Source organism: Terrabacter sp. 2RAF25, assembly GCF_052115265.1.
In the GTDB taxonomy this organism is placed as follows: Bacteria; Actinomycetota; Actinomycetes; order Actinomycetales; family Dermatophilaceae; genus Terrabacter.
This window is the reverse complement of record NZ_JBFRGJ010000002.1, coordinates 915,984-973,654: the sequence shown is the minus strand read 5'-3', so window position 1 is coordinate 973,654 and position 57,671 is coordinate 915,984. Positions and strand designations below refer to the sequence as shown.

The following is a 57,671-nucleotide window of genomic DNA, read 5'->3' as shown; positions in this document are numbered from 1 at the left end:
GGCCAGCGGTTGACGAGCACAAGCAGGACCACGTTGACGACGGCGCCGCCGAAGTAGCTGCCGGTCGTGCTGGAGGCACGACCGGCACGACCGGGGGGCGGCGCTTCGCGAGGCTCGGACAGGTGGCCCGCCCGGTGGTCGCGCGAGTCGGACGGCTGGTGCTCGGTTGCGGCACTCATGACGCGCTCCCGGCCGGCACGGAGGGCGCCGACGAGGTGGGCGTGGACGTGGGCGTGGAGGTCGGGTTGGAGGTGGGGGTGGGGGCGGAGCCCGTGGGGCTCGCAGCGGCCGCGTCTTCCGCTCCCGTATGCCGTTCGAGCAGCTCCGCAGGCAGGGCGGCGCGCACGGCCGCGGCCAGGCCGCCCGGCACGACCTCACGCAGCTCGTAGCGAGCGCGCACGACGGGGACCGGCGCCGACAGCACGCGGGTCAGGTCGATGGGCGTGCCGGCGACGACGGCCTCGCACACCCCTGCGTCGACGGCAGCCCGGATCGTCGCCTCGAGGTCGCCGATCTGGGCGGCTCCGTAGCCCATGGCGGGCAGCACACCCCGCGCGTTCGGGTACTTCGCGTAGGTCGCGGCGATCGACCCGACGGCGTACGGGCTCGGATCGACGATCTCCGTGGCACCGGCGGCCCGGGCGCCGACGACCCCGGCCCCGTAGGTCATCGAACCGTGCGTGAGGGTCGGGCCGTCCTCGACGGCGATGACGCGTCGGCCTCGCAGTGCCGCAGGATCGTCAACCGTGACAGGGCTGTCCGCGCGCAGCACCGTCGCTCCTGGGTTGAGCATCTGCACTGATGCCTCGACCGCTTCGATGTCGCTGGGCCTCGCCGAGTCGCACTTCGCGATGACCACCACGTCGGCCATCCGCACGTTCGTCTCGCCGGGGTGGTAGGTGGCCTCGTCACCCGGGCGCAGCGGGTCGGCGAGCACGAGGTGCAGGTCGGGCACGTAGAACGGCAGGTCGTTGTTGCCGCCGTCCCAGAGGATGACGTCGGCCTCCTGCTCGGCCTCGCGGAGGATGCGCTCGTAGTCGACGCCGGCGTAGACGATGACGCCGTTGTCGAGGTGCGGCTCGTACTCCTCGCGCTCCTCGATCGTGCAGTCGTGCAGGTCGAGGTCGGCGTGGGTGGCGAAGCGCTGGACGGCCTGGGCGGCGAGGTCGCCGTAGGGCATCGGGTGGCGCACGGCAACGACGCGCAGGCCGAGGTCGCGCAGCAGGCGCGAGAGGTAGCGGGTCGTCTGGCTCTTGCCGACTCCGGTGCGCACGGCAGTCACGGCGACGACGGGGCGCGAGCTGGGCAGCATCGTGTGGGCGGCGCCGTGCAGCCTGAAGTCGGCGCCGGCCGCGATGACCTGCGATGCGAGGTGCATGACCTGCTCGTGGCGCACGTCGGAGTAGGCGAAGACGACGACGTCGACGTGGTCGCGTTCGATGATGTCGGCCAGCTCGGACTCGGCGACGATCGGAATGCCTTCTGGGTAAAGGGGACCCGCGAGCTCTGACGGGTAGCGCCGGCCTTCGATGTCGGGGATCTGGGTCGCCGTGAAGGCGACGACCTCGTGGGTCGGGTCGTCGCGGAAGACGACGTTGAAGTCGTGGAAGTCGCGTCCGGCCGCGCCGAGGATGACGACGCGGGTGCGATGCCCGTCGAAGGTGTCGGCACCGGTGGGAGCGATGCTGCTGGGATCTGTCCTGGGGTCGGTGCTGGGGTCGGTGCTGGGATCCGTGCTGGGATCGGTGCTGCTGCGCATGGCCATCTCCGCGGCTGGGTCACCGACGTGACCGACACACCCCATCGCGGGTAGTCCTGGCTGCGGGACCCGCCATCGCCAGTGTCCCACCGGGCCGACGACACGGCACACGGCCGAGAGCGGGGTCACGCCGGAATGTGCTGCCGTCCAACGGCGACGGTGCGACGATCGGGGGGTGAGCGACACGGCCGCACGACCCGGGGCCCGCGAGCAGACCGGCCCGAACCGCCTCCCCATCCCCGGCACCCCCACCCACGAGCACGTCACCCTCGCCGAGGACTGGGTGGCGAGCAACTACAGCCCCCTGCCCGTCGTCATCGAGAGCGCCGAGGGTGCCTGGGTGACCGACGTGGAAGGGCGCCGCTACCTCGATGCTCTCGCCGGTTACTCCGCCCTCAACTTCGGGCACTTGCACCCGGCCCTCGTGGGAGCGGCCCGCGCCCAGCTCGACCGCCTCACGCTGACCAGCCGCGCCTTCCACAGCGACCGGCTCGGGCCGTTCTGCCGCGACCTGGCGATGCTGGCGGGCAAGGAGCTCGTGCTGCCGATGAACACCGGCGCCGAGGCCGTCGAGACAGCCATCAAGACGGCGCGGCGGTGGGGCTACGAGGTCAAGGGCGTGCCGGACGGGCGGGCCCGCATCGTCGTCATGGCCGGCAACTTCCACGGCCGCACGACGACGATCATCAGCTTTTCCGACGACCCCGTCGCGCACGACCACTACGGGCCCTACACGCCCGGGTTCGACATCGTGCCCTTCGGCCACCTCGAGGCGCTCGAGGCGGCGATCACCGACGAGACCGTGGCGGTGCTGCTCGAGCCCGTGCAGGGCGAGGCCGGTGTGATCATCCCGCCGGAAGGCTGGCTGCGCGGCGTTCGCGAGCTGACCCGCAGCCGGAACGTCCTGATGATCGCCGACGAGATCCAGTCAGGGCTCGGCCGCACCGGCACGACGTTCGCGTGCGGTTTCGAGGACGTCGTGCCCGACGTCTACGTGCTCGGCAAGGCGCTCGGTGGCGGCATCGTGCCGGTGTCGGCCGTCGTCGCCGACCGTGACGTGCTCGGCGTCTTCACCCCGGGCAGCCACGGGTCGACGTTCGGTGGCAACCCGCTGGCAACGGCGGTCGGCCAGGCCGTCGTCGGTCTGCTCTCGACGGGCGAGTACCAGCAGCAGGCGCGCCGGCTCGGCGTGCAGCTCGAGGCGGGGCTGCGCTCTCTCGTCGGGCGCGGTGTGGACGCGGTGCGCTGCCGCGGCCTCTGGGCCGGCGTCGACCTCGACCCCGCCCTGATGACCGGACGCGAGGCCTCTCACCGTCTCCTCGAGCACGGCGTGCTCGTCAAGGACACCCACGGGTCGACGGTGCGCATCGCTCCCCCGCTCGTCGTGACCGAGGCGGACATCCAGATCCTGCTCGATGCCTTCGGGGCGATTCTGCACTGAGGCCCGTCCGCGGCGATGACGGCAGCCGGCACCCGGACATCCCGCTGGCGGGCATGGCGCTGGCCCCGCCGGCTTGGGGCGGGGTGCGGGGCGGGGTCATCTGGTGTGCCAGGTGACGCCGGTCGCGGTGACGGTCGCGGTCAGGTCGTGCTCGTGGACGTGGGTGTGGTGCTTCGGGCACAGCAGTGCCCCGTTGGTCAGGTCGGTCCTGCCGCCGCGGTGCCAGGGCAGCACGTGGTGGGCCTCGCACCAGGTCGCGGGCACGGTGCAGCCGGTGAAGCTGCAGCCCTGGTCGCGGGCGATCAGGGCCAGGCGCTGGCTGTAGGTGAACAGCCGCTGCCCGCGGCCCACATCGAGGGGTGCGCCGTCACGGCCGAGCACCATCGGGATGATCTCGGCCTCGCACGCCATCCGGCGCACCACCGACGGCGAGAGCACCTCGCCGGTCAGGGTCGTTCCGGCGCCGTTCACGGACGCGATCCGGTCGACATCGGCGGTGAGGGTGTCGTAGTCGATGAGGACGATCACCTTGGCCTTGTCGGTGACCGCGACACCCGGTGCGGCCGCGACCCCTCGCTGCACGATCGCGAGCAGCGCGTCCATCCGGCGCCGGGCCGCGGTGCGCTCGCCGGTGGCGACGGTGGCGACGATATGGCCCGTCTCGTCCTTGTCCGGGCGCGGGGCCGACAGCGGGTCGATCGCGGCCTTGAGGACCGCCGCGCCCTCCGGGTCGAGCATCCCGCGCAGCCCGACCATGCCGGTCGCGGTCGGCGCGGTGAACCACAGGCCGCGTGCCGCGCGGCGGCCCCGGTCGAGGCGGTCCTGATCGTGCGGTGGCCGGACCTGCTCGGTGTGGTGCCGGGCGAGCCGGGCCAGCTCCTCCGGCCGCAGCCGCGCCGCCTGCCCGGTCAGGTCGGCCAGGGCGCTGGTGAGCTCGTCGGGGTCGGCGACCGGGCCGGTGCGGGTGTCGAAGTCGATGACCTGGGCCACATTGGCCACGGTGACCTGCTGGGTCGCGACCAGCATCGGCAACCTGGCCCACCGCGCCTGCGCCAACGCGGCGCCGACGGTGACGAACGCCTTCGCCTGGCCCGCGGTCAGGCTCGGGTCGTGCGCCCGCAGCCAGTCGGTGTGCGAGAGCCCACCAGGCGCCTGCACGCCACGCGAGACCAGCTCGGACACCAGCGTCACCAGCGAGACCTCCAACCCGCGCCGCTGCTGAGCGGCCCGTTCCGTCGCCGCGAGCAGGTCACCCTCACCGTGCGACCGCAGCCCGACGCCGAGGCTCGCCTCGATCGCGATCACGTCCGCCGCGGCGTCGTTCCTCGCCGCCGCGCCGGCCTGCGTGCGGGCCTCGATGTGCTCTTCGACGGACTCGATCCAGACGGGGTCGTTGACCATCTGCTCGTAGCCGGCGGTGTCGAGCCACCGCATCTCGAGCAGGTCGACCGACTCGAGCTGCTCCATCGACAGCCCGGCCCAGGCTCCACCCGGCTTCGAGGCCGGCCGCGCCTCAGGCGCCAGCCCCGCCCTGACCCGGCCCCGCGCAGACCCGACCGACGGCTGCGACGGCTGCGACGGCTGCGACGGTTGCGACGGCTGCGACGGCATACGCCCCGAGAACTGCTCCCAGAAACCAGCCTGGGACGCGCCACCTGCGGCGCGCTGTCGCGCCTCCAGGTCGGCGAGCCGGCCCCGGAGGAGCTCGAGCGTCGACAGGTCTGCTGCCATGAGTCGAACATATCTTCGACCACTGACAGTGGTCTTGCCCGAGCCGGGCGGCACCCCACCCGTCTCGTCGGTCACATCGACTGCGGCAGGTGGTGCGGGCGTGCTACTCCGGAAGAGGGGCGAGGGGCGCCCCCCCGGTTGTCGGAGTGACCCGAGGAGGGGCCATGGCCAGGAAGAAGGAGTGGTCGGAGCTGACGAGCGGCCAGAGGACGGCGGCCATCGTCGCGGGGTGCGTGCAGCTGTCGCTCGCGGCGACGGCGTGGGCCGACCTGGCACGCCGGCCGGCGGAGGAGGTCGAGGGCAGCAAGGCGATGTGGGCCGCGATCATCGCGGTGAACTTCGTGGGTCCGCTGGCCTACTTCGCCCGCGGTCGCAAGGTCGCCGCCCCTGAGCTGCTCACGGAGTCAGCCGACGCGTGACGTCGGCCCCGGCGCGGCGCCGGCGGGTTTGCGCTCCGCGCGATCACGTATGCCGCGAAGCATCTTCTGGCTCATCAGCGCGCTGACGGCGGCGAGAGGCTCGACGAGCAGGGGCGACCACCGGTGGGTGTAGCCGTAGCGCTCGCGGACGAGAAGCCGAGTTGCCAGGTGCGGGTGGCGCTGCACCACGAACGACCACGTGAAGTCGTAGGGCGGCGCCGGCTCGCCCGGACGCGCCCGGCCCTCGACGACCAGCGACCGGCCCGGGTCGACGCTCGCGACGTGGAGGACCACCTGCGGGTGGAGCCGGAACTCGTCGCCGACCTGCGGGTGCTGCCACGCGGGCTCGATGGTCTCGGCGCTCCGGATGTCACAACCGGCGAGGTTCTCCAGCGCGTCGTAGCTGTAGAAGCCGCCGCGCCCCTGGCCGAGCTGCGCGACCCAGGGCCAGACCCGTTCGGGGGGCGCCTCGATCGTGACGGCTCGCGTGGAGACGAGGCCGGCCGACGGGATCAGCTCGTCACCGGGCAGGCGCTCGGTGGTCTCGTGGGTGGCCGCCCCCCAGTGCAGGTATGCCGTCCGGAACGTCAGCGCCGACCAACCCGCGAGCATCCCCACGGACACGCCGAGCAGCCCGTGGCTCCGCGCGGGTCGCGACGTCTGCGTGCTCATGACCACCCCCTGGGCCATCGGCTCACCCTCTCCTTCGACGTTACGCCCTCACGCAGGCGCAGTCGGGCGGGTTCACCGGACCCGGGCGGTGACAGTCAGGTGGTCAGCGTGAACCCGTCGGGCAGCCCCTCGACCTCGACGCCTCCTGCGGCATCGACGCTCACGGTGAGCCGTGCCGACCCCACCCGGATCCCCGTGACCGTCATGGCGCCGAAGGGCAGCGACGCCGGCGGACGCACGGTGACGGTGTGCGACGGCACGTCGGCCGAGAGCCCCAGCGCGACGGTCACCATCGCGACCGCGGACGCTGCCGCCCACGCCTGCGGCCGGCACGACGCCGGGTAGGGGGCCGGTCGGTCGAGGGCGCCGGCGTCGGAGAAGAGCTCCGGCAACCGGTAGTCGAAGGCCTCGCCGAGGTCGAGCAGGCGGCTGACGACCGTCGCCCCCTCGGCCGAGTGCCGCTCCCGAGCCAGCCCGAGGGCGCAGATCGCGGTGTCGTGCACCCAGACCGAGCCGGTGTGGTAGCCGATGGGGTTGAAACCGCCGTTGTCTGTGGCCATCGTCGCCACCCCGAAGCGGCGCAGCATCGTCGGGCCGGTGAGGGTGTCGGTGACGAGCCGGGCCTCGTCCGGTGTCAGGGCGCCGGTGCCCAGCACGTGGCCCATGTTCGATCCGACGCCGTCGACCGCGCGGCCCGTGCCGTCGATGGCCATGGCGAGGTAGCGCTCGTCGCCGTGGCCGACCCAGAAGCGGTCGCGGATCGCGCCCGCGAGGGTCGCCGACCACGCCTCCAACGATTCCGCGAGCGCCGCGTCACCCTCGTCGGTGCCCAGCGCGCGCAGCAGGACGGCTGCATCGTTGGCGGCCTCGACGGCGTACGCCTGCGCCTCGACGAGCGCGATCGGTGCCGACGCGATCGACCCGTCGCGGAAGCGCATCGAGTCCCCGGAGTCCTTCCACCCCTGGTTGACGAGACCGTGGCCGCTCTCGTCGACGTACTTGAGGAGACCGTCGCCGTCCGGGGCGGCGTCACCGGCTAGCCATCGCGCAGCGGCCCGCAGGTTCGGCAGGAGCGCCCGCACCTCGTCCTCGGGCATCCCCCAGCGCCAGGCGTCGTGGAGCAGGCAGATCCAGAGGGCCGTCGCGTCGACGGTGCCGTAGTAGACCGGGGGCAACGAGAACCCGGCGGCCGGGTCGGCGTGCTCGGTGCGGCGCAGCTCGTGGGCGATCTTGCCCGGGGCCTCGGCTGTCGCGACGTCGTACGCCTTGCCCTGCCGACGCGCCAGTGCGCGGAGCGTGCCGCCCGCGAGCGTCGTGCCCAGGGGCAGGGTCATGCGCGCCGCCCAGATGGAGTCACGGCCGAACAGCGTGAGGTACCAAGGGGTTCCGGCGGCGGCGAAGATGTCGGTGGCACTCTCCGGGTCGGTCAGGAGCAGGCTCTGCAGGTCGGCGAGCGAGGCGTCGACGAGCCGCCCCAGCCGCGGGTCGGCGGCAGCCACGGCCACGGACTCGGCCCAGTCGACCGCCGCGGACCCGGCATCGGCGTCGAACCTCGAGCCCACCAGTCGCTCGGTCGTGACGACGACCTCCACGTCGAGCCGGCCGCCCGAGCCGAGCGCGACGGGGAAGACTGCGACGACACCGTCGGCCGTCGTGTCGACGGACGCCGGGGTGGGCCCGAAGCTCACGCGGGTGGCGAGCCGCTCGGTGCTCCAGGTCGCGACCGACGCGTGGTCGGGTGCTCCGGTCGCGAGGCTCGCGAGGCTCGCGAGGCTCGCGGCCAGGGGCGTCCCCGCGGGGAGCCCTGCCTTGACCGCACCGATGTCGGCCCCGTCGCCGGCGATCGTCACCACGAGGTCGGCGCTGACCGGCGTGGCAGCTCGCGACACCACGGCGATCCGTTCGGTGAGGCTGCCTCCAGCGACGTGTCGGCTGCGGTGCACCTCGACCGTCGGGTCGGGGCCGGGGTCGCCGAGGCCGCGGGCTGAGAGGAAGAACTCGCTGCCGGCCCCGCGGCTCGCGTGCGCGACGTCGACGAGGTCCGACGGTCCCAGCGCGACCGAGAAGCGGGAGACGACCCTCTGGTCGTCGACGAAGAAGCCGTCGGCACCCGAGCCCGACATCGAGCCGTCACCGGCACTCAGCGCGGTGCCGTTGCCGTCGACGCAGATGGAGAGGGCGTGCAGCCACGGCTGGCGATGGTGGGTGGGCGTGCCGACGCCGTCCCGTCTCTCGCTGTTCTCGGCGCTCACAGCGCTCTGCGCGCCGCCCGCGGTGCTCTCAACACTCTCAGCGCTCATCTGCTGCTCCTACCGAAGGTCACGAGTCGGTCGCCATCCGGGCACGGCATCGTCGCACCTCTTGACATGTCATGGAGCGAGGCAAGAGTATCCGGAAAAGGCAGTTGGAACGTTCAAAGGGATATTTGACCGTTCCACTTAGACAGGCAGGCGTCAAGGGTGACCTCCAGGCCTATGCGACCGCGGGCGACGATCAACGATGTCGCGCGGGCTGCGTCGGTCTCGCGCCAGACCGTGAGCAACGTCGTGAACTCCCCCGACCGTGTCGCCCCCGGGACCCTCGAGAGGGTCGAGCGCGAGATCGCGCGCCTCGGCTTCCGCCCGAGCCGGGCCGCCCAGCAGCTCAAGCAGGAGCGCGCCGGCGCGTGGGGCCTCGAGATCAACTCGCACGGCTTCGGCCGGCTCGGCGCGATCCTCGACACCTTCCTCATCTCGCTCACCACGGCGTCCCGACGGCACGGGTCGCACATCGTTCCCTTCACCGCCCCCGACCCCGCGCGCCCGGTCTCCTCCTACGAGGACCTCGTCGCCCGCCGGATCGCCGACGGCTTCGTGCTCACCGACACCCGACACGACGACCCCCGACCTGCGTGGCTCGACGCCAACCACGTGCCGTATGCCGCCTTCGGCCGGGTCTGGGACGACCCCAGTGTGACGTCCTGGGTCGACGTCGACGGCGCAGCCGGGGTGGACGCCGCCGTCCGTCACCTCGCCCACCAGGGCTACGAGCGCATCGGCTTCCTCGGGTGGCCCGAGGGCTCTCCCGTCGGCGACGACCGTCGCTCGGGCTGGGCCCGGGCCACCGAGGCTCTGGGCCTGGCCCACCCGGAGTGGTCCGCCGGCACGCAGCAGGTGCTCCAGTCGGCGACGGCAGCAGCGGCGTCGCTCATCGACGCCCTCGGCCGTGGTGGGGCGATCGTCTGTGCGTCCGACACCCTGGCCCTCGGTGCGTGGCAGGTTCTCACCGAGCGGGGCCTGCGCTGCGGCCCCGACTTCGGACTCGTCGGCTTCGACGACACCGACCTCGCCGAGGCGCTCGGCCTCACCAGCCTCCACCAACCCCTCGACGAGGTGGCAGACCACGTCCTCCACCTGTTGGGGATCGGCGCGGTGCCGCACGCGCCCGCGGCCCACGGACTCCTCCTCAGCCCCGAGCTGGTCATCAGGTCCAGCTCGACCCCCGCGGGCGACCGCACGAACCGGAAAGAGAAGTGACATGAGAGCACGTATGCCGCGCGGTGTCGCCGCGCTCGCTCTCGCCGCCACCGGCGCGCTCGTCCTGAGCGCGTGCGGAGGAGGCGGGTTCAGTGGCAACTCCAACGCCCCGGCGCAGAACACGTCGGCCGGGCCAGTCAAGCTGACGGTCATGATCGGCAGCTCCGGCGACGCCGAGACCAACGCCGTCAAGGCCGCCGTCGGCGCCTGGGCCAAGAAGACCGGCAACACCGTCGAGGTGATCGCGGCCTCCGACCTCGGTCAGCAGCTGGGGCAGGCCTTCGCCTCGACGACGCCGCCCGACCTCTTCTACACCGACGCGTCGAAGCTCGGGACGTTCGCCAAGGCGGGCAACCTGCTGGCCTACGGCGACCAGGTCAAGGACGCCGGCTTCCTGCCGTCCCTCGTCAAGACGTTCACGTACGACGGCAAGTTCTACTGCGCGCCGAAGGACTACTCGACGCTCGCGCTCGAGATCAACACCGACATGTGGACCAAGGCGGGGCTCACCGACGCCGACATCCCGAAGGACTGGGCGAGCCTCGAGGCCGTGGCCAAGAAGCTGACCTCGGGCAAGGTCACCGGGATCGTCATCAGCGACGACATCAACCGGAGCGGTGCCTTCATCAAGCAGGCGGGCGGGTGGATCGTCTCCGATGACGGCAAGACGATCACGGCGGACAGCGCGCCGGCCAAGGCCGGCCTCGCAGAGGTCCAGAAGATGATGAAGGAGGGCATCCTCAAGTTCGCCAAGGACACCACTCCGGCCACCGGATGGGGCGGCGAGGCCATCGGCAAGGGTGTCGCCGCGATGACCATCGAGGGCAACTGGATCAGCGGGGCCAAGAAGGACTTCCCGAACCTCAAGTACAAGGTCGTCGAGCTGCCGGCCGGCCCGGCCGGCAAGGGCACGCTGCTCTTCAGCAACTGCTGGGGCATCGCCGCCAAGTCGAAGAACCAGGCACAGTCGATCGACCTCGTGAAGTCGCTCATCACGACCGACCAGCAGATGAAGTTCGCCGACGCCTTCGGCGTCATGCCGTCGACCGAGGAGGGCGCCAAGGCCTTCGCCGCGAAGTACCCCGACTCGGCGGCCTTCGTCGCCGGCGGTGACTACGCCCAGGGCCCGGTCAACCTCGCGGGCTTCGACGAGGTCATGACGAAGTTCAACTCCCAGCTGGCGACGCTCGGCAAGGGCGGGGACCCGAACGCCTGGCTCGCGGAGCTGCAGAAGAACGGCACCGCCGCTCTCGGCGGCTGAGCACCCACCGAGGGCCCGGCCCTCATCGCGGGCGGCATCCGCGGCACCCACCACGCCCCCGGATGCCGCCCGCACCCCCAGTCCTTCCTGCGTTAGGAGCAGCGCGATGGCGCTCACCCGCAAGGCAACCGGCGGCGGCATACGGGGCAGGGAAGGCATCGCCGGGTGGCTGTTCGTCATCCCGATGATCGTCATCCTCGGGCTCTTCCTCGTCATCCCGATCTTCATGGCCCTCTGGGTCAGCTTCACGAACTGGCAGGGGAACACCAACCCCTTCTCGATCGGCCAGGGCACCGAGCTCGTCGGGGCCAAGAACTACACCGACCTCTTCGCCCGCGACGGGCTGACCCGCGACAACTTCATGCAGTCGCTCGGCAACACCTTCTACTACGTGCTGCTCGTCGTGCCGCTCCAGACGGTGCTCGCACTTGCGCTGGCGCTGCTCGTCAACAACAAGATGCTCAAGGGCAAGAGCTTCTTCCGCACCGCCTTCTACTTCCCGTCGGTGACGAGCTCCATCGCCATCGCCACGGTCTTCCTCTTCCTCTTCTCCAACTCCGGGGCGGTCAACTCGCTCCTCGACCTGTTCGGTGTGGACGGCCCGAACTGGTTCACCGACAGCAGGGGCGTGCTGCACCTGCTGTTCAACGCCGTCGGCGTCGACAACCCCGGCTGGGCCCAGGGCGAGATCCTCGGCCGCAGCCTCTGGGACTGGCTCTCGGGGCCGTCGGTGGCACTGTTCGTCATCATCTTCCTCGTCGTGTGGACGACCTCGGGCACCTTCATGCTGATGTTCATCGCCGCGCTGCAGGACCTCCCGGTCGAGGTCGACGAGGCCGCCGCCCTCGACGGCGTATCGAAGTGGCAGAAGCTGCGGCTCGTGACGATCCCGATGATCCGACCGGCGCTCTTCCTCGTCATCACCCTCGGGCTGATCGGCACCTGGCAGGTCTTCGACCAGATCTACGTCATGGGCAAGGGCGCGCCCGACGGCACGACGCTCACGCCCGCCTTCCTGTCGTACCAGCAGAGCTTCGGCAACTTCCGCTACGGCTCGGGCGCCGCCATGGCGTTCGTTGTGTTCGTCATCATCATCGTGCTGACACGCATCCAGCGCTACGTGCTCACCGACAAGGACGAACGCAAGCCCCTCTTCGGCATCGGAGGCCGCAGATGAACGAGAAGCGCTCCAACCCCGTCAAGACGATCCTGCTGTATGCCGCACTGATCGCCTTCGCGCTGGTGTTCATCTACCCGTTCTTCGTCCAGATCGCGACGTCGTTCAAGACCGACCCAGACGCGGCGAACAACCCGCTCTCGCTCATCCCCGACCCGGCCACGACCGCGGTGTGGGCGCGGATCTTCGGTCAGACCGAGGACGCCGGCGTGCCGATCACGACGTGGACGCGCAACTCGGTGCTCATCGCCCTCGTCGTCACGGTCGCTCGCGTGTTCCTCGACTCGCTCGCCGGCTACGCCCTCTCGCGCCTGCAGTTCCGCGGTCGCAGTGCCGTCTTCGGCGCCGTGGTGGCCGTCATGGCCGTGCCGGGAGTGGCCCTGCTCATCCCGAAGTTCCTCATGGTGAACTACCTCGGCATCTACGACACCTACACGGCGATGATCCTGCCCCTGGTCGTCGACGCCGCCGGTGTCTTCATCATGAAGCAGTTCTTCGACTCGCTGCCGATCTCGATCGAGGAGGCCGCGCGCATGGACGGGGCCGGCGTGTTCCGGACGTTCTGGTCGGTCGTGCTGCCGATGGCCAGGCCCGCCGTCATCACCCTGACGATCCTGTCGTTCCAGGGGTCGTGGAACGAGTTCTCGCACTTCCTCGTCGTGACCAAGGGGACGCCGGAGCACCAGACCCTCGTCACCGGTCTCGCTGGCCTGATCAGTGGCGGGCAGGGCGCGAGCACGCAGTACCCGCTGAAGCTCGGCACGGCTCTGCTCACGACGATCCCGGTCGCGCTGCTCTTCTTCGCGCTGCAGCGCTACTTCATCCGCGGCGCCAACGAGGGCGGCGTCAAGGGCTGAAAAATGATGGAGCCCGGCTCGCATTGCGAGACCGGGCCATCAGGTGACGGTTCACGTACCACAACGGGCCAACCGCCGAAGTTCTTGTGCCGCTGGGAAAAGTGTCCCGTTCCTCGGCAACTCGGACAGGTTGACACGCCGCTGCAGGCATCGTTTGCGAAAGATGGACATTTGGTACGAATGGACCATTGGTGACTAGTCACCATGACCGATGGGAGCGAGCTCAGGGCACGCCCTCCAGCGGCCACGTGGTGCCGTCCGTCGTCTCGATGAGCGCCGCACGGGTGCAGCGGAGGGTCAGGGGCAGCCGGTCGGAGACCGCCGTGACGACAGGGCCGAGGTCCGCCATCTGCACGCCGGTCGATGCCGAGACGTGCGGCATCCAGTGGCCGGGCTCGTAGTGCCGGTGGATCGTCGCACCGGTGGCCCGCAGCGCCTCGACGGCCCGTGCCTGCCGCGCGGCAAGCGCCGCCCCCGCCGAGCCGGCCAGCGCCACCCGGCCTCGTGGGAAGACGACGGTGCCCTGCACCGAGACGTCCACCGGACCCGAGTCCGGCAGGGCGAGGGCGGCGTCGCGGACCGCGGCGACGTCGACGCCGACGTGGCCACCGACGCCGCCGCCGACATGGCCGTCGCCGTCGCCGTCGAGCAGGACGGCATACGACAGGTGGGGCACGTGCCGCCCGTGGGTGTGGATGAGCAGCGTCGGGATCCCGTTCTCCTCCAAGCGCTTCCACAGTTCGCGCACGAGCGCGTCGGAGCGCCGGTCGAGCAGGAGGCAGAGCGCGAGCGCCATGCCTCATTGTGGATCAGCAGACGGCATACGCTGGCGTCGTGAGCTCCACGCCCCTCCCCGGCGACCTCGACGTCGTCAACGCCAACCGCTACGTGCAGCTGACGACCTTCCGCCGCACGGGCACCCCGGTGTCGACGCCGGTGTGGATCGCGAGGGACGGCGCCGAGCTCGTCGTCATCACGGTCGACCCGGCGGGCAAGCTCAAGCGGCTGGCGCACACCTCCCGGGTCGAGCTGCGGCCGTGCGACATGCGTGGCCGGGTGCCCGAGGGGGCGCCGACGTATGCGGGCACCGCCGTCGTCGACCGCACCGCGGAGGGCGTCGCCGCGGTCAAGCGCGCGATGGGCCGCAAGTACGTCATGGCGCGGCTCGGCGACGCCATCGCGGCGGTCACCGACCGCATCCGCCCACGCGGGCCCCGTGCCGGCATCCGGATCACGCTCGACTGACGGCAGCGCCGGAGGCACCCAACGTTGGACACGAGACGCCAAAGGTTGGACACGCGGTTTCTCCGGAGCGCTGACCTGCGCATACGGTGACAGGCATGAGCTCGGCAGCAGGTGCCCGGCTGGTTCAGCGCCAGCTGGGAAGGATGCTGCGCAGCAAGGTCGCCGGCGACGATGCGCCGGCCCGCGCGCAGCGCATCTGGGGTGCCCCGGGCGAGCGCTGGTTCACGCCGGCTGACCCGGTGTGGCGGGTGCACGCGGACGCGTCGATGTTCCCGGCCGGCGTCACGTCGCTGCTGCTGCAGTCGCTGCACCCGCTCGCGATGGCCGGGGTCGCCGGCCACAGCGGCTACAAGAGCGACCCGTGGGGAAGGCTCCAGCGCACGAGCCACTACCTCGCCACCACGACGTTCGGCACGATCGAGCACGCCGAGGAGGCCGTCGCCGCGGTGCGCTCGATCCACACGCGGGTGCGCGGCAAGGCGCCCGACGGCCGCCCCTACCGCGCCGACGACCCGCACCTGCTGATGTGGGTGCACGCGGCCGAGATCGACTCGTTCCTGCGAGGGTTCCAGGCGTTCGCGGCCACTCCCCTGACCCCTGACGAGGCCGACGTCTACGTCGCCCAGGCCGGCATCCCGGCCGCGCGGCTCGGCGTCGTCGACCCACCCACCACGGTCGCCGGACTGCGTGAGGTGCTCGACGCGTACCGCCCCGAGCTCGAGGCGACCCCCGCCGCCCGGGAGGCCGCGCGCTTCCTGCTGCTCAACCCGCCGCTGCCCCTCTACGCCCGGCCCGGCTACGCGACTATCGCGTCGGGCGGCGTGTCCCTGCTGCCCGGGTGGGCACGCGACATGCTGGGCATCCCTGTGCCCGGCGTCGTCTCGACGCTCGTGGCGCGGCCGCTCGGCCACCTCGGCACGGCGGCGGTGCGGTGGGGCATGGCCGGGCTGGCCGAGCGCCGGCCCAGCGACTCACCCGGCTCCCCTGACTCGCCTGACTCGCCTGACTCGCCCGACTCGCCCGACTCCCCTGATCACCCCGACGGGTCCGGCGACCCGGTAGGGGAGAAGGCCGCCGTCTGAGCGGCCACCTTTGACCGGGCCGGGCGGCGTTCAAGAAGCGGACGCACCCGGCCCGGTGTCAGGTCTGCATCGGCGTCTGAGTGGACGTCCGCGTCGGCGTCGCGTCCGCGCTACGGGTCGAGGTCGGCGTCCGGCCCCGGGTGCGGCCCGTCGGGGTAGGGCTGCAGCGGCACCTCGGTAGGTCGCTCGCGCATCCCGATCTCGTATGCCGCCTGGCCGGCTGCCGTCAGCACGCGCCGTTGCCCTCGGGGCAGGGTCACCGTCACCTCGAGGTCCGCGATGGAGCAGTTGAGGACGGCGTGGTCGTGGTGGGTCGTGTGCACCTTCGGGAGCGCCGCGCCCGGGGCATCGGTTCCTGCTGGAGGTGTCGCCGGGGCTGCGGCGTGCGCGCCCGGCTCGGCGTAGAGCCAGGCGACGGACCGCTCCGGCGGAGCGGTGACCTCGACGTCGATGGCGAGGCCACCGCGGCCCGGCAGGTGCAGGTGGGCTCCGTCGCGGCGCTCCTCGACGCTCGTGGTGCGGGCGTGCGACATGCCGCCGAGGCGTCGGCGGTCGCCGCGCACCGAGAGCGCTCCGTTCGCGACCCACGGCAGCGTGCGCTCACCGACGCGGAGGCGTCCGAGCACGACGTCGATCCAGGTGCCGCTGGGCTCGCCGTCGAATCCGAGGCCGTGCAGCCAGATCCACCGCTCGGCGTGCTCGGTGCCCCAGTTGTGGCCGACCATGCCCTTCCAGCCGTCGACGTCGATGACGCGTCCGTCGACGGTGACGGCGCCGGTGAACCGGGCACAGGGGTGGAGACTGACGGGCTTCGTCCTGGGGAGGGGGACGGCATACATCCACGGGAACGGCAGGTGCTCGAGCGCGCGCTCGCCGAGGAAGGTGAGGTCCCACGAGACGGGCACGTGCACGTGCACCTGGCCGGGCGGCGGCACCATCGAGCCGACGGCACGGGTCGGTCCGAGGGTCGCGTCGGCGACCCCGACCCAGTGCGGGTCGCAGGTCGGGGCTCCCTCGACGGTGGCCTTGGCGGTGGTCGGACCAGGCGCGCCGGCGTCGAAGAGGGTGAACCACGTCGACGCGAGGGGCGGCTCGCCGGGCTCGAGGTGCACGGTGTGCCGCAGCCAGAAGCCGAGGCCGCCACCGGGTGCCACCGCGCGCAGGTAGTGGCTCTCGTAGCCGGACCGCATCGCCGCGAACCGCGCGGCCGCCGGGTCACCCCGCATCCCACTGACGCTACTCCCGAGGGGGTGCGTCGACAGCCCCCTCCGGTATGCCGGATCACCCCATCGGCGCGCGCCTGCCCCGCCCCCGCCCCTGCCCCGCCCCTGCCCCGTCCCGCCCCGTCGAGTGCCCACTTTCCGACGTCAGGAAGTGAGCACTCGACGCCAGGAGGTGGACCGCTCCCGTCGAGTGCCCACTTTCCCACGCCTCACGGACGGGGCGCGTGCGCGTCAGTAGGCTGCGGGTGTGCCCAGACTCGTGCTCACCGTCATCGGCGACGACCGCGCCGGCCTCGTCAACGCGCTCGCGGACGTCGTCACCGCGCACGACGGCAACTGGGAGGACAGCCAGCTCGCCGAGCTCGCCGGCAAGTTCGCCGGCATCGTCGTGGTCGGCGTGCCGGCCGAGCGCGTCGACGAGCTGACCGCTGCGCTCAACGAGCTCGACGGCCTGCTAGAGGTGACCACCCATCCGGGTGCCGAGGTCGACGCCGTGCCCGACGACACCTCCCCCGACTCCTCCCCCGACTCGGCGTCGCAGCGCCTCACCCTCGACCTGCTCGGCAACGACAGCCCGGGCATCGTCCGGGAGGTGTCGTCGGTGCTGAGCCGGCACGAGCTGTCGATCGAGACGATGACGACGGGCACGCGCGAGGCCCCGATGGCCGGCGGGCTGCTCTTCGAGGCGCACGTCGTGGTGCGGGTGCCCGCGAAGTCCGACACGGGGGCGCTTCGCGCCGACCTCGAGAAGCTCGCCTCCGAGCTGCTCGTCGACATCGCCGTCGCCTGAAAGGGCTTCTGGCGCGACGAAGGGGCCCGTCTCGCGTCTGCGAGCTCCGGGCCCCGCGACGGTTCACGTACCACAACGGGCCAACCGTCAAAGTCCTTCGTCAACCCCTGACGAATACGTCCAGTGAAGGGCGCTTTTCGGGTCACTACGACCGTATTCCTGTGACCTTGCGAAATTCTTGCGGCCACCTTGCGGACGTGCGCGTGGATACGACGGTGCCGGCCCGTCCGGACGCGAAGCTCTCAAAGGCCGCGTACGTGGGATGGACCAGGAGGACACTGGTGCCAGCGGGCCCGTCGCACAGGGGGTTGTCATGCGAGACAGATCGGCACGACGGTCATCACGTCCGACCTCACTCATCTCGACGCTCGCCCTGGTGGCGACGTTGCTGGCTGCGTGCAGCAGCTCCCCCGGCAGTGCCGGCGGGACCGCCAGTCCGAGCAGTCCCGGCAGCCCCGGCAGCGGCACCAGCAGCGGGGTGGCGTCGTCGGTGACGCCGAGCAGCCCGGCGTCGGCAACGCCCAGCGAGCCCTCGACGGTGCCGGCAGGGCCGGCGCTCGTGCCGCCGACGGCCTCCGTCCTGATCAACGCCGACGGGCACCTCCGGCTCGTCCACGCCGATGGGACCGAAGGCCGCATCGCGGTGCCCTCGATCGACGCCGAGGGCACGCACGACGAGGTCGTCATCGGCGACTGGGCCCCGGACGGTGGTCGCATCTCCTTCACGCGCCTCAACCACACGGTCCAACCGGTGCAGGCGTCGGTGTGGGTGGCCAACAGCGACGGCAGCGGGGCGCGGCAGGTCGTGTCGTGCGCGGCGCCGTGCCAGCGGGCGGGTCTGGGGGCGTGGTCGCCCAAGGGAGACCAGCTGGCCTACGTCGTCACCGACTTCGACGCGGCGCGGAAGGTGGCCGTGCGCACCGCGGTCGAGGTCGTCACCCTCGCGTCGGGGAAGCGGCGCGTGGTGCTGGAGACCAAGGACCCGCTCGTCGACTACGCCTTCCCCCGCTGGTCGCCCGACGGCACGAGACTCGTGCTGCAGGTTCTCCACGTCTCCCTCAAGACGCCAGCCGGGTCGAGCGACCCCGTCGCGACGCCGACCGTGGCCATCGTCGACCTGGGCCGGCCGCCGACACAGACCCCGCGCGTGCTGGCGCCCACGCTCCCCGGCACCTACCCGGACTGGAGCTGGAAGTCGGACACGATCCTCTTCGCCACCAACGACCCTGACGCCGTGAGCACGGAGGATGTGGACCGAGACGTCTGGACGGTGCGACCTGATGGCAGCGGCCTCCACCAGGTCACCCGGCTGCCGAAACCGAAACTCGCCATTCACCCGTCATGGACGGCCGACGGCACGATCGCCTTCCTGGAGTGCGTGTCGCGTTCCATCTGCTACCTCGCCTACGCGAAGGCCGACGGCTCGGTGGTGCAGACACCCCTGAAGCTGCGGGGCTTCTGGCCTCGGGTGAAGCCTGTTGCCTGACGGCCTTCTCGCGAGCAGTGTGGGGGCATGGACGGTCATGGGTACTCGGCAACAGCTGCTCCCGTCACCCACGCGAAGGCGGTGCCGATCGCGGACTACGGGTTCCTGTCCGACGGCGAGGTGACGGCGCTGGTCACCCCGGGCGGCGACGTCGACTGGATGTGCCTGCCGCGCTTGGACTCTCCCAGCGTCTTCGGCTGCCTGCTGGGTCGGCACGCGGGTCGCTTCCGGCTCGGGCCGTCGGACGTGAACGTGCCGACGGCGCGGCGCTACCTGCCGGGCACGATGGTGCTCGAGACGAGCTGGGGCACGCCGACGGGGTGGATCATCGTGCGCGACGTGCTGCTGCTCGGGCCATGGCACCACGACGACGGCATTTCCAAGAAGCACCAGCGCACGCCGATGGACTACGACGCGCAGCACACCCTGCTGCGCACGATCCGGTGCGTGTCGGGCGAGGTGCAGACGGTGATGGACTGCGAGCCGGTGCTCGACTACGGGCGCAAGCCGGTGAAGTGGGAATACACCAATCATGAGTACCACCAGTGCATCTCGCAGGCGGACGGCTCTGACATCCGTCTCACCCTGACGACCGACCTGCGGGTCGGCTTCGAGGGCGGGCAGGCTTCTGCGCGAACGCTGCTCAAGGAGGGCGACGAGCGGTTCGTGGCCCTGTCGTGGGGTGCGATCGAGCCGCCGTTGACGTCGGAGGAGGCGCACGACCGGCTCGAGTGGACGGCGCACCACTGGCAGCACTGGCTCGCGCGGGGGCGCTTCCCCGACCACCCGTGGCGCAGCTACCTCCAGCGAAGCGCGCTGACGCTCAAGGGGCTGACCTACGCGCCGACCGGGGCGATCGCTGCCGCGTCGACGACGTCGTTGCCCGAAACCATTGGTGGAGAACGGAACTACGACTACCGGTTCACGTGGATCCGTGACGGGACGTTCGCCCTGTGGGGTCTCTACTCGCTCGGGTTCGACTGGGAGGCCGTGGACTTCTTCTCCTTCATCGCCGACATGGCCGAGCGCGACGAGGACCTGCAGATCATGTACGGCATCGGCGGAGAGCGTGAGCTCCCCGAGTCGACGCTGGATCACCTGCCCGGGTATGCCGGCTCGCGCCCGGTTCGCATCGGCAACGCCGCGCACTCGCAGGTGCAGCACGACGTGTGGGGCGCGCTGCTCGACTCGGTCTACCTCCACTCGAAGGTCGCCGACCACCTGGACGGGCGCATCTGGCCGATCCTGGGCAAGCAGGTCGAGGCGGCGCTGAAGCACTGGCGCGAGCCCGACGCCGGCATCTGGGAGGTGCGCGGCGAGCTGCAGCACTTCACGTCGTCGAAGATCATGTGCTGGGTCGCCGTCGACCGCGGCGCGAAGCTGGCCTCGATGATCGGACAGGACTCGCAGGCCTCGGAGTGGCAGCTGGCCGCCGACGAGATCAAGGCCGACATCCTCGAGCACGGCGTCGACTCGCGCGGGGTGCTGACGCAGTACTACGGCACGGACGCGCTCGACGCGTCGCTGCTGCTGGCGCCCCTCGTGCGGTTCCTGCCCGCGGACGACCCGGTGATCCGAGCGACCGTGCTCGCCATCGCCGACGAGCTGACCGTCGACGGGCTCGTGCTGCGCTACCGCGTCGACGAGACCGACGACGGCTTCTCGGGCGAGGAGGGCACCTTCACGATCTGCTCGTTCTGGCTCGTGTCGGCGCTGTCGGAGATCGGCGAGACGAAGCGCGCGCACGAGCTGTGCGCGAAGCTGCTCTCGCTCGCCGGGCCGCTCGAGCTGTACGCCGAGGAGATCGACACCCACACCGGCCGGCACCTCGGCAACTTCCCCCAGGCCTTCACCCACCTGGCCCTCATCAACGCCGTCATGCACGTCATCACCAACGAGACCGCAACCCACTGAGGACCAACGCTCGGCGCCGACACGATCATCATCACCGGCATCGAGACGAACGTCTGCTGCGAGACGACCGCGCGGGAGGCCATGGTCCGCGACATCCGGGTCTTCTTCGTCAGCGACGCCACGCGACGGGCGGCGTCCCCGGCCTGACGGTGGACGAGGTGCAGCGGGCCACGCTCGCCACGGTCGGCACGTTCTTCGCCGACGTCGTGACGGTCGACGAGCTGGTCGCCCGGATCGGCGACGCGCCGGAACGCACCACCGACGTCCCGGCGTAGGACGTCGCGGCTGCGAGCGCCGCCAGCAACAGGCGCTGGGTCAGTCGGCCTTCTCGAAGGTCACGAGCACGCCGCTGACGCCACCCGGCCCGATGCGGCCCTTCACGTCGACCGACGTGATCGCCTTGAGCGACCAGCCCTTCGAGCCGTACTCGTTGAGCACCTTCTCGAGCTTGTCGCCCGACATCTTCCCGCCGATCATGCCCTCGCGAAGCTCGACGACCTTGTACTGCGGCATGGCGCACCTTCTTCCCTGTCGATGTCCTCCGACCGTATGCCGTCTCGCGCCCCCGATCCGTCCAGGCAGCCGTGGCGTCACTCCGGAAACGCAGGAGGAGGGCTGCTTCGCTGAGTCACTGCTGCGCTGAGAGGAGCAGGTTTCCAACCGATGGCCGCTCGGCCCCCGACGAGGGCTGCCGCCAGAAGGTGGAGACTGTTCCTGTCGGTGACCGCGAGGGAAGGGGACGGGCTGCCGTGTCTGAGAGCGACGCCTATGTGACGCCGAAGGTGGCGCACCCGTACTGGGCCAAGCACGCGTACGAGGTGCTGGTGGAGACGGCAGGTCGGTACGACGCCGTGATCACCTACTCGGAGCTGGCAGAGGAGGTCCAAGCTCGCTCCTCGATGCGGACCAGGGCCGAGATGCGCAACTGGATCGGGGGCCTGCTGGCCGACCTGGCCAAGGTCAACCACGTCCGGGGTGAGCCGCCGCTGACGTCGCTGGTCGTGCACAAGCAGGACGGGCGCGTCGGTTCGGGCTACGACGCGGCGCTCCGTCTCACCGGCCAGCCGCCGATCGAGGACCCGGTCGAGCGGGAGACGCACGCGGCCGCCGCACGCCTGGAGTGCTACCGGCACTGGGGAGCCGACGTGCCCGCCGATGCGCACCCGACGGTGCACACGCGTACGCGTGAGGTGCGGGAGCGCAGTCCCCGCACTCCCGCCACGGCGAGTCGCGCAACGACCCGGGCCGCCGCCGAGGAACGACGCGGAGCGGTCTGCCCAACATGCTTCATGGAGATGCCACTCTCGGGCGTGTGCCCGAACTGCGAGTGACCCGTCGGGTCACCGCATGCGATGCAGCACGGCCAGGGCAACACGTCGCGTCAGGTCTGCGGCGTCCCCCTCCGACGACGAGTCGACGCACGACAGGAGGGTCGCGACAGCACCCAGGTGAAGCTCGCCACCGCGTTCGACCTGCCCTCTGGCGAGGAATCCGCCGTCGGTCGGACGGAACCCGGCGACCGACAGCAGGTGTGTGACCCGGTCGTACGTCTCGGCCGTGGCCGTGGCCCGTGGTCGCAGCTCGAGAGGCTCCCCACCGACGACCGACACGAGGAGAAGGCCGCCCGCGATCTGCTCCCACTCCCGGCCGTCCGCGGCAAGGCGTGACAGCACGTGGTCTAGCAGACGCACGGGGTCGTCGCGCAGGCGTGCGGCCAGAGACGTGGGGAGCAACCTGCCCTTGGCCTTGCGCAGCAGCCCGTAGCGGCGCACGCGCTCGCGCAGGTCGAGGACGGGCGGGGTCAGGTCCTCACGGTTGCCCTGGCCGGGCCAGTGCTCGGCCAGCCTTGCGCCGTGGAGGACATGCTCCACGACCCGTGGCGGCAGGTAGCCGGCCGGTGTCAACGTGAGCCCGTCACCCACGGCGTCGAGCACGACGCGGAAGGGGACGGTCAGGCCGGCAGCCTCTTCTGGCGTGAAGTGGTCCGGCGCGCCCCACGTGGGTGCGCTGAGCCACTCGTCGAGGTCGAGGCGTACGGCACCGCGCAGCCTGCTGATGACGTCGGCGACAACTGCGGGCAGCTGGCCCATCGCCGCCGCGGTGTCGCGCGGCGCGAGGCGGGCGAGGGCGGCGTTGGTGTCTTCAAGGTCGAACTCGTCGGGGTGCCAGCCCGTCGGCAGCCACGCCCGCATCTCCCTGCTCGTCAGGCCGTTCGGCACATGTGCGGGATCCTCGCCGCCGCGCACCCACTCGGCGACCTCCTCGTAGCCGGGCACGCCACCGATGTTCTCGGGCGGGCAGGCGCGCTCACCCGCCAGGCAGGCGATGGCGTATGCCGTCCGGCCCGGTTTCGCCTCCGCGTCGCCTCCCGCGTCAGGCGCCTGTCGTTCGACCTGCTCGAGGACGATGGTGTGCGTCCAGCCATCGCCGAAGTCGTACTCGTACGTGAGCTCGTCGCCCGGCTCGCGCAGCACCTGGTCGAGACGAACGTCGGTCTCTGCGGCGCCCTCGTCGCCCTCCTCGATGTCGTAGGCGGTGAGGAACTTCGGGCTCACGTAGGGCGGCCCGAGGCTGAACTGGTGCAGGTGCGAGTCGGTCCAGCCCATGACCTGCTGCAGCACGTCGTGCACGCAGTCGAGAAGCAGGTCGCCGGGGATCATGAGGCGCCGCCAGACCTCGGGTTCGGTGCCGTCGAGCACCACCCGGAGCGTGAGCAGCGAGGCCACATCCGGTGGCGGCGGGATCTCGGGCTGCGATGGAGGGCTGGGCCACGTGCTCACGCCGAAAGCGTACGCAGGGGACGACGGATGGGGACGGATGGGGACGGGTGCGCCCAGTAGCCCCACCGGGCGCACCCACCTAATCCCCTTTGAGTCCCCCAGGAGTAGATCGAGCTGCTGCCACGGCGCGATCGACTTCTGGCCCCCTTCCATGCGCTGTCGTCGAGCGCGCCCGTGGGCGAGTCGACGGCAACGCCGCTCATCAAGGATGAAACGGGACGCGAAGGGACGCTAGGTGTCGGAAACGACACCTAGCGCTGGGGCTCCCGCGTGCGTGCACGCGGGGGCGTCGAGTCGAGGCGGCGACGGCCCTGCGCCGCCCACCACGCGGTGGCTGCGGCGCGTCCGCGGAGGCCGGTCTTCGCGTACACGGAGGAGAGGTGCTTGCGGACGGTGCGTTCGCTGAGGCCGAGGCGATGCGCGATGGCGCCGCTGGTCAGGCCGCCGGCCGCCAGGGCCAGCACCTGCTCCTCACGCCGCGTCAGTGCCGTGAGCTGGTCGCCGCCGATGGCTCCCGCCCCGTCGAGGGCCAGCGCGCGGAGCCGGCTCGTGGCCTCCTCGAGGCGGGCGTTGAGCGTCAGTGCGGGGGCGACGATGCTCTGGATGAGGGCGAGCGCGTCGAGGTCGTCCTCGGTGAAGTCGCGGCGGTCGCGGTGCAGGCCGAGGAAGGCGAACCCGGTCGGGCCGACGTGCAGGGCGATCGACGCGGGGTAGTGCGCGGTCGGCATCCAGCCGTGCATCGCGTCGAACTCCTCGGTCTCCCAGAACGCGTCCATCCGCACGTGGTCGCTCGTGCGGATGGGGCGGGTCGCACCGAACTGGAACATGGCGGCGAACGACGGGTGCGTGCCGACGTACTGGGCGGCCCGTTCGGCCTGGCCGGGCAGCACGACGCAGCCCTCGGAGGCGACGACGTCGGGCCCGTCGCCGGGCTGCAGGTCGGGGCTGAAGGACGCCAGGCCGCAGCCACCGTCAGCCGCGAGCACGACCTCGATGCGGCGGACGAGGTCCTGTTTGAACGGCTCACCGGCGGCGATCTGGCGCGCGATGTCGATGGCCAGCCGCAGCACGTCGGCCTCGCGCGGCCCGCTGGCCCCCATCAGGGGCGTCGATCGCTGCGTCCCCATGCCGTGCTCCCCTCGACGACGGGCGTCACGAGCCCGTCAAGAAATGGTAAGAGCGGTCTGCCGACTGGGAGGTGTTTTGTCCACGGTGTCCATCTCGTGGCCCGTCGTGTGGTGACGCGTCAGCGCTTGCCGCGTGTCTGTGACGAGCCGGGCGCCACGTGGGGCGAGCTCAGCCGAGCAGCCCGCGGCGCACGGCCTCCACCCCGGCCTGGAAACGGCTGGCAGCGCCGGTCGAGGCCATGAAGTCGCTCATGAGCCGTCGAACGGTCCGCGTCGACAGGCCGAGCCGACGAGCGGCCGACTCGTCGGTCGCGCCGGCAGCGAGCATCTGGAGTAGCTGCTTGCTCGTCGCGTTGCTCAGCGGTTCCTCCCGCTTGCGCACCTCGCCGAAGGGCGCCGCGAGCAGCCAGGTCGTCTCGAAGTACTCCACGAGCGCAGCGACCACCGACGGCGTGCGCACCTCGACCGCGCCCTGCGACGGATCGCCGACGACGCGGGGCAGGAGGGCGACCTCACGGTCGACGATGACGAGGAGCATCGGCACCTCGGGCATCGTGCGCGCCTCGCCGCCGATCTGGGTGAGCCAGCGCGCGTAGTCGAGCGTGGCCGGGTCGTGCCGGAAGCTCTCCTGGTAGACGGCACGGATCGCGACGCCGCGTTCGAGGGCACGCTGGTTGAGCGGCTTGCTCGCCGCCATCGCGTCGGGCCGGTGGGCTCGGCCCGGGTTGAGCGACACGCACTCGGTGCGGGCCTCGAGTGAGAGCTCCTCGAGCCGGTCGCGCACGCCCTCGAGCGTGTCGTGGTGGACGATCGCCTCGCGGTGCAGATGGGCGTCGTGCTCGAGGGCCATCGTCTCCATGAGCGAGCGCACGGCCGCGACGCGCCTGGCCTGGGCGGCGAGCTCCGCCTCGGCCTCGGCGACGAGCCGCGCCATGCCGACGCGGGGGTGCGAGGGCACGAGCAGCAGCGGGTCCGCCTCGTCGGGTCGCAGCAGGGCGGCGTCGGCGAGGACGTCGAGCGCCTTGCGCACCCGTGGCCTCGTCATGGAAAGGGCCGTCGCGAGGTCGGCGACCGTACGCGTGTGGTCCTCGAGCATCGCGCGGTAGACCGCGGCGGCGTCGCCGTCGAGCTCCATGCCCATCCCCTGTCCTGGGCCGCGCCGGTGCCGTCCGGGGTCCCTGTGCGCCCCGTCAGCCCGGTCGTGTCCGCAAGCGGACAGGCCCGTTGCGGCCAGATCATAACCCTTCCCGTCGGGGGCGCGAGGGAGCAACGTTCTCTTCACCAGGAAGCCGCCGGGGCGGCCCTTCGGAAGAAGGGTTCGAGAGCCGGAAAGCCCTGACACACAAGCATCTTCGCAGGGGAAGGAACCACCATCATGTCGCTCTTCACCGCTCTCGCTCCGGCCGCCGCCCGCACCTCCCAGCGGGGTCGCTCCCTCGCGGGGACGATCGCCGGGCTCGGCGTCGGGCTCGGCGTCGCCGCAGCACTCGTCATCGCCCCCGCCGCCGGCGGATCGTTCAGCGCGGGCGCGGCCCTTACCAGTCCCTCGAGCAGCACCGCTGGCCCCGCGCAGGGCTCGGGCGTCGTCGTCGCCGGCGGCTTCGAGTGGGGCGCTCCGGGGCGCCACTGACATGTACCTGATCTCCGTGACCTTCCGACCCGGACCGCGAGCCGGACCGAGCAGCACTCCCGCCGCGGCCGGCGAGCAGCTCGCAGCCGAGATCGGGCGTCTGCCGTTCGTCGAGCACAGCCGGTTGCAGGCCGCTCGCGACCGAATCGACCTGGCCGTCTTCGTCACCGCGAGGGACGAGCACCAGGCCCGCGAACGGCGGACCGAGGTGCTCGCCGCCTTCGATGCACTGTCGACCAGCCCACCGTGGTGGGTCCGCGACCTCGCCGTCGGCGTGGACTCCGTGGTCTGACCGCGCCGGCGCCGACCTCCGGCCCCGAACCCACTCACCCCGAACCCCACTCCCGAACCGCCTCACCCGGGCGCGAGCACGCACCCGAGGCCATGCCGTCCTGCCCCGATGGGCTGCTGGCGGCGATTGAGAACCACCCAGCACCACCTCATCCGGCCATCTCGGCCACCCCTCTCACCGCAAGGAGATCCACCATGTCCATCTCGAAGCTCCTCACCAAGGGCGCAGCCGTCGCCGTCTCGGTCGCTGCGATCGGCGCCGGCGCCGCAGCACCAGCCAACGCCGCCACCGCGAAGTGCGAGTCCAGCGGCACCCTGACGTACTGCTACCAGGTCACGAGCACGGCCGGCTCCGGCTTCAAGGCCCTCTACACCGACATGGTCATCAACACCACGAGCAGCACCGCGAGCCTCACCTGCAAGGTCGAGACGTCGAGCAGCTACACGGCGAGCGCTACCGCGACGGTCAGCGCCTCGGTCAAGGCCTTCCTCGTGGCCTCGGTCGACGCGTCGGTCTCGGCGACGGTGACCAACTCGGTGACGACGACGATCGGCTCGTCCACCACGGTCTCGGTCCCGCCCAACACGACCCGATACTGCGACCGCGGCAGCTACCTCTACAAGGGCACCGTACTGCGGACCGGCGCGAACGGCATGAACCAGCTGCCGAACTACACCTTCTCCATCACCGCGCCGGCCGTGCTCGCCTGGCGCCTGCGCTGAGGTGACGTCGATGCGCTCCGCGATCTGCACTGTCCTCGTGGCTGCCTCGGCCGTGGCACTGACTGGGTGCTCGGCCGGTGTGACCGGTGACCGAATGGCGTCTTCGCCGGCCCCCGCACCGGTGGCCGCCACGGTCGCTCCCCCGGCAGCGGCCCCAGGAGAGGCCGTCATCACCAAGGCGGCCGGGCAGGGCAGCTCGCGGGGCGCAGACGTGACCACCGACGGCAGCTACACGGCATACCTCGTGTGCCACGGCGGCACTGAGGTCACCGTGGTCTCGACGGCAACCGAGTCGAGGACGGCCATCCCGTGCACTGGCTACGTCTCCAGGATGCGCTTCCTCACCGAGAAGCACGGGGATTCCCTGACCGTGCGTGCGGATGCCGGTCAGGAGTGGGCGCTCACGGTGGCCGACTCGACGGTGGCGGGCTGACCTGTCGGAGCCGTCCTCGTCAGCGGGCGGCATACCCAGACTGGGTATGCCGCCCGATTTCGGGCGCTGATGCCGGCAGCGGTGTCCGTCGAGAACTCGCGACCCGCGGCGTCGTTGACCTTATGCGAGGAGTCGGCGAGCAGATGTACGTCCGCGAGACCACGGTCAAGTCCCAATTCGCGAGCGCCTGCACCGAGCCCGGTCGGCTCTAGTTCGGCAGATCTTCAGTACGGCGCGCCGTTCCGCGACATGACAGCGACTCGTTCAGGCCTCGTTGGGGGTTTTGCCCCGCGTCTGATGGCAGCCGGGGCTTGCCATCAGACGGTGACGACCGGATGGAAGTAGTCGAAGAGGCCAGCCTGGATGGGTTGCGAGAACTTCAGGCGCATACGCACGACGGGCAGTGCCTTGCCTGCGTCATCGGGCATGGTGGTCTCCTCGAAGTCGAGCGGCTTCGCATCTCCGAGGTAGTAGAACTGCGATCCTTCAGCGTCGTCCTTCTTGACGAAGACGTGCAGCTTCACCCGGCCTTGCACGATGTGGTCCACTTCTGAGCTGGACAGGGTTCGACGCGACCGGGTGTACCAAAGCATGGTCGACTGATCGAGGAGTGCGTCCTCGTACGCTGTGCTCGACGTGATCTCGTCGCCCTTGTGAAGCGTGACGAAGATGGGGCATTCACCCGAGTCGACGTCGGCGCGATAGCCGTAGATCGTTGACGTCCACTTCCGCGGCCAGCCCAGGAGTCTGCATACCTCTTTGCGCGTGTACTGACGCCCAGGCGTGAAGTAACGAGTGGGTTCGTACAGCGCCGCGGCCATCGCCTCGCCGGTCTGCGCGACATCGTCCACGTGGGAGCGGAACAGCTCGGAGCAGGCGTAGTCCCAACGGAACTCAGAGGTAAGAGCGATGCGACCGTCCGCATGCCGCTCGACGATCCCGGTCCGGTAGCGCTTCTGATCAGCCTCTGCATGCTGCTCGAGGGTGAACGTGTCGATAACGCTGTCAAGGAAGCGCTGCGGCACGATTTCGCCGTCGACGGCGACAGCTTCTCGCGCATCGTCACGAGTGAGCGACTCTCGCGCCAGTAGGGCCGCTAGGAGGCGCGCCTCGCCAGTGCGCTTAGCCGGCAGAACCTCGTGGGACAACAGCTCGAGGGCCTTTCCCTGACGCGGGGTCAGATCGGCGCTCTCCTTGAGCGCCGCCTGAAGCAGCCCGGGGTAATGCTCCCGCGTCGTGGCTAGGACGACCGGGTCAGTCGACTGGAATCGCCAAAAGTCCCACAGGTGAGGAAGGCGGCCGACTCGATCACGCATGGCCGTGAGTGCGGCACGGAGTTTAGGCATTGCATCGAGACGGGTTTGACTGATGGACGCCAGGACGCGTGCCTCGGCCACCTTGTCGAAGCGAACGCTCGAGAGTCCGGCCACAACGCCGATCTCTTCTGCGGCGATGAGTTTTTGGCGGATCGACTCCTTGTTCAGCGACTCGTCGCCGAAGAGCGCGATCGGGATGAGGTAGTTGTTTGCGTAGTTGCCGATGAAATCGATGACAATCAGGTACTCCTTACCCGGCGCCTTACGTAGTCCACGGCCGAGCTGTTGCACGAACACGATGGAGGACTGCGTCTGACGAAGCATGATCACCTGGTTGACACTGGGGATATCGACCCCCTCGTTGAACACATCCACCGTGAGGATGTAGTCGAGCTCGCCTCGCTCAAGCCGTTCCACGGCTGCTTCACGGGCCACGATGCCGTCCTCTCCCGTGAGGGCGATGGTTCTCAGCCGGCGTCCATTCAGGTTTGACGCGTTGAAGGCCTGCGAGAGCTGGTGCGCCTCCTCCTTGCGACTGCAGAAGATGAGGCCTCGCGGCGCGATGCCGGCCTGGCCGTAGGTCTCCAGCGCGGCGAGAACGTGCCGCACGCGCTCGGGTGACGCCAACTTGGTGAGCAGGGTGAACTCGTCGGTGCTCGTCCCGTCCTCAAAGGAGATATCGGCGATGCCGAAGTAGTGAAACGGCGCCAGCATCTCCTCTTCGAGGGCCTTGTTCAGGCGGATCTCGTAAGGGACGACGTAGTCGAACAGCTCGTAGACGTTGAACCCATCGGTGCGCTCGGGGGTTGCGGTCATGCCGAGGAGAAACCTTGGCTGAAGGTGCTCGAGGACCTTGAGGTAGCTGGACGCTCCCGCCCGGTGCACCTCGTCCACGAGCACGTAATCGAAGGCCTTGGGATCGATCGACTCGAGGGTCCCGGCTCTCGACAAGGTCTGGATCGTGGCAAAGACGAAGGGGCGGTCGAGCTGCTTCGACCCACCAGCGAGCTTGCCGAAGTCGCTCCTGGGCCGGTTGAGAACGCGGGCGTACTCCTCCATCGTCCGGTCAAGGATCTGCTCTCGGTGAACAACGAAGAGCATGCGCTTGGGGTCAACGGCCTTGACGTCTAGGGCCGAGAGAATGGTCTTACCGGTGCCAGTCGCCGAGACAACGACTGCACGCGGAGCGCCATCTGCACGTGCTTGGGCGATCGCCGCTAGAGCCTCCCGCTGCATCCGGTTGGGCAGCACGCGCAGCACGGCAACCTGTTCCGCCGGCCCGTCGCTCATGTCACCAAGGAGTTGCCCGTCGACAAACGCGCGGCCCGGCTCTGGAAGTTCAGGTACGTCGATGGCGCTGACGCTCGCAAGTGCGTCCGGTGTCCGCCGAGGCCGAGGGGGCGGCGCCGTGTACCTGCTCGAGTAATCGTCGACCCAGTCCTGCGTTAACGGAGTGGACTCGCTGATCTGCAGGTCACAGAGCCTCCGCAACTGCACGCCCAGGTCACTGGAACGGGCGGCCGAAACTCGGAGATTCCACTCGTGGTTCTTCACGAGCGCTGTTTCGGTGAGGTTCGAGCTTCCCAGCATCGCCGTTACCGAGTTGTCGTGCTCGAAAACGTAGCCTTTCGGGTGGAACGCCTGCGATCGATGGATCCGGACGTCGATCCCGTGCCGTTGCAGGCGGAGGAGCTCGGCAAAGGCCGCTGGCGAGTTGAAGGCCAGATAGTCGGACGTCACGATGCGCCCCTGCCCTTCGAACTCGAGCAGATCAGTCTTCAGCAAGGCGATGGCGCGCGGCGATACGAACGCCACGGAAAAGAGGAAACTGTCGCACGTGGCGAGCTCTTCTCTGATGACGCGCAACGCGGTGTTGTCTGCGTCGTTGTACACGAGCTGCGGGTGACGGCGGCGCGGCGCGACCTGCTCCGTGCCGAGGTAGCCGAACTGGACGTCGAGAGAGAGGTCGCCCAGCCAGTTGAAGTCAGTCGCCATACGTCAGGTCACGCCTCACTCGCTTGACAGCAGGGATGTCGGCCGGCGCCCACTCGAGGTCGCCCATCTCTTCTGGGGTACACCAACGAACTTCGTCATGGTCGGTGAGGTGCGGGTGTCCCGCGGTCAGGTCGCAGTAGAACGTCGTGAGAATGATCGTGGCGAAGTCGTATTCGTGGCGCGTTGACTCAATCTCTGCACCTACGGCGACCTCACAGCGCAACTCCTCGTCGATCTCTCGAACCAGCGCCTCGTGAGGGCTTTCCCCCGACTCGACCTTGCCGCCCGGAAACTCCCAGTAGCCGGCCAACTTGCCAGGCTCGGCCCTACGGGCACACAGGACCTTTCCCTCAGAAAGGATCACGGCCCCGACCACTGAAACAACCGACTTCGACCCAATCACGCGGCCGAGCTTAGAAGGTGGTGGAGGCAGCGCGGCCCCCGACACGACCACGGGCATCCGCGACTTCCCGTTGCGCCCAGCTTGAGGCGCGACTGGTCACGCGCCTCCATCAACAACGAATGCCTCGTCGGGCGCAACAACTGCTCCTACGATCGGGGCTGTCACGAGTTCGAGTTGCTCACGCCGGCGCGGATCTACTGGCACTCCGGTAGCGGAGCGATACGGGCCGACATTGTTGGCTCGGCCCAATCACGGGACGCCTGCGCGACTTCGACCTGCCAGCGCCGCAGGTGCGTCCGGGCCTCGGCGCTCCGACCGCGGAGGCTAGCGACGCGGTGAACCCGCAGCGACATATGGCGCCGATCGAAGTGTGGGTACCCGCCTACTGCGCCCCGCGTTGCGCCAGAACCCGCGGCACTGCGCACCCCTCGAATGCAACGACCGCAGAGGCGTCACCCGGCTGCAGCGTAGAGCCATCGAGGTCAGCCCCGCTCCTCTGTCGGCCATGAGGAGGACCGTGATGCGCACCTATGAGGCATCGACGAGTCCGGCTGCGGGATCGTAAGTGCGACCTAAGGACGCGGCGGGGTTTGTCGAGTTGCCAGGCCGCCCGCCGGCCGAGGCGACGGCCCGGACACGCGTCCCTTCCGCCCCCTGCGCACCTGTCGTCAGAACCGTGCGATCACGGATTGATGAGGGGCCGGCCGGCACGAGGGAGCCCCTCCTTCCGAACGAGTGTTTCCAGCGTCCGCGCAGAAGGGCCATCCGGGGTGACCACGACGCGATAAGTCAGGTGGTCGGCGACGTACTGGCGTGTTCGCATGTCAAGTAGTCGCTCACCACGTGCAAGAGCGCTCATATCCACCGACGTCAAGGTTGGGATCACGAATCTGTCGCAGACATAGATGGCGAACTGATCCCCAGAGCGGCGGCCACTGGCGTGGGATTTTAGCCGCCCAAAGACGCCTGTGGCACGAGGATTCTCCTCATCACGGTGTGCCCAGGCCATACCGACATAGAGGAACGCATCATCGCTCCAGACGGTATAGACACCGGACGGTCCTACCGGGAAGTGGGTGCCGGGCCAGTCGCGAAAGGCGTGTGCAGGTCCGTCCTCGAGCCCTGCCCGATGGTCTCCGAACTCATTCCTCACGACGCGAGCCTCCCATGGCGGACAGGCTCGGCCCCATCAGGTCGCGTCACAGCGCCGCGAGCAGTCGTGGGTGCCGTCCGAACGAGCTGCGGGAGCCGATGAGCGCGCAGCATGGCATTGGCACCCATCGAAGGTGTGCACCGGTCGAGTTATTCCCCGCGTTGGTCCCTTGCCGAAGCCCCACCGCATCCCGCGCACAGATGCCTTGCGCCAACCCACATCTCGCTGGCAGAGCCGTGTTCACCTCCCGGGTCAACGTGCCGTGATGCTCGCGCCCTTGCGGCGATTGCACGGCCCGCAGAGGATCTGCAGGTTCTCCGGCGTAGTTCCGCCCCCCATAGCCAAGGGAATGACGTGGTCGAACTGAAGCTCGACTACCGCGCCGCACTGTCGGCAGGCGCCTCCATCCCGCGTCCAGATGAACTGCTTTACGTCGTCGGCGATCCCCTCGCGAACGGCCCTATCGCGCGGCGCTCCACCCATGGCCACGATCTGCTGCGCCCGATCGATCCGCTGCGACTGCCGTTGTTGGCGTGTCACCAGAAGCGCATGCACAGCCATCCCGTCCAAGCCCTCGTTCTCCGAGTAGAACTGGCCTTGGAACTGCCAGTAGGTGCGGTTCTTCACCGTCGCCAGGCGAAGTGGGAACAGCATCTGGCTCTGCCAGCCCCCAGCCCATTGGCTCTTGTGGATCTTGTTCAGGCGATAGACGCCCCGCACTCCGACGTGAAGGGTTAGCCACCCCTTTCCCGTGAATAGCCCAGGCTGGAACGTGAGCTTCACGTTGTCGTGCTTCCTAAGCATTGGCGCGTACTCCTTTATCGACGTCCCACCCCGCTCCCCGAGCACCCTAAGGTCGCTGCGCCGCACGCGGCATCGAATCGGAATAAGTTGCCCAAAATGGACGATGAGAGCGGACGCCGCCGACCCATCCGCCAAATCATCCGTTGCCCGGCTATGGAGTCGGCGCCTCCCTTTGGAGCACGGCGTCTGGGGCCCCATGCCGACACCCTGGTCTGCCCCGCCCTTCTGACCGGACGGTGGGCCAAGCCGAGCATGCCCGATTTGCGAGACGCCGATGCGTTGGCTCCTGTAGGAACAGCCCTATGGACCACCACGTAGGCGACGTTCTCAACGGACATGTACTCGGCGTCGATCACGCCTGGCATCCCATGACGTACGCGAACGTGCCGTCGACGCGCTCGACGAGCTCCTACGGGGACCGCTACCGGGCGAGGTGGAGATGGACCATCCTCGCGTGCGTTGTCCTAAGCGTTCTCTCCAACATCACGCAGTCGGGCCAGCAGAGCGGCTCGAGCACGCTCCTCTCCACACTCATTGGCGCCATCATCAGCGGATCGATCATCAACCTCGTTGTGGCAGCAATCCCCCGACGCCGGCCGGTGGCCCACCGCGGCTAGCCCCAAGGCAACTTGTCCACGGATCGACCTGGACGCCAACTCTCTCGCGCCCATCCCGACCGTTGGTTCCCCCAGAACGGAGCCCGGCTTCTGACTCTTGCGCTGGCCTCCCCGCTCGCGGTAGCCAGCCGAGCTTCCGGCGGGGAGTGCGGTGAGGGCAAGCGGGCCTCAGAGGCTGCGCATGGGAGCCCGAGAAAGCCATCGCGAACTGACTAAGACGGCCAATGTGTGTCCTTCAGCGGCAAGCGCCCAGCTTTTTGTACCAAAGCTCAACGAGCAACGAGTGGTCCTTGGCAGAGCGTCCTTCGCCAGCATCTGACGCGGTCAGCGGATCAGCCGGCTAAGGAAGTCACGCGTCTCTGGGTCGGTGGAGTAGATCGTCACGCTCTGCATGCCTCGCGTGAGCATGACCTTATAGACGTTCCGCACCAAGCGGTCGAACTCTAGGTCGCTGACCTTGGTGCGGTTGCGGAAGTCGGGGTCGCGATTGGCTTCGCGCACCGTGCGCCAGCCGCCGTCACGCCAGACGAAGTCGGGCCCGATGATGGCGCCAGCGTGGTCGTACTCGAAGCCCTGCGCCGTATAAACGCAGCCGACCTGGCCGAAGCCGGCGGGGTCGCTGGCCCAGAGCGCGGCCGGTGGGGCGCCGCCGACAGAGCGATCGCCGCGAAGGTTCCAGGGTCGGGACCACCCGTCGATCTGGACATCGTTGACCAGTGATCCGTCAGGGCGTGGGTCGCTCCACGGCCAGCAGTAACCGGCGGCCATGCGAGCTGAATAGCCGTCGTCCTGCCGGGTCGCGAGAACGTGCTCGAGCTCCTGCGGCGTGTCCGCCACGGACACACTGAAGCCGTCGTCACCCTTCCACTCGACCGGCCCGCCCGGCTTGAGACCAAGGAGCCGCAGCACCCAGTCGACATAGACCTCCGAGCCACCACAGCGGAACTGGTCGTTGAGGTTGATCTGCTCGACCTTCAGCCCGAGGGCCTCGGCGTGCACCTCGATGTCCTCGACCGTGCCCATCTCACCCGGCCGGACGACCTGATGCTCGTCCAGCAGGAACACAGGCACCTTTGCGGCGGAGAGCAGCTCGTGAATCTGGGGCCGACCGGCCGTTCGCAGCTCCTTGCGCGTGTACCGACTGACGGAGGTCTCACGGATGCGATGCGCCTCGTCGAGGATCAGGCAGTCGAGGTCGTTGGGCTCGGCTGTCATGAACGAGTTGAAGTACGTGAAGAGCTTTTGCACGCGCGGCGCGCGCTTGCCGGCCACCTTGCGCAGCGTCATGGTGAACGACCGTGAGCCGGTGGCGTGCATCACCGACCGGCCCTGCCGCGACAGCTCGCCCATGAGCGAGAGAGCGATGACGGACTTGCCACTCCCGGGGCCGCCACTCACGACGACTGCTGTCTTGGTGTTCGACCGTCGAGCCCGCTCCACTGCGTGCATCACGTGCTCGTAGGCATCCCGCTGCTCGTCGAGGAGCACGAACTGCTCCCGGTTCTGCACCTCTTCGGCAGCCACCGCCAGCAGCTGCTTGCTGGGCGTGATCTTGCTGCGTAGGAGCGCATCGGCGGCCTGGGCGCCACTCTCGCCGGGTGCGAGCAGTGAGCGAAGATAGTCGACGAAGGCTCCACGGCGCTGACCAGTGAAGAGCGCTCCCTGCTTGGTCCGCGGCAGGTCGAGGAGATCAGAGACGCCCAGATCAGTGGCGTTGTGCAGGTACGCAACGCCGGCCAGAGAGTGCGGCTGCTCAGCGAGCATGACGGTGAACGACGAGAGGTAGTCGCAGTAGTCGGCCACCTGCAGCGCCGGGTGCGTCACCGCGCGACGGCCGTACTGCTCAACCGTCACAAGCCTGTCGCTGCCTTCGAAGCTCTCGGCTGAGCTCCACTGCTTGAGCTCGACAACCACATACGACGGCAGGCCGGTCTTGGGGTGCTTGCCGGCGAGGACGACGTCTGCGCGCTTGCTCGTCAGGGGCAGCTGGTACTCGATGAGCATCTCGACGTCGTCGAGCCCGGCAGACACCAGGTCGGCCTGCAGCGCCGGGAGGCTCCGCTCCCACGACCGCGATTCACTCGCCGCCGGACGGCGCCCCGTCTGGATGCTCATCTGCTCGGCGATGCGATCCGCCAGGTGTGCCTCGAGGGCTGAGAAGCCTCGAACGGAGGTCCGGAGTAGGTGCACGAACAGGTCCCCTGGCAGCACGAAGTGACTCGTGCGGTGTGGGGGGCATGTCCGTGGGAAGCCCGTCGGGCCGCAATGACAGGGGAAGCCTAGTCATTGCGGCCCGCAAACCACGGGAGGCGACAGCGCGCCGGACCTCAGCCGCGTGACGATCCCAATGTGCTCAACGTCGGCGTGAGGGCCAGGCGGTCGCCGTCCCAGGTGACGGCATACGGGTCGGTGATCTCTCCGACGAAGGCGCCGTCGCGGTCGTGCACGAAGGCCAGCAGCTTCGTGTCCCCCGTCTCGCGCTCGGTGACGAACTTGCCGACGTAGAGCGACGGGTCGTCGATGACCTGGGCGCCGGCGATGTCGTAGGGCCCGAGCGGGGACTTCGCGTCCGCGATCCACACCCCGCCCGTCACCCCGTCGGCCCGCGCCGCCTCCGGCATGTCACCGACCAGGCAGTTGAAGAGCAGCACGTCGCGGCCGTCGACGACGAAGGGCTGCAGCACCTCGAGCTGCCCGAAACCCTCCCCCGGTGACGACAGCGGCTCCCGCAGCTCCCAGGTCTCCAGGTCGGCCGACCACGCGTGCCCGACCACCCCACGGTCGACCGTGTCGCCGTGGTTGGCGCGCGCGGTGATGAGCATGTGCCAGCCGTCGCCGTCCGGGTCGGGCAGCACCCACGGGTCGCGGAACGCCTCGTCGTGCCAGTGCCCGTCGGCGTACTTCTCGTACCACCGCGGGTCGGCCGCCAGCACCGGCCCGGGCGCCTTGTCCCACGTCATGAGGTCGGTCGACACGGCATACCCGATCGACTGCACGTTCGCCCCGGAGGCGTTCAGCGACGCCCCCGTGTAGAACATGAACCACCGCCCGTCCGGGTGCCGGACGACCGACCCGGTCCACGTCGCCAGGTCGTCGAAGGCTGGCGCGTCCGAGCGCACGAGCGCGTCGACGACACGCTCCCAGTGAACGAGGTCGGACGAGACCGCGTGACCGACCGACGCGCGGTAGTGCCGGGCGTGCGGGTCACGCAGCGCACGCGACGCGTAGAGGAAGAACAGGTGGTACTGCTCGCCGTCGTCGACGGTCCAGAAGTCCCACACCCACGCCTCGGGGAGCTTGAACACGAGTCAGCCTTTCACGCCGGATGAGGCGATGGAGTTGATGAACGATCGCTGGAAAGCCACAAACAAAACCAGCACGGGCGCGGTGATCATCGACGCGTACGCCATGATCTGCCCCCACGAGGTGTTGAGCTGCTTGAAGTAGTCGATGCCGACCATGACCGGTCGCAGCTCCTCGGTCTGCACCGACATGAGGGGCCAGAGGTACTGGTTCCACATCGGCAGGAAGGTGAGGATCGCGACCGTCGCGACGGCCGGCCCCGACAGCGGCATGACGATGCTGCGGTAGATGCGGAACCACCCCGCGCCGTCGACCTTGGCCGCCTCGTCGAGCTCCTTCGGGATCGAGTCGAAGTACTGGTAGAAGAGGAAGATCGAGAAGGCGTTGGCGATGAACGGCACGATCTGCACCTGGTAGGTGTCGAGCCAGCCCTCGCTGAAGCCGTCCGGCCCGAGGAAGGGCAGCTTGTTGGACCACCACAGCAGCGGCAGGGCGAGCGTCTCGAACGGCACGATGAGCGTCGCGAGGATGATGCCTAGCACGGCGCCCGCGCCGCGGAACCCGATGCGCGCCAAGGCGAACGCCGCCATCGAGTTGACGACGATGCCGAGCACCACGGTGACGACGGTGATGATGACGGAGTTCATCATGAACTGCGCGAACGGAACTCGCCCGAAGACGCCCGTGTAGTTGTCCGTCGAGATGTCACCGACGGGCAGGAACGCCTTCCAGCTGCCGAGGTCGCCGAAGATCTGCAGGTCCGGCTTGAAGCTGCTGACGAACATGAAGACCAGCGGCAGCCCGAAGACGAGGCAGAGCACGATGCGGGCGAGCACGCCGAGAGGCTTGCGTATGCCGTGTCGTCCCGAGTCCCCGCGGCGCGGTGGCGTCGTGGTCGGGTCGGCGACGTGCGCGAGGTGGTCCGACCCGAGGCTCGAGCTGGGACCACGACCGAAGTCCGGTGCGGTTGCGGTGGTCATCGGGCGTCCTTGTCTCGGGTGAAGTAGCGGTTGACGAGGGTGACGGCGAGCACGAGCACGAAGAAGACGAGCGAGATCGCCGAGGCGTAGCCGGTCTGCTGCTGCTGGAAGCCGGTGCGCACCGCCATGAGCACGACCGTCGACGTCGAGTCGAGCGGCCCGCCCTGGGTCATGATGTTGACCTGGGTGAAGAGGGCGAACGCCGAGATCGTGATGGTGATGAGGATGAAGGTCCGCGTCGCCCGCAGCCCCGGCCACGTGACGTAGCGGAACTTGTCCCACGTGCCGGCGCCGTCGAGCTCGGCCGCCTCGTAGAGGTCGCCGGGGATCGTCTGCAGCCCCGAGAGCCAGATGACCATGTGGAAGCCCATCGCCTGCCACGCCGACATGAGGATGATCGCGAGCAGCGCCGTGTGCGGGTCGCCGAGCCAGTCGGGCCCGTCGATGCCGAACTTCAGCAGCACCTGGTTGATGAGGCCGTTCTTCTGGTACATGAAGAGCCACAGCATCGACACGACGACCATCGACGTCACGACCGGCAGGAAGTAGACGGTGCGGAAGAAGTTGACCCCGCGCATCTTGACGTTGACGAGCAGGGCCAGCCCGAGCGCACACGCCGACTGCACCGGCACGATGACCGCCGCGAAGATGATCGTGTTGCGCAGCGACGCCCAGAACGTGTCGTCCGCGAAGAGGCGCACGAAGTTGTCGACGCCGATGAACTCCGCCGGCCGCGGCGAGATGAGCCGCGCGTTGGTGAAGGCCAGCCCGAAGGTCAGGCCGATCGGGATGAGCAGGAACGTGATGAGCAGGATCCCGGCCGGCAACAGCATGAGCAGCGCCGTCGTGGTCGACGAGCGTGAGCCGCTGATGGACCTGCCGGACGTGCCGGTGCTGCCCGGGGTGCCGGCGGCACCGTTGCGCCGCCGGCCCCTTCGCGTCGTCGTCGCCGAGCCACTCTCGGCCGCAGTGATGGTCGTCATGTCAGTCACTCACTGGAAGTAGCCGTTGGACTTCTGGTTGGCGTCGATGTCCTTCACGGCCTGGTCGAGCGCCTGCTTCGGGTCCGCACCGTTGAGGATGTCCTGCGCGGTCTTGGTGAACTCCGTCGCGATGAAGGGGTAGCCGGGCGAGACGGGACGCAGCACGGCGAACTTCTTGGCGTAGTCGAGGAAGAGCTGGTTCTCCCCGCCCTTCTCGTAGCCCTTCACCTGGGCGGCGGCGGCATCGGTGGCCGGGATGTTGTTCGTGTCGCGGGCGACGCTCGCGACGTACTTGTCCTGCGCCGCGAACTTCATGTAGTCGAGCGCGCCGGCCTTGTCGGTGCAGTTCTGCGAGATGCCCCACTGCCACGAGCCGCCACCGATCTTCGGGCCGGTGCCGAGGTCCGGCGGCGGGAGGAAGAGGGTGTCCTTGCCGAAGGCCTTGCGGGTGTCGACGGCGGTCCACGTGCCGTTGTAGAGGATCGCGGACTTGCCGTTGATGAAGTCCTTGGCCGGGTCGGCGCCCGACTTCAGAGGGACGAGGCCATCGGTGACGAGGCCGCGGAACCACTTCGCCCACTCGAGCGCCTTGGGGCCGTTGAGCAATCCCTCAGCAGTCTTGTAGCCGTCGCGGTTGACGAGGTCGCCGCCGAAGCTCTGGAGCATCGGGGAGTACGCGTACGGCCACCACTCGCCGGTGAAGCTCGTCGCGATGTCGAGCGGGTTCTGGAACGCGCCGGAGGCCTTGATCTTCTTCAGGGCCGCGGTGAACTCGTCCTTGGTCCACGGCTGGTCGACGGTCGGGACCCGGATGCCGTACTTGTCGAGGATCGTCTTGCGCGTGACCATGACGAGCGCGACGTCGTAGTAGCCGTAGGAGTACGTCTTGTTGTCCCACTTGCCGAGCACGGTCGGGAGGTACTTCGACAGCGTCCCCTCGAGACCGTCGAGCGGCGCGAGGTAGCCGGCCCAGGCCCAGTTCGGCACGTTCGGCCCGTCGATGTCGAGGATGCACGGGAGCTTCTTGCTGGCGGCTGCCGCGACGACGGACTGGTTGTAGGAGTCCTGCGGGAAGGCCTGGACGTTCACCTTGTACTTGCCCTGGCTCGCGTTGTAGTCGGTGACGATCTTCTGGATCGCCGCGAGCTCGGCCTTGTTGCCGGCGTTGTGCGTCCACATGGTCAGTTCGCCACCGGCGCCGCCGGAGCTCGAGCTGCCGCCCTTGGCGCAGGCGGCCATGGACAGGGGCAGCGCCGCGGCGAGCAGGCCGACGGCGATGCGCTTGGGGGTGGGGGTGAGCTTCATCGGTTCCTCCGTGATGGTCAGGTCAGCGCCACTGCTAAAACCTTTCAGCACGAGAAGGTAGCGGGCCGGCGGGGCGCCGCGCAAGAGGTTGCTAAATCCTTTTCACCAGCCGGTATGCCCTCAGGCCATCTCTACCGTGGGGTACGCTTGCGCCGGGCGCCCCAGGGAGGGTGCACACGGCATACGCAAGGTCGCGACCACGCGACGACGAAGGGGTGGGAGTGAACAAGCGGACGACGCTCGCAGACGTCGCCGAGCGGGCCGGCCTGTCGAAGACGGCCGTGAGCCTGGTGCTCAACAACCGGCCCGGCTCGCGCCTGTCCGCCGACGCCGTCGCACGCATCCACGAGGCCGCTCGCGAGCTCAACTACCGCCCCAACCCGCAGGCACGCTCGCTGCGGCTCGGCACCACCGGCACCGTCGGTTTCATCTCCGACGACGTCACCGTCACCCGCTTCGCCTCCGCGATGATCCGCGGCCTGCTCGACGCCGCCGACGAGAGCGACCGCGGCGTCCTCATCGCCGAGACCTTCAACCACCCCAAGCAGCTGCGCAAGGCGCTGGACTCGATGGCCGACCGCCAGGTCGACGGGCTCATCTTCGGAGCCCTGTCGGCACGCCTCATCGACCTCCCGCCGCTGCCTGACGGCATCCGCACCGTCACCGTCAACTGCGTCAACCCGGACGTGCCCGTCGCCGTCCTCCCCGACGAGGAGCAGGCCGGGTATGCCGTCACGCGCCACCTGCTCGACGCCGGCCACCGCGACGGGATCGCGATCATCGGCAATGCGCCGGTGGCGCGGACCGACCCGCGCGTCTCGGTGACGATCGGCCGCCGCTTCGACGGCATCCACCGTGCGCTCGACGAGGCCGGCGTGACCCCCGTGGCGGTCGCAGACATCGAGAAGTGGGAGCCCTGGAACGGCTACGACGCGGCCAAGGCAGTGCTGGCGTCCGGCGCGCCCGTCACGGCGGTGCTCTGCCTCAACGACCGCGTCGCCTTCGGCGCCCAGCAGGCCATGCAGGAGAAGGGACTCCGCATCCCTGACGACCTCTCGGTCGCCTCCTTCGACGACGACCAGATCGCCGCCTACCTGCGCCCCGGGCTCACCACGGCTCGGCTGCCGTACCTCGAGATGGGCCGTCGCGGGCTCGAGCTGCTGCTCGACCCCGCGCCCACGCCGGGCGAGCACCTCGTCGAGATGCCGCTCCAGGTACGCGGGTCGGTCCGCAGCCTCACCTGACGGCTCCGCGGCATCGGGCCACCTCTGGCCACTGTCACTCCAGCTGCGGGCTCAGTCTGAGGTCATCGTCTGGCCCGTCGGGTGGGACTCATCCCGGGTCGGCGAGGGGGTTGACCGTGCGCAGGGGCGTGAACCGCGCGAAACCACGGTCGAGGGTCACCAGCGTCGCGCCGAGCTCGAGGGCGTGGGCCGCGAGGACTGCGTCGGGCACGTCGTTGCCCCTCAGCCGGTGCTCCCTGACGAGCTCCGTGACGATCGGCCAGTGCTCCGGGCCCGGGCGCACCCGCACCGCCGCCGGCGCCGAGGCCAGCGACTCGGCGAACTCGAGAACATCAGAGGGGGTCGAGGGCGTGCGGAAGACCCTGGGGTGGGTGGCGATGCGGATCACTGAGGCGAGGACCGGCTCGCTCACGCCGATGCGTTCGTGTCCGACGAGACGGGGCGCGAGCCATTCACTGACGAGCGCGGCCGACTCCGACTCTGCTGGCCGGTAGGCGTAGAGGCAGATGTTGACGTCAAGCAGGAGCATCGTGTGCATCACCATCGAGCAGGTCGGCCATGAGCTCCTTGTCCTCGAGGTCGACGCCGGGTCTCAGACCCGGCCGCTTCGGCACGAACGTGTGCAGCTGGAAATCGGCTCGAACAGCCGGCGTAGCCGCATCGGCATCGATGAGCTGGCGCAAGGCGTCCTCCAGAACGGAGCCGATGGTGCGGTGCTGGCGCGCGGCGATGAGCTTGGCCTCAGCGAGAAGCCGGTCGTCGATGTTCACGGTCGTGCGCATATGCGCATCATAACATCAACTCCTATGCATCATGATGCGAGCGCCTCAGCGCTCTCGCGTACGGACTGACCGAGCAGCCGGGCACTGTCGGTGGTCGCCTCTAAAGTCGTTTCATGGCAAGCGAACCCACGATGCTCGAGCTCCTCCGGAGCCGGCTCGCCGACCTCGAGGCGCGACAGCGCGCCACGGGCGGCGTGGCCGAGGGTGGGTTCTGGGCGAGCCTTTCGGGGCGTATGCCGTCTGCCTCGTCCCAGCCCACCGCGCCGTCTACGCGCGACCGGGGCACGAGCAGCGGCACCGCCGACGGCATGGGCAGCGGAGTGGGCGACATGAACGGCGGAGTCGACGGCAGCCTCGACGGCGTCGACGGCGTCGACGGCAGCCTCGACGGCGAAGTCGACGGCGGAGTCGACGGCGGAGTCGACGGCGGAATCAACGGCCGTGGCCCCGGGGGCGGGCCCGAGGCGTGGCTCGGCAGCCACGAGGCGATCGCCATCGAGGCCAGCCTGGGCCTTGGCCTGGGCGCGCACGCCGAGTCCGAGCTCACTGCGGCCGCCGAGCGCGTCGCCGGTCAGCGGCGTGCGCTGGAGGTCACCCTCGTCACCATCATCACCGAGCTCGTGACGCGCGGGGTCGAGCCACCGGCTGGTCTGTCTCGCACCGACTGGCTCCGCAGCCACGACCCCAGCCTCACCGCCGGGCAGGCCAAGGCGTTCGTCACCGTCGGCGCCGCCCTCGCCCAGGCGCGCTGGGCCCGGCTGCGGATGCTCGTGGCCACCCAGCAGGTCACCGTCGGGCACGCCGCCCAGATCATCGACTTCGACACCCGGGTGCGTCCGGTCGCCGACTCCGACGACCTCACCACGGCTCTCGACGACCTGACCACCCAGGCGGCACAGCTCCGACCCGAAGAGCTGGCCCGGCTGGCCCGGCACCACACCGAACAGGTCCGGCCACCGCACGACGAGGACAAGCTCGACCGTGGCCGCCGCGATGCCCGCGGCCTGTGGTTCACCCCACCCACCGCCACCGGCATGGTCGGCCTGCGCGGCATCCTCGACCCCGAGGGCGCCGCCATCCTCAAGGCCGCCATCGACCCGCTGTCCATCCCGTGCCCCGAGACGGACGAGCAGGGCCGCACCGTCACTCCCGACGAGCGCACCCCGGCGCGGCGTCGCATGGACGCGCTGCTGACCATCGTCCAGCGCGGAGTCGCCTCCGCCGAGGGCGTGCCCACCACCGACAAGGCCAAGGTCGTCGTCCTCATCGACTACGACACCCTCGTCGACGACGTCAAGGGCACCGGCACCACGCTCACCGGCGACGTCTTGTCACCGGGGGTCGTGCGCCGGATGGCCTGCGACGCCGAGATCATCCCGATGGTCCTCGGTGGCGACAGCGCCCCCCTCGACCTCGGCCACGGCCGCCGCCTCTTCACGCGCAGCCAACGCCTGGCCCTCATCGCCCGCGACCGCGGCTGCAGCTTCGAGAACTGCACCGTCCCCGCGACCTGGTGCGACGCCCACCACGTCCAGCCCTGGCAGGCCGGCGGCACGACCGACCTCACCAACGGGGCGCTGCTCTGCGAGAGACACCACACTCACGTCCACCAGCACGACCTCACCGCCACGGTCACCACGACCGGCGTCACCTGGCACACCAGATGACCCCGCCCCACACCCCGCCCATACCGGCGGGGACGTTGGGCTGCCCGGTGCGTGCCTTCCTAGCGAAGGCGGAACGGCGGTGCCGGCGAGCCGGCCGCCGCGCATGAGGTGTTCAACCCGTCGCCGCCGCCCGCCGCGACGAAGGTCGCGACCACAGAGGGCAGGCAGCCGAGCTGGCCGACGACGTGCTGCTGGGCGGGCATGACGACGAACGTGCTCCGGGGCTGCTGCGCGGCGATGCCGCTGAGGTTCGCCGGCGGGTCCTGGGGGTCCCCGTCACCGGCCAGCCACAGGGTGGGGACCGTCGTCCGCACCGCGGCACCGTCGCCCGCAGGCACGTTTCCCCGCGGGAGGTGTCGACACATCGCGGCCCGCTCCCGTGCCTGTGCGACCTCCCGCGGCAGGGCATAGCTGCCGACCCCGCGCCACGCCACCGCAGCCGGGTCGTCTCTCGCCCACGCCTCGGAGCAGAGGATCTCGTCGGCCATGACGAGGGTCGGCTCACTGGAGGAGCTGAGGCCGATGAGACCGGCGGCGTCGACGTAGCGACCCTCGTGGACCAGGTGGATCGCGAGCGGCACCTGCGCCGCACCGGCCTCGGTGAGCAGGGCCGTGTGGATCGCCTCGGCCAGCATGGCCTGGGTGATGACAGCGGACTGCCCGGAGGCACCGTCGACGACCCGCACCGGCGTGTGGAACCGCGCGAGCACCTCGCGCCACTCCGCGTCGAGCCGCGGGAACGCGGCGTGACACGACCCGTCGGCAGCGCATCGACGCAGCAGCAGCGCGAGCGCTGCTTGGCTACTCCTCGCCATCCGCTCGAAGACCGGCACGTCGACCGGGGTAGCCCCGTCGAGGACGGCGACGCGTACGTGCTCGGGGTGTTGGCGCAGGTAGTACTGCACGAGCGTCCCGCCGTACGAGGTGCCGTAGAGGTTGATCGCCGAATAGCCGAGCGCTGCCCGGACAGCGTCCAGGTCCTCGGCCGCGACGGCCGTGGTGAGCTGCCGCGGGTCGACGTCGATCGCCCTCAGCCCGTCGTGGGCCCACGTCGCGAGGCGCGCCTCCGCGGCTGCCGGAGCCAGGCCAGCGACGGCAGGGAGCGGCGGCAGGTGCACGGCCTTCGACGCGCCGGTGCCGCGCTGGTCGACGAGCACGATGTCGCGCGAGGCGTGCAGCTCGGTGAAGACAGACGGGAACCACGCGAAGAACTGCGTGCTCGCCTCGCCCGGGCCGCCGGCCACGACGAAGACGGGGTCCGCCCCCGCACGCGGGCCGCTCGCCGGGATGACCGCCACGCGGAGGCCGAGCTGCCGACCGGCCGGCTTCGACCGATCCTCGGGCACGGTCAGCGTGCCGCACAGGGCAGTCGCCTCGGCCCGCACCGGACGCTGGCCCTTGACGGTGCACGCCACCAGCGGGGCACCGGCCATCGACCGCCCGGCGGTCGTCGCGCCCGCATCACGCGTGGGGCTGCTCGCAGTGGCCGGGACGGTCTGGTCCGGCGCCGTGCAGGCGGCCAAGGCCAGTGCCACCACGACCCCCGGCACGACTCGTCGCCACCATCGCCACACCTGCCGCCTCCTCGACCAGCCTCACGCTCCCCTCATCCTCTGAGGGTGCGCGGGCCTGCCCCGGCGCCTCCAGAGGCGAAGGTCCCGCCCCCGCCCGCTCCCCGAATCCCACAGAACCCGACCGATGCCCACTCCCTTGGCCCCAACCGGGCGGCCTCGGCTGACAGGATCGTGAGCCATGACCTCGACGGTGTGGCTCGTCCCCCACACGCACTGGGACCGCGAGTGGTACGAGCCCTTCCAGCGGTTCCGCCTCCGCCTCGTCGACCTCATGGACGACGTCGTCGCCCGCGCCGCCCGCGAGCCCGGCTTCCGCTTCACCATGGACGGCCAGATGGCCGCCATCGACGACTACCTCGAGGTCCGACCCGAGCAGACCGATGCGGTGCGCAAACTCGTCGCGAGCGGCCAGCTGGCGATCGGCCCGTGGCGCGTCCTCATGGACGAGTTCCTCTGCTCCGGCGAGACGATGATCCGCAACCTCGAGATGGGCTGGGCCGACGCCGAACGGCTCGGGCCCGTCATGCCGATCGGCTACCTCCCCGACATGTTCGGCCACTGCGCCCAGATGCCCCAGATCCTGCGCCACGCCGGCATCGACCAGGCCGTCGTCTACCGTGGCGTCCCGGCCGAGGTCGACCGACACGAGTTCTGGTGGCGCTCCCCTGACGGCACCGGCATCCGCACCGAGTTCCTCGCCAACAGCTACGGCAACGTCGCCGACGTCTTCGGCGGCGGAGCAGCCCGCGAGCGCCTCGCCGCCCGACTCAGGACGCAGACGCACTGGTATGCCGGCGACTTCCTCGCGATGTACGGCACCGACCACGCCGCCCCCCTGCCCTCGCTCATGGCCGAGGTGGCCGATCTCGACGCCGACGCAGACGGCCCCCGCATCCAGGTGGCCACGCTGACCGAGTACCTGGCCGAGCCGCGTACGCCCTGCGACGACCTGCGCACGCTCGACGGCGAGCTGCGCAGCCACGCGCGCTCCAACATCCTGCCGGGCGTGCTGTCCGTCCGGTGGCAGCTCAAGGAGGCGATGGCCCGCACCGAGCGACTGCTCACCAGGTATGCCGAGCCGTTCGCCGCGCTCCACCTGCCCTCCCTGCCCAGCCACTACCTGTCGATGGCCTGGCGGCGGGTCATCGACTCCTCGTGCCACGACTCGGTCACCGGCTGCGGTGTCGACGAGACCGCGGTCCAGGTGCTCGCCCGGCTGCAGGAAGGAGAGCACGCCGCTCAGGCCGTCCGCGACCGTGCACTCGCGGTGGCCGCTTCGGCCAGTTCGCTTGGTTCGCTCGTCATCGCCAACCCGCTCGCCTCGGAGCGCCACGACGTCGTCGAGCTCACCGTCCCGGTGCCTGCGGACTGGACCCGGCTCGGGCTCGAAGTTGCCGACGGCACGGTGGTCGACGCGCAGGAGATCTCGCGACCCGATGCCGAGCTCGCGACCGAGACGGTGACGTCCGAGGACCTGCCGCGGCTCATGCACCGCGTCCACGACAGAGAGCTCTTCGGCCTGCAGGTGCGTGACATCGAGATCGACGACGCCGCACAGGTGCTCACGTTCCACCTCGCCGACCACGGCGACCCCGACTTCGACGCCATCGCGGCCGAGGCACGTCTCCGCGCGGCGGCGGAGTCGGCCGGCCCCGGAACCGAGTGGCACGTCATCACCCGGGACCAGCCCCGCCGCCGCATCGCGGCCTCGGTGCCCGTTCCGCCGCTCGGCTGGACCACCGCGCGCGTGGTCGCGCTCGAAGCCGGCCAGGACTCAGCCGCCCCGGCGGAGCAGGACCGTTCGGCCGAGACAACTGCGGCACAAGGTGCGTCGATCCGGATCGGTGACCGGGTCCTCGACAACGGCCTCGTGCGGGTCGAGGTCGCCGACGACGGCACGCTCACGGTCACGGCCGGCGGCGTCGTGCTGAGCGGCGTCGGCCGCCTCGTCGACGGCGGCGATCCAGGCGACTCCTACAACTACGCACCGCCCGCCCGCGACGTGCTTGTAGACACCCCCACGGACATCGCAGTCACAGCCGTCGGCAGCAGCGGACCGGTGGTCGGAGCCGTCCGGGTCGACCGCCGCTATGACCTGCCGCTTGCGAGCGACCTGGCCGGGCGCTCAGCTGAGACCGAGTCGACGCTCGTCTCGATGCACGTCGAGCTGCGCACCGGTGAGCCCTTCGTGCGGCTGCGCCTCGACTGGCAGAACCGCACGCGTGACCACCGCCTCCGGATCCACGTGCCCACAGCCGAACCGGCGCAGCACTCGCACGCCCAGGGTCAGCTCGCCGTGGTTCGCCGTGGCCGAACCGCGGAGGCCGGACCGGTCGGTGAGTACCCGCTGCCGACCTTCCCGGCCGAGATGTTCGTCGACGCCGGTGGTGCGGGCATCCTGCTCGGACGCACTGTCGAGTACGAGGTCGTGGACGGCCTGGCAGCGGGCTCCACCGAGGTCGCGGTGACGCTCCTGCGTGCCATCGGCTACCTGAGCCGCAACGTCCACCCGTATCGCAGCGAGCCCGCAGGACCCCAGCTGCCGACACCCGAGGCGCAGGTGCTCGGCCCGTGCACCATGTCGCTCGCCGTGATGCCGCACCGCGGCTCGTGGGCAGACGCCGGCCTCGTCCAGGCCGCCGAGGCCTTCCTGCACCCGGTCGTCGTCACCGCCGGCACCGCCCCCGCCGAGACAGCCGCACGCGCCGTCGAGGGCCTGACCGTCGACGGGCCCGGCGTGCAGCTCGTCTCTCTCCGGCGCCGCCAGGACGACGACACGTCCGTCGAGGTGCGCCTGCTCAATTCGTCCGACGACCCCACCGAGGCCCTGCTCGGAACGACCGCCGTCCCGATCCGATCGGCGTCCCACGTCGACGGCATGGGCAGGCCGGGCGATGAGCTCGGGGTCAGCGACGGCATCCTGCGACTCCCCCTGCGCCCGTGGCAGATCGCCACGGTGAGGATCGACATCGGAGTCCCCCTCCCCCGCTGACCAAGGAACCACCGCACCAGCCCTCCGCGCCCAGTCGAGTGCCAGTCTCCGACGCGCTCCCCCAGTCGAGTGCCCAGTTCCCGACGCGCTCCCCCAGTGGGCGCTCGACTCAGGGGGAGAGTGCGTGGACGGCTCGGGTGCCGTCCTCGAGCCAGCAGGGGCCGTCCCAGGCCCGCACGCGCACGCGGTCTTCGCGGAGGACGCAGCGGCGCTGACCGAAGCCGGTGAGGATCAGGCCCTCGGCTCCGAGGGCCACGACGCCGTCGCCGTCGCGGAGGAGCAGCGGGCCGTCGACGCCGGCACTGACCGCGGTCCGTCCGGCGCGCACGGCGCCGAGAATGTCGTCGCCCTCGGCGAGCACCCAGGTCGTCGGGGACCCGGGTAGACCGTCGCTGCCTTCCGTGTGGAAGTCGCTGCCGCCGATCGGCGTCGTCGCGGAGGTCTGCAACCACCAGGCGAGCGGTGCTCCCCAGGTCGGCACCTGCGCCCACGACGAGTGCCACACCTCGGCCACCTGTGGGCGGTCGACCGGCAGCAACCAGGCGCAGTCGCCGGCGAGCGGGTGGTTGATCGACATCAGGCCGCCGCGACTCTCGGCCTGCGCTGCCCACGTCTCGGGCGGTGACCGGAAGTCGACGAGCCCGACGTCGCCGAAGACGTTCGCGTGCCCGACGTCGCGCGTGACCTCCTGCCCCGGCACGAGCGTGATCCCGTGCCGACCACCAACCGAGGGCAGCTGCGCGTGGTGGCTGATCGTGTTGTGGTCGGTGACGGCCAGGAAGTCCAGACCCCGTGAGACGGCGAGTGCGGCAAGCCCGCCCACGGGCAATGATCCGTCGGAGTGCACCGTGTGCGAGTGGAAGTCGCCGGCGAGCCACTGCATCCCGTCCACCGACGGCAGCCCACGCTCCCTCCCCGCACGCGGCCGCGCCGAGGCACTGGCGGGAGCAGGCTCCTCGGGTGAGATCCGCCGGTGCTCCTCGACGACAGAAGGCTCCGCCGCCCGCACCGTCAGCTCCATCGCCGCCCCCGACGCAGGCACCCGGTGCAGCCCGATGAGCACGGACCACATCCCCGGCTCGACCGGCTGGGGCACGTAGCCCGGTGTCGCCCACCCCTCGGAGACGACGACCCGGCTACGTGCTCCACCCGACCAGCCGACGTAGCCACGCGGCCCCTCGAGACCGAGGTCGAGCACGGCACCCGGCTCGGCGGCATACGTCATCTCGACCTCGATCGCGCCTGCCCCTGACCCGGGCACGTCGAAGGCGATGGAGCGGATCTGCGACTCGGCGCGATCCTCGGGCAGCCAGGTGCGACCGACCCGCAGCAACGTCGGGGACGTCACGACACGGAACTGCTCGGCGAGAGCAGCTCCCCCTCCGCGTCGTAGACGAGCACGCGGCTGGAGGCCGGGGCGACCCCCACGACCGCCCCGACCTCGGGCTCCTCCCCCTCGGGCACGACGACCTGCACCCGCTGCCCGTCGTCGGTGCGCGCCGTGACGAGCACGCTCGCGCCGAGGCTCTCGGTCGTCTCGACCGCCCCCTCGAAGACGAGCGGCCCCTCGCCGCCGACCCGCGCGTACTCAGGCCGGAAGGCCACCGTGACCTCACCGTCCGCGGCATCGGCACCCGCCCACCCGACACCGACGGCATCCACGCCCTCGAGAGAACCGACCTGCAACGAACCGCCGACGAGCTTGCCCGGCAGCATGTTCATCGGCGTCGACCCGATGAAGTTCGCGACGAACGTGTTCGCCGGGCGCCGGAAGATCTCGGACGGCGTGCCCAGCTGGCGGATGCGCCCGGCCTCCATGACAGCGATCTGGTCGGCCATCGCGAGCGCCTCGCTCTGGTCGTGCGTGACGAACACCGTGGTGACCCCGAGGTCGCGCTGCAGGCGCTTGAGGAAGGTGCGCGCCTCGAGCCGAAGTCGGGCGTCGAGGTTCGAGAGCGGCTCGTCGAGCAGGAACACCGAAGGCTGGCAGGCCATCGCACGTGCGAGCGCCACGCGCTGCTGCTGGCCGCCCGACAGCTCCCCCGGCCGCCGCTCCATCAGCGCCGACAGCCCCAGCCCCTCGCCGGTCTCGGCTGCCTTCGCGACACGCTCGCTGCGCCCGACCTTCTTGATACGCAAGGGGTACGCGATGTTGTCGGTCACCGTCATGTGCGGGAAGAGCGCGTAGTCCTGGAAGACCATCGCGACGTTCCGCTCGCCCGGAGCGAGTCGCGTGACGTCGCGCTCGCCGATGGCGATCGAGCCGCCCGACGCCTCCTCGAGGCCCGCGATGGTGCGCAGCAGCGTCGTCTTGCCGCAGCCCGACGGCCCGAGCAGCGCGAAGAACGACCCGTCCGCGACCGTCACGTCGAGACCGTCGATGGCGGTGACGTCACCCGGGTAGACCTTGGTGAGCCCGTCGATGCGAATGCTGGCCATCAGCTCTTGATGCCTCCGTGGAACCGGAACCCGTAGCGTCGGTTGACGAACAGGTAGAGCGCCACCACCGGCAGCGCGTAGACGAGCGAGAACGCCGAGATGAGAGGCAGATTCGCCTGGCCACCCTCGGAGTAGAAGGTGTACATGACGACGCCCGCCGGGATCTTGGCCGGGTCACGCAAGAGGATGTATGCCGTGAGGAAGTCGCTCCACACGTTGACCAGGGCCCACACGGCGATGGTCGCGAGCCCCGGCCGCACGATCGGCAGCACGACGTGCCGCAGCACCTGGGTGGGGCTCGCGCCGAAGACCCGCGCGCTCTCCTCGTAAGACTTCGGCGTCGCGTCCATGAAGTCCTTGAGGATGAAGATCGCTGCTGGCAGAAGGCCGCCCGTCAGCACGAGGATCACGCCGGAGCGGTCGTCGATGAGGTTGAGCTGGAACATCAGCTGGAAGATCGGCACCATCGCCGCCGTGCCAGTGACGATCGAGCTGAGCAGCAGCAGCCCGTAGAGGATGCCGTTGCGCCCGGGGATGCGCACCCGCGAGAGGGAGTATGCCGCCAGCGCCGCCAGGACGGTCACGCCGAGCATCGTGCCCGCCGCGAGGTAGACGGAGTTCTTGAGGGAGGAGAACGCGTACGGGTTCTCCGACAGCTTCTGGAAGTTCGCGAGCGTCCAGTCGGGCCAGCTGACGTCGAGCCCCGGGCGCGCGTCGAACGGCGCCGTGACGAGCCACAGCATCGGCAGCGCCCAGAACGCCACGACCGCCGCGAGGAACGCGACGAGCGCGAGGCGGCCGACGACCGACCGGGCTCTCATCGGGCCCTCACCGCCGCTCCCGCAGCAGGCGCACGTAGAAGAGCGCGATGACGAGGTTGATCACGAGCATGATGAACGAGATGGCCGAGCCGTAGCCGAGCTGCCCCCCGTAGAGGGCCTTGTTGTAGATGAAGACCGGCAGCGTCTCGCTCGCGTGGTTGGGGCCGCCCGCCGTCAGCAGGTAGGGCGAGAAGTCGTTGAACGTCCACAGGCTGATGAGCAGGGTGTTGGTGAGCACGTGCCCGCGGATGTGCGGCAGCACGACGTCGCGCAGCTGGGCGAACGGGCCGGCCCCGGCGAGACGCGCCGACTCGAGCTGCGACGGCGGCACGGCCCCGAGCGCCGCCGAGAAGAGCAGCATCGAGAACGCGGTGCCGCGCCACGTGTTGAAGACGATGATCGAGGCCATCGGGTGCTCGAGCAGCCACTCGGTGCCGTTCGTGTGGAGCAGTGCGTTGAGGGTGCCGCCGTCACCGGAGAGGTAGGCGACCCAGAGGAAGGCGACGATCGAGCTCGGCAGGATCCACGCGAGCAGCACCAGCGTCTCTACCGCCGACCGCACCAGCTTCGGAACCGTGCGCAGCGTCCAGGCGAGCGCGAAGCCGGCGACGGTCTGACCGATGATCGCCGAGCCGAGCACGAAGAGCAGCGTCAGCCACAGCGAGTTGCGGAAGTCGGGGTCGACGATCGCGGCCCGGAAGTTGTCGAGGCCGACGAACTCGGGGTTCGCCGCCTGGATGCCGGTGAGGCGGTAGTCGGTGACACCGAGGTAGACCGTCCACGCCGCCGGCACGACGAGGAAGGCCAGCACGAGCACGAGCGCCGGCGCGACGAGGCCAGCCGCACGGGCCCGCCCGAGGCCGGCGGCGTCGTTCGAGTCGACGTGAGCCGGGTTGCGAGCCTTGCGTTCCTCGGTGTCCTTGCGGTCCCTGCGGTCCTTGCGGTCCACGGTGGCGGTCATCGGGCACCCGCCTCCCCCTGAAGGGGCGGGTGCCCGATGACCACCGCTGGGACCATCAGGATGTCGCCACCTTGTCTGCGCCTCCGACGGCCTTGGCCACCGCCGCCGAGTAGGCCTTCGCCGCCTCGTCGACGCTCTTGCCCGACACGATGTCGGCCGTCGCCTGCTGCAGGGCCTGCGAGACCTGCGGGTAGACGGCGAGACCGGGCCGGTAGTGCGTCACCGGCAGCACCTTCTGCGAGATGAACGTCAGCAGTGGGTCCTTGGCGAGCACCTTGTCGTTGACGTCCTGGCGCGCCGTGATGCGAGCGGAGCCAGCGAGCAGCGCGTTGATCGCGTCGGCCGACCCGAGGAACTGGAGCAGCTCCCACGCCTGCTGGGGGTACTTCGTGTTCGGGTTGAGGAAGTAGCCGCCACCACCCGACATCGAGACGTAGTCGGTGCCGCCCACGCCCGCGCCGGGCTCGCGCGCCGGGATGAACGCCCAGCCGACGTCGGTGTCGCGCGACGCCATCGGGTTGGCTCCCTGGTCGGGGTTGATGACCGACCGCCAGAAGTAGTCGCCCTCGAGCAGGATGCCGACCTTGCCGGCCGCGAACGCCGCGAACGACTGGTCACGGCCCTTGGCGGCCTGCTGGTAGTTCTTGTTGCTCAGCCCCTGGTCGACGAGCTGCTTGTAGAAGGTCAGCACCTCGCGTACGCCCTTGGTGTCGCCCTGCCACTTGTTGTCGGCGTAGATCTCGGAGCCGGTGCCCACGAGCAGCGGCAACACGCCCTGCATCGTCGTCGCCTCACCCATCGCCGTGCCGGCGTTGATCTGGACCGGCTCGATGCCCTGGATCGCCTTGAGCTTGTCGCCCGCGTCGACGATCTCCTGCCACGACTTCGGCTGCCAGTCGGCCGGCAGGCCGGCCTGAGCGAAGAGCTTCTTGTTGAAGTAGAGGACGCGCCCGTCGCCGCCAGCAGGTATGCCGTACGCCTTGCCCTCGAACGACGCGTTCGCCTGGACGGCCTTGGGGATCTGCGACCACCCCTCCCACGACGTCACGCCCGCTCCGGCGACGTCGGCCAGTGGCTTGAGGTAGCCGGCCTGGGCGAACTCGCCCACCCAGATGCCGTCGAGGGCCATGACGTCGGCGCCGGCCTTGCTCTTGAGGTCGAGCGCGACCTTTGTCTTGTACTGCTCGTCGTCGACACCCGACGGCTGGAAGGTGACCTTGACCGTGACGCCCTTGGCCTTCTGCTGCTGGGTGAAGGTCGGGATGACGTACTTGGCGTACCAGTCGGCCTCCTCGGCGTTCTTGCCGCCGGCGATGGCGTTGGACGTGATGGTGAGCGTGACGTCCTTGGCGCCGGCGTTCTGCGTCGGGTTGGCCGACGTGCCCGAGCTGCGGTCGCACGCGGCCCCCACCATGACGACGCAGGCGGCGAGGCCGATGACGACGGTGCGCCGGAGCGGGCGGGCGGGTGCGCGCCGCGGCGTGCCGGGGGTGGCGGAACGGACTTCCATGGTGTGGCTCCTTCTCCGGTGGCTGTGCTGAAGGCGTACTGGGTGATGACGGGCGGCGCCGTCTCCGGTGCGGCGCGACGTGCTGCTGGTGCAGGTCAGGGGGCGAGCAGGACCTCCGTCCCGGTCTCACGGACTCGGCCGAGCGTGTGCGGGTCGGCGAGCGAGGTGGTGATGAGCACCGACACCGACTCCATGTCGCAGACGCGGATCGAGCCCTTGCCGGGGAACTTCGTGTGGTCGGCGAGGAGCACCACCCGACCGCCGCTCTCGACGAGCCGGCGCTTGGTCGGCACCTCGACCGACGTCGTGTCGAGGATCCAGCCCTCGGAGTCGACGCCACTCGTGCCGAGGAAGACGAGCGAGGCGCTGACGTGGCGCAGGGCGTCCTCGGTGAGCGGTCCGACGAGCGAGTGGTAGGCCCGCCGCAGTGCTCCGCCGAGGATGACCACGTCGACGACGGGGTCGTGGCGCAGCTCGTCGAGCACGGCGAGGCTCGGCGTGATGACGGTGATGCTGCGGCCCCTCAGCTCGCGGGCCAGTGCGCCGGTGGTCGTGCCGATGTCGAGCAGCACGGTGTCGCCGTCGCGCACGAGTTCAGCTGCCCGGCGGGCGATGCGCTGCTTCTCGGCTGCTGCGTCGTCGGCGGCCTTCTCGTAGGGCTGGTCGATCTCGACCCGTAGGGCCGGGGCCGCGCCCCCGTGCACGCGCCTCACGAGGCCGGCGTCGGCGAGCTCGGCGAGGTCGCGGCGGATGGTCGCCGACGAGACTCCGAGTCGCATGACGAGGTCCTGCACGGAGACGGCTCCGTCTCGTACCTCGTCGGCAATGGCGCGGTGCCTTGCGTAGCGCACGATCGAACTCTTGCACACAAATGAGCGAAAATGCGCGCTGATGATCAGCGGGTGCACAACCGTGATCGACGGCCCCTGCTCCCCCGCTGCTGACCAGCCGCGTCAGGTGCTGCGGCCGCCGCGGCTCATCGCCCCGGGGTCGTTCGCGCCGCTCGGGTCGTTCGCCCCGCCGACCGTGCCGGTACCGTCCGCGACTCCCACGGAGCCTGGGTCGATGGTCTCCGCGTCGGGGCTCGACAGCGTGATCACGGCGCGCTCGACGACCTGGTGCTGCTCGACGCCGTGTCCGAGCGCGGTGAGCCGGTCGGCGACCTTCGCCTCCGTCTCGTCACCGACGAGGTCGACCGCGGCCACCAGGAAGACCTTGCCGGGCCCGACGAACTCGAGGTGGAGGAACGTCACCCGCTCGACCTGGGGGCTGTCGTTCAGCTCGTCCAGCGCACGCCGCCACACCTCGGCACTCACCGACTCGCCGACGAGGAAGTCGCGGTTACGCCGGATGAGGAAGATCGCGACGACCCCGAGCAGCAGCCCGACGAGGATCGATCCGACGGCGTCCCACACGGCCTGGCCGGTCACCTGGTGCAGGAAGATGCCCAGCCCCGCGATGAGCAGCCCGACCAGCGCAGCAGCATCCTCGGCGAAAACCGCCCGCAACGTCGGGTTCGACGTGTTCGCAATGAACTTCAACGGACGCAGGCCACGCCGCTTCGCCTCCGCCCTCGTCTGTCGCGTCGCTTGGACGAACGACACGCTCTCCAAGACGAAGGCGATCGCCAGCACGGCATACGCCCAGGTGTACGACGTCTCCGGCTCCTCGTGACCGAGCACCGAGATGCCGTGCCAGACCGACACGACGGAGCCGGCGCCGAAGAGGCCGAACGCCGCGAACATCGACCAGACGTACGCCTCCCGCCCGTAGCCGAACGGGTGTCTCGCGTCGCGGGGCTGGGCGGCCTTGCGCTCGGCGAGGATGAGGAAGACCTCGTTGCCGGCGTCGGCCCACGAGTGCGCCGCCTCGGCGACCATCGACGCGGACCCCGTGATCACGGCGACGAGCGACTTCGCCACGGCGATGAGCGCGTTCGCGACGAGCGCGATGATCACCGTCGTCAGGCTCTCGCCGCCACCGCCGCCCGTCTCGTCCGCTTCGGCTGCTTCCGCTACTTCGCCGCGCGCCCTGTCGTCTGCCACGAGTGTCACCCTTCTCCCACCGACCGTCGCCCGCAAGAGAGCGCCCACGTCATATACCCCCGGGGGTGGTGACGCGAGCGCTACGATCGCCGCGGCCGGCACGGCGCCGGCCCGCATACGACAGGGGAGTCGTGGCCACGCCGCACCGTCATCGCCGCTTCATGTCACTCGTCACGGGCGCTCTCGCCGTCGCCCTGACCGCTGCACCGTTGCTCGCCTTCGGCCCGTCCGGCGGTGGAGCCGTGGCAGCACCGCCGTCCGTGGTGTCTGCGCCCGCAGCGCCGACGCCGATCGTCCCGGCGCCGTCCGCCACCGCCGGCGATCCGCTGTCCGTGTCCGGCCTGGCGGCGAAGGCGGCCGGCGCCACGAGCGCCGCCATCAGCTGGTCGCCTCCGACCGACCCTGCCGCGGCTGCCGTCACGGTCACGCGCACCGACCCGACGGGCGTCGCCCGGACCGTCTACTCCGGCACCGCCACGAGCGCCCCCGACACCGGGCTCGTTCCCGGCCTGCAGTACTCGTACACCGCCGTCGCCGAGGACGCGTCCGGCCGGCGAGGGCCGGTCAGCCGGAACGTCCTGTTCACGCCGAACCGCACGTGGACCACCACCGCTGCCAGCCCGTATGCCGGCTGGCCGGGCGCCGTCGACTGCGCCACGACGACGTGGTGCATGGTCGTCAACAACACCGGCACGTTCCAGGTCATGTCCGGCTCGACGTGGTCGGCGCCGGTGAGCGCGTTCGGAGCGAGCAGCAACCCGGACCGCGCGGGGTCGGTCGTCACCTCGCTGACCTGCCCGTCCGCGGGTCGCTGCCTCGCGATCCGCAGCAACATGATCGTCGAGTTCTCCGGCGGCACCTGGCGATCCGCGGGTGCGCCGTCCTCGGGATGGCGAGCCGTCGACTGCCCGACGACGACCTACTGCGTCGCCATCCGCGGTGACGGCTGGTCGACGACGCGCGTCGGCACGACGTGGACGCCCCCCGTGCGCATCGGCACGCTGCGGGGTGTCGAGTGGTGGGACGTCGGCTGCCAGGCGGCCGGCCGCTGCTTCGCGGTCGCAACCGGCAACTCCACGTACAGCAGCTGGCGCGCCACCCTGACGTCGACCTGGAGCACGGCATACCTCGGCAGCTACCAGCAGGGCAACGCCTATCGCATCTCGTGCTCGTCGACCACCTGCCTCGGTCTCGGCGACCGCGTCCGGGTGACCGTCTCCG

Annotated in this window: 49 protein-coding genes and 1 pseudogene (2 of these 50 cut by a window edge); 21 read left to right on the top strand and 29 right to left on the bottom strand. The window is 70.0% G+C overall.

The annotated features are described in order from the left end of the window. Nucleotides 1-179: the 5' portion of a hypothetical protein gene (locus AB4091_RS07755; protein WP_442291152.1), read on the bottom strand. 325 nt of this gene lie to the left of the window's left edge; 179 of the gene's 504 nt are visible here — the first part of the coding sequence; it begins with the start codon at nt 177-179; its stop codon lies off the left edge, out of view. Beyond that, entirely contained in the window at nt 176-1,759 is a 1,584-nt protein-coding gene (locus AB4091_RS07750) for a cyclic 2,3-diphosphoglycerate synthase (protein WP_442291151.1), read from the bottom strand. The genes AB4091_RS07755 and AB4091_RS07750 overlap by 4 nt, the downstream gene beginning before the upstream one ends. A 235-nt stretch (nt 1,760-1,994) precedes the next feature. Between AB4091_RS07750 and rocD the strand changes: the two genes are divergently transcribed. Beyond that, entirely contained in the window at nt 1,995-3,200 is a 1,206-nt protein-coding gene (gene rocD / locus AB4091_RS07745; protein WP_442291398.1) for an ornithine--oxo-acid transaminase, read from the top strand. Between the two features lie 96 nt (nt 3,201-3,296). Here rocD and AB4091_RS07740 read toward each other — a convergent pair whose 3' ends face one another. Further along, nucleotides 3,297-4,931: a DUF222 domain-containing protein gene (locus AB4091_RS07740; protein ID WP_442291150.1), complete on the bottom strand. Its 1,635-nt coding sequence runs from the start codon at nt 4,929-4,931 to the stop codon at nt 3,297-3,299. A 164-nt stretch (nt 4,932-5,095) separates the two neighbouring features. On the opposite strand from AB4091_RS07740, the gene AB4091_RS07735 reads away from it, so the two are divergent. After that, a complete protein-coding gene (locus AB4091_RS07735; protein ID WP_442291149.1) occupies nt 5,096-5,350 on the top strand; it encodes a PLD nuclease N-terminal domain-containing protein in 255 nt (84 codons plus the stop codon). Here AB4091_RS07735 and AB4091_RS07730 read toward each other — a convergent pair. Together AB4091_RS07730 and AB4091_RS07725 are read right to left on the bottom strand one after the other, a co-directional pair. Next, nucleotides 5,336-6,022: an SRPBCC family protein gene (locus tag AB4091_RS07730; RefSeq protein WP_442291148.1), complete on the bottom strand. Its 687-nt coding sequence runs from the start codon at nt 6,020-6,022 to the stop codon at nt 5,336-5,338. The two genes, AB4091_RS07735 and AB4091_RS07730, sit on opposite strands and share 15 nt — an antisense overlap. Nucleotides 6,023-6,117: 95 nt before the next feature. Beyond that, on the bottom strand, nt 6,118-8,322 hold the full coding sequence (locus tag AB4091_RS07725; protein ID WP_442291147.1) for a glycogen debranching N-terminal domain-containing protein: 2,205 nt from the start codon (nt 8,320-8,322) through the stop codon (nt 6,118-6,120). Nucleotides 8,323-8,481: 159 nt separating this feature from the next. Here AB4091_RS07725 and AB4091_RS07720 point away from each other — a divergent pair, with 159 nt between their 5' ends. From AB4091_RS07720 to AB4091_RS07705, 4 genes are all read left to right on the top strand, one after another. Next, nucleotides 8,482-9,537: a LacI family DNA-binding transcriptional regulator gene (locus tag AB4091_RS07720; protein ID WP_442291146.1), complete on the top strand. Its 1,056-nt coding sequence runs from the start codon at nt 8,482-8,484 to the stop codon at nt 9,535-9,537. A 1-nt stretch (nt 9,538) separates the two neighbouring features. Further along, nucleotides 9,539-10,798, top strand: a complete 1,260-nt coding sequence (locus AB4091_RS07715) for a sugar ABC transporter substrate-binding protein (protein WP_442291145.1) — start codon at nt 9,539-9,541, stop codon at nt 10,796-10,798. 106 nt (nt 10,799-10,904) lie between these two features. Continuing rightward, on the top strand, nt 10,905-11,975 hold the full coding sequence (locus AB4091_RS07710) for a carbohydrate ABC transporter permease (protein ID WP_442291144.1): 1,071 nt from the start codon (nt 10,905-10,907) through the stop codon (nt 11,973-11,975). Next, on the top strand, nt 11,972-12,832 hold the full coding sequence (locus AB4091_RS07705; RefSeq protein ID WP_442291143.1) for a carbohydrate ABC transporter permease: 861 nt from the start codon (nt 11,972-11,974) through the stop codon (nt 12,830-12,832). Before AB4091_RS07710 ends, AB4091_RS07705 begins: the two co-directional genes overlap by 4 nt. A 223-nt stretch (nt 12,833-13,055) precedes the next feature. Here the strand turns inward: AB4091_RS07705 and AB4091_RS07700 are convergent, their stop codons facing one another. Further along, nucleotides 13,056-13,628: a 2'-5' RNA ligase family protein gene (locus AB4091_RS07700; protein ID WP_442291142.1), complete on the bottom strand. Its 573-nt coding sequence runs from the start codon at nt 13,626-13,628 to the stop codon at nt 13,056-13,058. Between the two features lie 38 nt (nt 13,629-13,666). Here AB4091_RS07700 and AB4091_RS07695 point away from each other — a divergent pair, with 38 nt between their 5' ends. Further along, on the top strand, nt 13,667-14,077 hold the full coding sequence (locus tag AB4091_RS07695) for a PPOX class F420-dependent oxidoreductase (RefSeq protein WP_442291141.1): 411 nt from the start codon (nt 13,667-13,669) through the stop codon (nt 14,075-14,077). 95 nt (nt 14,078-14,172) lie between these two features. Continuing rightward, on the top strand, nt 14,173-15,159 hold the full coding sequence (locus AB4091_RS07690; RefSeq protein ID WP_442291140.1) for an oxygenase MpaB family protein: 987 nt from the start codon (nt 14,173-14,175) through the stop codon (nt 15,157-15,159). A 110-nt stretch (nt 15,160-15,269) separates the two neighbouring features. Here AB4091_RS07690 and AB4091_RS07685 read toward each other — a convergent pair whose 3' ends face one another. Continuing rightward, entirely contained in the window at nt 15,270-16,385 is a 1,116-nt protein-coding gene (locus AB4091_RS07685) for a hypothetical protein (RefSeq protein ID WP_442291139.1), read from the bottom strand. A gap of 244 nt (nt 16,386-16,629) precedes the next feature. Here AB4091_RS07685 and AB4091_RS07680 point away from each other — a divergent pair, with 244 nt between their 5' ends. The 4 genes and pseudogenes from AB4091_RS07680 to AB4091_RS07665 form a co-directional block, all read left to right on the top strand. Next, entirely contained in the window at nt 16,630-17,172 is a 543-nt protein-coding gene (locus AB4091_RS07680) for a glycine cleavage system protein R (RefSeq protein WP_442291138.1), read from the top strand. 376 nt (nt 17,173-17,548) lie between these two features. Then, a complete protein-coding gene (locus AB4091_RS07675) occupies nt 17,549-18,658 on the top strand; it encodes a TolB family protein (RefSeq protein ID WP_442291137.1) in 1,110 nt (369 codons plus the stop codon). Nucleotides 18,659-18,685: 27 nt separating this feature from the next. Beyond that, nucleotides 18,686-20,572: a glycoside hydrolase family 15 protein gene (locus AB4091_RS07670; RefSeq protein WP_442291136.1), complete on the top strand. Its 1,887-nt coding sequence runs from the start codon at nt 18,686-18,688 to the stop codon at nt 20,570-20,572. A gap of 21 nt (nt 20,573-20,593) precedes the next feature. Continuing rightward, nucleotides 20,594-20,719, top strand: a pseudogene (locus tag AB4091_RS07665) (isochorismatase family protein); the annotation flags it as partial. A gap of 168 nt (nt 20,720-20,887) precedes the next feature. Here the strand turns inward: AB4091_RS07665 and AB4091_RS07660 are convergent. Beyond that, the gene (locus AB4091_RS07660; RefSeq protein ID WP_442291135.1) at nt 20,888-21,085 is read right to left on the bottom strand and encodes a DUF4177 domain-containing protein; all 198 of its coding nucleotides are present in this window, start codon (nt 21,083-21,085) and stop codon (nt 20,888-20,890) included. A gap of 236 nt (nt 21,086-21,321) precedes the next feature. Between AB4091_RS07660 and AB4091_RS07655 the strand changes: the two genes are divergently transcribed. Continuing rightward, the gene (locus AB4091_RS07655; RefSeq protein ID WP_442291134.1) at nt 21,322-21,903 is read left to right on the top strand and encodes a hypothetical protein; all 582 of its coding nucleotides are present in this window, start codon (nt 21,322-21,324) and stop codon (nt 21,901-21,903) included. A gap of 9 nt (nt 21,904-21,912) precedes the next feature. On the opposite strand, the gene AB4091_RS07650 is transcribed toward AB4091_RS07655, so the two are convergent. The 3 genes from AB4091_RS07650 to AB4091_RS07640 all read right to left on the bottom strand — a co-directional run bounded on the left by AB4091_RS07650 (nt 21,913) and on the right by AB4091_RS07640 (nt 25,620). After that, a complete protein-coding gene (locus AB4091_RS07650; RefSeq protein ID WP_442291133.1) occupies nt 21,913-23,352 on the bottom strand; it encodes a plasmid pRiA4b ORF-3 family protein in 1,440 nt (479 codons plus the stop codon). A 251-nt stretch (nt 23,353-23,603) separates the two neighbouring features. Beyond that, on the bottom strand, nt 23,604-24,479 hold the full coding sequence (locus AB4091_RS07645) for a LuxR C-terminal-related transcriptional regulator (protein WP_442291132.1): 876 nt from the start codon (nt 24,477-24,479) through the stop codon (nt 23,604-23,606). A gap of 169 nt (nt 24,480-24,648) precedes the next feature. Beyond that, on the bottom strand, nt 24,649-25,620 hold the full coding sequence (locus AB4091_RS07640; protein ID WP_442291131.1) for a helix-turn-helix domain-containing protein: 972 nt from the start codon (nt 25,618-25,620) through the stop codon (nt 24,649-24,651). A gap of 234 nt (nt 25,621-25,854) precedes the next feature. On the opposite strand from AB4091_RS07640, the gene AB4091_RS07635 reads away from it, so the two are divergent. The 4 genes from AB4091_RS07635 to AB4091_RS07620 all read left to right on the top strand — a co-directional run bounded on the left by AB4091_RS07635 (nt 25,855) and on the right by AB4091_RS07620 (nt 27,556). Beyond that, complete coding sequence (locus AB4091_RS07635; RefSeq protein ID WP_442291130.1) at nt 25,855-26,109, top strand: hypothetical protein; 255 nt, start codon at nt 25,855-25,857, stop codon at nt 26,107-26,109. Between the two features lie 16 nt (nt 26,110-26,125). Then, nucleotides 26,126-26,401 (top strand): hypothetical protein, encoded by a 276-nt coding sequence (locus AB4091_RS07630; protein WP_442291129.1) that lies wholly within the window; start codon nt 26,126-26,128, stop codon nt 26,399-26,401. A 194-nt stretch (nt 26,402-26,595) separates the two neighbouring features. Then, the gene (locus AB4091_RS07625) at nt 26,596-27,123 is read left to right on the top strand and encodes a hypothetical protein (protein WP_442291128.1); all 528 of its coding nucleotides are present in this window, start codon (nt 26,596-26,598) and stop codon (nt 27,121-27,123) included. A 94-nt stretch (nt 27,124-27,217) separates the two neighbouring features. Beyond that, on the top strand, nt 27,218-27,556 hold the full coding sequence (locus tag AB4091_RS07620) for a hypothetical protein (RefSeq protein ID WP_442291127.1): 339 nt from the start codon (nt 27,218-27,220) through the stop codon (nt 27,554-27,556). Between the two features lie 317 nt (nt 27,557-27,873). On the opposite strand, the gene AB4091_RS07615 is transcribed toward AB4091_RS07620, so the two are convergent. The 8 genes from AB4091_RS07615 to AB4091_RS07580 form a co-directional block, all read right to left on the bottom strand. Further along, on the bottom strand, nt 27,874-30,867 hold the full coding sequence (locus AB4091_RS07615; RefSeq protein WP_442291126.1) for a DEAD/DEAH box helicase: 2,994 nt from the start codon (nt 30,865-30,867) through the stop codon (nt 27,874-27,876). Beyond that, complete coding sequence (locus tag AB4091_RS07610) at nt 30,857-31,231, bottom strand: (deoxy)nucleoside triphosphate pyrophosphohydrolase (protein ID WP_442291397.1); 375 nt, start codon at nt 31,229-31,231, stop codon at nt 30,857-30,859. The genes AB4091_RS07615 and AB4091_RS07610 overlap by 11 nt, the downstream gene beginning before the upstream one ends. 1,444 nt (nt 31,232-32,675) lie before the next feature. Beyond that, nucleotides 32,676-33,206: an HNH endonuclease gene (locus AB4091_RS07605; protein WP_442291125.1), complete on the bottom strand. Its 531-nt coding sequence runs from the start codon at nt 33,204-33,206 to the stop codon at nt 32,676-32,678. A 962-nt stretch (nt 33,207-34,168) separates the two neighbouring features. Further along, nucleotides 34,169-35,959, bottom strand: coding sequence for a DNA/RNA helicase domain-containing protein (locus tag AB4091_RS07600; protein ID WP_442291124.1), 1,791 nt, complete (start codon nt 35,957-35,959; stop codon nt 34,169-34,171). Nucleotides 35,960-36,171: 212 nt separating this feature from the next. Then, nucleotides 36,172-37,149 carry a glycosyl hydrolase family 32 gene (locus AB4091_RS07595; RefSeq protein WP_442291123.1) on the bottom strand — a complete coding sequence of 326 codons (978 nt, stop codon included), beginning with the start codon at nt 37,147-37,149 and terminating at the stop codon, nt 36,172-36,174. A gap of 3 nt (nt 37,150-37,152) precedes the next feature. Beyond that, the gene (locus AB4091_RS07590; protein WP_442291122.1) at nt 37,153-38,127 is read right to left on the bottom strand and encodes a carbohydrate ABC transporter permease; all 975 of its coding nucleotides are present in this window, start codon (nt 38,125-38,127) and stop codon (nt 37,153-37,155) included. Further along, on the bottom strand, nt 38,124-39,110 hold the full coding sequence (locus AB4091_RS07585) for a carbohydrate ABC transporter permease (protein ID WP_442291121.1): 987 nt from the start codon (nt 39,108-39,110) through the stop codon (nt 38,124-38,126). Before AB4091_RS07585 ends, AB4091_RS07590 begins: the two co-directional genes overlap by 4 nt. Nucleotides 39,111-39,119: 9 nt before the next feature. Next, complete coding sequence (locus AB4091_RS07580) at nt 39,120-40,415, bottom strand: ABC transporter substrate-binding protein (RefSeq protein WP_442291120.1); 1,296 nt, start codon at nt 40,413-40,415, stop codon at nt 39,120-39,122. A gap of 221 nt (nt 40,416-40,636) precedes the next feature. Between AB4091_RS07580 and AB4091_RS07575 the strand changes: the two genes are divergently transcribed. Further along, the gene (locus tag AB4091_RS07575) at nt 40,637-41,659 is read left to right on the top strand and encodes a LacI family DNA-binding transcriptional regulator (RefSeq protein WP_442291119.1); all 1,023 of its coding nucleotides are present in this window, start codon (nt 40,637-40,639) and stop codon (nt 41,657-41,659) included. Nucleotides 41,660-41,747: 88 nt separating this feature from the next. On the opposite strand, the gene AB4091_RS07570 is transcribed toward AB4091_RS07575, so the two are convergent. Together AB4091_RS07570 and AB4091_RS07565 are read right to left on the bottom strand one after the other, a co-directional pair. Beyond that, the gene (locus AB4091_RS07570; protein WP_442291118.1) at nt 41,748-42,188 is read right to left on the bottom strand and encodes a TA system VapC family ribonuclease toxin; all 441 of its coding nucleotides are present in this window, start codon (nt 42,186-42,188) and stop codon (nt 41,748-41,750) included. Beyond that, nucleotides 42,175-42,429 carry a hypothetical protein gene (locus AB4091_RS07565; RefSeq protein WP_442291117.1) on the bottom strand — a complete coding sequence of 85 codons (255 nt, stop codon included), beginning with the start codon at nt 42,427-42,429 and terminating at the stop codon, nt 42,175-42,177. The genes AB4091_RS07570 and AB4091_RS07565 overlap by 14 nt, the downstream gene beginning before the upstream one ends. A gap of 125 nt (nt 42,430-42,554) precedes the next feature. On the opposite strand from AB4091_RS07565, the gene AB4091_RS07560 reads away from it, so the two are divergent. After that, entirely contained in the window at nt 42,555-44,108 is a 1,554-nt protein-coding gene (locus tag AB4091_RS07560) for a DUF222 domain-containing protein (protein WP_442291116.1), read from the top strand. 59 nt (nt 44,109-44,167) lie between these two features. Here the strand turns inward: AB4091_RS07560 and AB4091_RS07555 are convergent, their stop codons facing one another. Then, the gene (locus tag AB4091_RS07555; protein ID WP_442291115.1) at nt 44,168-45,658 is read right to left on the bottom strand and encodes an alpha/beta fold hydrolase; all 1,491 of its coding nucleotides are present in this window, start codon (nt 45,656-45,658) and stop codon (nt 44,168-44,170) included. Nucleotides 45,659-45,860: 202 nt separating this feature from the next. Here AB4091_RS07555 and AB4091_RS07550 point away from each other — a divergent pair, with 202 nt between their 5' ends. Beyond that, nucleotides 45,861-48,674, top strand: a complete 2,814-nt coding sequence (locus AB4091_RS07550) for a hypothetical protein (protein WP_442291114.1) — start codon at nt 45,861-45,863, stop codon at nt 48,672-48,674. Between the two features lie 109 nt (nt 48,675-48,783). Here the strand turns inward: AB4091_RS07550 and AB4091_RS07545 are convergent, their stop codons facing one another. From AB4091_RS07545 to AB4091_RS07515, 7 genes are all read right to left on the bottom strand, one after another. Further along, the gene (locus AB4091_RS07545) at nt 48,784-50,022 is read right to left on the bottom strand and encodes a CehA/McbA family metallohydrolase (RefSeq protein ID WP_442291113.1); all 1,239 of its coding nucleotides are present in this window, start codon (nt 50,020-50,022) and stop codon (nt 48,784-48,786) included. After that, nucleotides 50,019-51,113, bottom strand: coding sequence for an ABC transporter ATP-binding protein (locus AB4091_RS07540; RefSeq protein ID WP_442291112.1), 1,095 nt, complete (start codon nt 51,111-51,113; stop codon nt 50,019-50,021). Before AB4091_RS07540 ends, AB4091_RS07545 begins: the two co-directional genes overlap by 4 nt. Continuing rightward, a complete protein-coding gene (locus tag AB4091_RS07535; protein WP_442291111.1) occupies nt 51,113-51,934 on the bottom strand; it encodes an ABC transporter permease subunit in 822 nt (273 codons plus the stop codon). The genes AB4091_RS07540 and AB4091_RS07535 overlap by 1 nt, the downstream gene beginning before the upstream one ends. Before the next feature lie 7 nt (nt 51,935-51,941). Then, entirely contained in the window at nt 51,942-52,895 is a 954-nt protein-coding gene (locus AB4091_RS07530; RefSeq protein WP_442291110.1) for a carbohydrate ABC transporter permease, read from the bottom strand. A 55-nt stretch (nt 52,896-52,950) separates the two neighbouring features. After that, complete coding sequence (locus AB4091_RS07525; protein WP_442291109.1) at nt 52,951-54,405, bottom strand: extracellular solute-binding protein; 1,455 nt, start codon at nt 54,403-54,405, stop codon at nt 52,951-52,953. A gap of 95 nt (nt 54,406-54,500) precedes the next feature. Then, nucleotides 54,501-55,256 (bottom strand): DeoR/GlpR family DNA-binding transcription regulator, encoded by a 756-nt coding sequence (locus AB4091_RS07520; RefSeq protein WP_442291108.1) that lies wholly within the window; start codon nt 55,254-55,256, stop codon nt 54,501-54,503. Between the two features lie 102 nt (nt 55,257-55,358). Then, a complete protein-coding gene (locus tag AB4091_RS07515; RefSeq protein ID WP_442291107.1) occupies nt 55,359-56,450 on the bottom strand; it encodes a cation diffusion facilitator family transporter in 1,092 nt (363 codons plus the stop codon). A 161-nt stretch (nt 56,451-56,611) separates the two neighbouring features. Between AB4091_RS07515 and AB4091_RS07510 the strand changes: the two genes are divergently transcribed. Next, a protein-coding gene (locus AB4091_RS07510) for a hypothetical protein (protein WP_442291106.1) crosses the window boundary here: on the top strand, nt 56,612-57,671 show its start. It continues 1,103 nt past the right edge of the window; the window shows 1,060 of its 2,163 coding nt (coding positions 1-1,060); its start codon is at nt 56,612-56,614; its stop codon lies beyond the right edge, outside the window.

What these genes read in the sequence shown, in the direction of transcription:
- AB4091_RS07660 (WP_442291135.1), bottom strand. Translation starts at nt 21,085, where the DNA reads ATGCCGCAGTACAAGGTCGTCGAGCTTCGCGAGGGCATGATCGGCGGG.
- AB4091_RS07740 (WP_442291150.1), bottom strand. Translation starts at nt 4,931, where the DNA reads ATGGCAGCAGACCTGTCGACGCTCGAGCTCCTCCGGGGCCGGCTCGCC.
- AB4091_RS07750 (WP_442291151.1), bottom strand. Translation starts at nt 1,759, where the DNA reads ATGCGCAGCAGCACCGATCCCAGCACGGATCCCAGCACCGACCCCAGC.
- AB4091_RS07735 (WP_442291149.1), top strand. Translation starts at nt 5,096, where the DNA reads ATGGCCAGGAAGAAGGAGTGGTCGGAGCTGACGAGCGGCCAGAGGACG.
- AB4091_RS07620 (WP_442291127.1), top strand. Translation starts at nt 27,218, where the DNA reads ATGGCGTCTTCGCCGGCCCCCGCACCGGTGGCCGCCACGGTCGCTCCC.
- AB4091_RS07525 (WP_442291109.1), bottom strand. Translation starts at nt 54,405, where the DNA reads ATGGAAGTCCGTTCCGCCACCCCCGGCACGCCGCGGCGCGCACCCGCC.
- AB4091_RS07615 (WP_442291126.1), bottom strand. Translation starts at nt 30,867, where the DNA reads ATGGCGACTGACTTCAACTGGCTGGGCGACCTCTCTCTCGACGTCCAG.
- AB4091_RS07685 (WP_442291139.1), bottom strand. Translation starts at nt 16,385, where the DNA reads ATGCGGGGTGACCCGGCGGCCGCGCGGTTCGCGGCGATGCGGTCCGGC.
- AB4091_RS07540 (WP_442291112.1), bottom strand. Translation starts at nt 51,113, where the DNA reads ATGGCCAGCATTCGCATCGACGGGCTCACCAAGGTCTACCCGGGTGAC.
- AB4091_RS07640 (WP_442291131.1), bottom strand. Translation starts at nt 25,620, where the DNA reads ATGGGCATGGAGCTCGACGGCGACGCCGCCGCGGTCTACCGCGCGATG.
- AB4091_RS07585 (WP_442291121.1), bottom strand. Translation starts at nt 39,110, where the DNA reads ATGACGACCATCACTGCGGCCGAGAGTGGCTCGGCGACGACGACGCGA.
- AB4091_RS07645 (WP_442291132.1), bottom strand. Translation starts at nt 24,479, where the DNA reads ATGGGGACGCAGCGATCGACGCCCCTGATGGGGGCCAGCGGGCCGCGC.
- AB4091_RS07730 (WP_442291148.1), bottom strand. Translation starts at nt 6,022, where the DNA reads ATGAGCACGCAGACGTCGCGACCCGCGCGGAGCCACGGGCTGCTCGGC.
- AB4091_RS07625 (WP_442291128.1), top strand. Translation starts at nt 26,596, where the DNA reads ATGTCCATCTCGAAGCTCCTCACCAAGGGCGCAGCCGTCGCCGTCTCG.
- AB4091_RS07560 (WP_442291116.1), top strand. Translation starts at nt 42,555, where the DNA reads ATGGCAAGCGAACCCACGATGCTCGAGCTCCTCCGGAGCCGGCTCGCC.
- AB4091_RS07670 (WP_442291136.1), top strand. Translation starts at nt 18,686, where the DNA reads ATGGACGGTCATGGGTACTCGGCAACAGCTGCTCCCGTCACCCACGCG.
- AB4091_RS07570 (WP_442291118.1), bottom strand. Translation starts at nt 42,188, where the DNA reads ATGCTCCTGCTTGACGTCAACATCTGCCTCTACGCCTACCGGCCAGCA.
- AB4091_RS07530 (WP_442291110.1), bottom strand. Translation starts at nt 52,895, where the DNA reads ATGACCGCCACCGTGGACCGCAAGGACCGCAGGGACCGCAAGGACACC.
- AB4091_RS07700 (WP_442291142.1), bottom strand. Translation starts at nt 13,628, where the DNA reads ATGGCGCTCGCGCTCTGCCTCCTGCTCGACCGGCGCTCCGACGCGCTC.
- AB4091_RS07690 (WP_442291140.1), top strand. Translation starts at nt 14,173, where the DNA reads ATGAGCTCGGCAGCAGGTGCCCGGCTGGTTCAGCGCCAGCTGGGAAGG.
- AB4091_RS07725 (WP_442291147.1), bottom strand. Translation starts at nt 8,322, where the DNA reads ATGAGCGCTGAGAGTGTTGAGAGCACCGCGGGCGGCGCGCAGAGCGCT.
- AB4091_RS07635 (WP_442291130.1), top strand. Translation starts at nt 25,855, where the DNA reads ATGTCGCTCTTCACCGCTCTCGCTCCGGCCGCCGCCCGCACCTCCCAG.
- AB4091_RS07710 (WP_442291144.1), top strand. Translation starts at nt 10,905, where the DNA reads ATGGCGCTCACCCGCAAGGCAACCGGCGGCGGCATACGGGGCAGGGAA.
- AB4091_RS07705 (WP_442291143.1), top strand. Translation starts at nt 11,972, where the DNA reads ATGAACGAGAAGCGCTCCAACCCCGTCAAGACGATCCTGCTGTATGCC.
- AB4091_RS07580 (WP_442291120.1), bottom strand. Translation starts at nt 40,415, where the DNA reads ATGAAGCTCACCCCCACCCCCAAGCGCATCGCCGTCGGCCTGCTCGCC.
- AB4091_RS07535 (WP_442291111.1), bottom strand. Translation starts at nt 51,934, where the DNA reads ATGAGAGCCCGGTCGGTCGTCGGCCGCCTCGCGCTCGTCGCGTTCCTC.
- AB4091_RS07715 (WP_442291145.1), top strand. Translation starts at nt 9,539, where the DNA reads ATGAGAGCACGTATGCCGCGCGGTGTCGCCGCGCTCGCTCTCGCCGCC.
- AB4091_RS07600 (WP_442291124.1), bottom strand. Translation starts at nt 35,959, where the DNA reads ATGAGCATCCAGACGGGGCGCCGTCCGGCGGCGAGTGAATCGCGGTCG.
- AB4091_RS07590 (WP_442291122.1), bottom strand. Translation starts at nt 38,127, where the DNA reads ATGACCACCGCAACCGCACCGGACTTCGGTCGTGGTCCCAGCTCGAGC.
- AB4091_RS07550 (WP_442291114.1), top strand. Translation starts at nt 45,861, where the DNA reads ATGACCTCGACGGTGTGGCTCGTCCCCCACACGCACTGGGACCGCGAG.